The sequence below is a fragment of the Subtercola sp. YIM 133946 genome (assembly GCF_036553535.1).
Lineage (GTDB): Bacteria > Actinomycetota > Actinomycetes > Actinomycetales > Microbacteriaceae > Subtercola.
On the sequence record NZ_JAZHPE010000026.1, the window covers coordinates 111,838 to 154,244 of the forward strand.

The 42,407-nt window shown below is 69.7% G+C and carries 41 protein-coding genes (1 of these 41 running past the window's edge); 17 read left to right on the forward strand and 24 right to left on the reverse strand.

Going from position 1 to position 42,407, the window contains the following annotated elements; all coding sequences use genetic code 11:
• Nucleotides 1-361, reverse strand: partial view of a hypothetical protein gene (locus V3W46_RS10365; RefSeq protein ID WP_331783032.1) — the 5' portion only. The gene continues 152 nt to the left of window position 1, outside the view; only the first 361 of its 513 coding nucleotides appear in the window; its start codon is at nucleotides 359-361; its stop codon lies off the left edge, out of view.
• A 134-nt stretch (nucleotides 362-495) separates the two neighbouring features.
• On the opposite strand from V3W46_RS10365, the gene V3W46_RS10370 reads away from it, so the two are divergent.
• Both V3W46_RS10370 and V3W46_RS10375 read left to right on the forward strand, forming a co-directional pair.
• Entirely contained in the window at nucleotides 496-1,317 is an 822-nt protein-coding gene (locus V3W46_RS10370) for a GAF domain-containing protein (protein WP_331783033.1), read from the forward strand.
• A 10-nt stretch (nucleotides 1,318-1,327) separates the two neighbouring features.
• Nucleotides 1,328-1,504: a hypothetical protein gene (locus V3W46_RS10375; RefSeq protein WP_331783034.1), complete on the forward strand. Its 177-nt coding sequence runs from the start codon at nucleotides 1,328-1,330 to the stop codon at nucleotides 1,502-1,504.
• A gap of 248 nt (nucleotides 1,505-1,752) precedes the next feature.
• On the opposite strand, the gene V3W46_RS10380 is transcribed toward V3W46_RS10375, so the two are convergent.
• Complete coding sequence (locus V3W46_RS10380; RefSeq protein ID WP_331783035.1) at nucleotides 1,753-2,109, reverse strand: VOC family protein; 357 nt, start codon at nucleotides 2,107-2,109, stop codon at nucleotides 1,753-1,755.
• Between the two features lie 141 nt (nucleotides 2,110-2,250).
• The gene (locus V3W46_RS10385) at nucleotides 2,251-3,306 is read right to left on the reverse strand and encodes a WcbI family polysaccharide biosynthesis putative acetyltransferase (RefSeq protein WP_331783036.1); all 1,056 of its coding nucleotides are present in this window, start codon (nucleotides 3,304-3,306) and stop codon (nucleotides 2,251-2,253) included.
• Between the two features lie 129 nt (nucleotides 3,307-3,435).
• On the opposite strand from V3W46_RS10385, the gene V3W46_RS10390 reads away from it, so the two are divergent.
• Nucleotides 3,436-4,002, forward strand: coding sequence for a ribonuclease H family protein (locus V3W46_RS10390; RefSeq protein WP_443069968.1), 567 nt, complete (start codon nucleotides 3,436-3,438; stop codon nucleotides 4,000-4,002).
• Between the two features lie 45 nt (nucleotides 4,003-4,047).
• Here the strand turns inward: V3W46_RS10390 and V3W46_RS10395 are convergent, their stop codons facing one another.
• The gene (locus tag V3W46_RS10395) at nucleotides 4,048-5,550 is read right to left on the reverse strand and encodes a CoA transferase (RefSeq protein ID WP_331783037.1); all 1,503 of its coding nucleotides are present in this window, start codon (nucleotides 5,548-5,550) and stop codon (nucleotides 4,048-4,050) included.
• Between the two features lie 185 nt (nucleotides 5,551-5,735).
• Between V3W46_RS10395 and V3W46_RS10400 the strand changes: the two genes are divergently transcribed.
• Complete coding sequence (locus tag V3W46_RS10400) at nucleotides 5,736-6,107, forward strand: hypothetical protein (RefSeq protein ID WP_331783038.1); 372 nt, start codon at nucleotides 5,736-5,738, stop codon at nucleotides 6,105-6,107.
• Nucleotides 6,108-6,295: 188 nt separating this feature from the next.
• Here V3W46_RS10400 and V3W46_RS10405 read toward each other — a convergent pair whose 3' ends face one another.
• The gene (locus V3W46_RS10405) at nucleotides 6,296-7,378 is read right to left on the reverse strand and encodes a siderophore-interacting protein (protein WP_331783039.1); all 1,083 of its coding nucleotides are present in this window, start codon (nucleotides 7,376-7,378) and stop codon (nucleotides 6,296-6,298) included.
• A 61-nt stretch (nucleotides 7,379-7,439) separates the two neighbouring features.
• On the opposite strand from V3W46_RS10405, the gene V3W46_RS10410 reads away from it, so the two are divergent.
• From V3W46_RS10410 to V3W46_RS10430, 5 genes are all read left to right on the forward strand, one after another.
• Nucleotides 7,440-8,537 carry a FecCD family ABC transporter permease gene (locus V3W46_RS10410; protein WP_331783040.1) on the forward strand — a complete coding sequence of 366 codons (1,098 nt, stop codon included), beginning with the start codon at nucleotides 7,440-7,442 and terminating at the stop codon, nucleotides 8,535-8,537.
• On the forward strand, nucleotides 8,534-9,640 hold the full coding sequence (locus V3W46_RS10415) for a FecCD family ABC transporter permease (protein ID WP_331783041.1): 1,107 nt from the start codon (nucleotides 8,534-8,536) through the stop codon (nucleotides 9,638-9,640). The genes V3W46_RS10410 and V3W46_RS10415 overlap by 4 nt, the downstream gene beginning before the upstream one ends.
• Entirely contained in the window at nucleotides 9,637-10,524 is an 888-nt protein-coding gene (locus V3W46_RS10420; RefSeq protein WP_331783042.1) for an ABC transporter ATP-binding protein, read from the forward strand. The genes V3W46_RS10415 and V3W46_RS10420 overlap by 4 nt, the downstream gene beginning before the upstream one ends.
• Nucleotides 10,525-10,604: 80 nt before the next feature.
• A complete protein-coding gene (locus tag V3W46_RS10425; RefSeq protein ID WP_331783043.1) occupies nucleotides 10,605-11,621 on the forward strand; it encodes an ABC transporter substrate-binding protein in 1,017 nt (338 codons plus the stop codon).
• Nucleotides 11,622-11,668: 47 nt separating this feature from the next.
• On the forward strand, nucleotides 11,669-12,352 hold the full coding sequence (locus V3W46_RS10430; RefSeq protein WP_331783044.1) for an alpha/beta fold hydrolase: 684 nt from the start codon (nucleotides 11,669-11,671) through the stop codon (nucleotides 12,350-12,352).
• Between the two features lie 20 nt (nucleotides 12,353-12,372).
• Here the strand turns inward: V3W46_RS10430 and V3W46_RS10435 are convergent, their stop codons facing one another.
• Complete coding sequence (locus tag V3W46_RS10435) at nucleotides 12,373-13,167, reverse strand: SDR family NAD(P)-dependent oxidoreductase (protein ID WP_331783045.1); 795 nt, start codon at nucleotides 13,165-13,167, stop codon at nucleotides 12,373-12,375.
• A gap of 101 nt (nucleotides 13,168-13,268) precedes the next feature.
• Here V3W46_RS10435 and V3W46_RS10440 point away from each other — a divergent pair, with 101 nt between their 5' ends.
• The gene (locus V3W46_RS10440) at nucleotides 13,269-14,366 is read left to right on the forward strand and encodes a helix-turn-helix transcriptional regulator (RefSeq protein ID WP_331783046.1); all 1,098 of its coding nucleotides are present in this window, start codon (nucleotides 13,269-13,271) and stop codon (nucleotides 14,364-14,366) included.
• Nucleotides 14,367-14,453: 87 nt separating this feature from the next.
• On the opposite strand, the gene V3W46_RS10445 is transcribed toward V3W46_RS10440, so the two are convergent.
• The 5 genes from V3W46_RS10445 to V3W46_RS10465 all read right to left on the reverse strand — a co-directional run bounded on the left by V3W46_RS10445 (nucleotide 14,454) and on the right by V3W46_RS10465 (nucleotide 19,124).
• Entirely contained in the window at nucleotides 14,454-15,839 is a 1,386-nt protein-coding gene (locus tag V3W46_RS10445; protein ID WP_331783047.1) for an MFS transporter, read from the reverse strand.
• Nucleotides 15,839-16,618 (reverse strand): ArsR/SmtB family transcription factor, encoded by a 780-nt coding sequence (locus V3W46_RS10450; protein ID WP_331783048.1) that lies wholly within the window; start codon nucleotides 16,616-16,618, stop codon nucleotides 15,839-15,841. The genes V3W46_RS10445 and V3W46_RS10450 overlap by 1 nt, the downstream gene beginning before the upstream one ends.
• A gap of 83 nt (nucleotides 16,619-16,701) precedes the next feature.
• Nucleotides 16,702-17,655 carry a phosphatase PAP2 family protein gene (locus V3W46_RS10455; protein WP_331783049.1) on the reverse strand — a complete coding sequence of 318 codons (954 nt, stop codon included), beginning with the start codon at nucleotides 17,653-17,655 and terminating at the stop codon, nucleotides 16,702-16,704.
• A gap of 74 nt (nucleotides 17,656-17,729) precedes the next feature.
• Nucleotides 17,730-18,380: a hypothetical protein gene (locus V3W46_RS10460; protein ID WP_331783050.1), complete on the reverse strand. Its 651-nt coding sequence runs from the start codon at nucleotides 18,378-18,380 to the stop codon at nucleotides 17,730-17,732.
• Nucleotides 18,381-18,500: 120 nt separating this feature from the next.
• Nucleotides 18,501-19,124 (reverse strand): TIGR00730 family Rossman fold protein, encoded by a 624-nt coding sequence (locus V3W46_RS10465; RefSeq protein ID WP_331783051.1) that lies wholly within the window; start codon nucleotides 19,122-19,124, stop codon nucleotides 18,501-18,503.
• 322 nt (nucleotides 19,125-19,446) lie between these two features.
• On the opposite strand from V3W46_RS10465, the gene V3W46_RS10470 reads away from it, so the two are divergent.
• On the forward strand, nucleotides 19,447-20,148 hold the full coding sequence (locus V3W46_RS10470; protein WP_331783052.1) for a GAF and ANTAR domain-containing protein: 702 nt from the start codon (nucleotides 19,447-19,449) through the stop codon (nucleotides 20,146-20,148).
• Nucleotides 20,149-20,157: 9 nt separating this feature from the next.
• A complete protein-coding gene (locus V3W46_RS10475; protein WP_331783053.1) occupies nucleotides 20,158-20,877 on the forward strand; it encodes a GAF and ANTAR domain-containing protein in 720 nt (239 codons plus the stop codon).
• On the opposite strand, the gene V3W46_RS10480 is transcribed toward V3W46_RS10475, so the two are convergent.
• Together V3W46_RS10480 and V3W46_RS10485 are read right to left on the reverse strand one after the other, a co-directional pair.
• A complete protein-coding gene (locus tag V3W46_RS10480) occupies nucleotides 20,864-21,118 on the reverse strand; it encodes a hypothetical protein (RefSeq protein WP_331783054.1) in 255 nt (84 codons plus the stop codon). The two genes, V3W46_RS10475 and V3W46_RS10480, sit on opposite strands and share 14 nt — an antisense overlap.
• Nucleotides 21,119-21,201: 83 nt before the next feature.
• Entirely contained in the window at nucleotides 21,202-22,098 is an 897-nt protein-coding gene (locus V3W46_RS10485) for an SDR family oxidoreductase (protein WP_331783055.1), read from the reverse strand.
• Between the two features lie 135 nt (nucleotides 22,099-22,233).
• Here V3W46_RS10485 and V3W46_RS10490 point away from each other — a divergent pair, with 135 nt between their 5' ends.
• Nucleotides 22,234-22,806, forward strand: coding sequence for a TetR family transcriptional regulator (locus V3W46_RS10490; RefSeq protein WP_331783056.1), 573 nt, complete (start codon nucleotides 22,234-22,236; stop codon nucleotides 22,804-22,806).
• A gap of 544 nt (nucleotides 22,807-23,350) precedes the next feature.
• On the opposite strand, the gene V3W46_RS10495 is transcribed toward V3W46_RS10490, so the two are convergent.
• Entirely contained in the window at nucleotides 23,351-23,737 is a 387-nt protein-coding gene (locus tag V3W46_RS10495; protein ID WP_331783057.1) for a MerR family transcriptional regulator, read from the reverse strand.
• A gap of 89 nt (nucleotides 23,738-23,826) precedes the next feature.
• On the opposite strand from V3W46_RS10495, the gene V3W46_RS10500 reads away from it, so the two are divergent.
• On the forward strand, nucleotides 23,827-24,735 hold the full coding sequence (locus V3W46_RS10500; RefSeq protein WP_331783058.1) for an NAD-dependent epimerase/dehydratase family protein: 909 nt from the start codon (nucleotides 23,827-23,829) through the stop codon (nucleotides 24,733-24,735).
• Between the two features lie 112 nt (nucleotides 24,736-24,847).
• Entirely contained in the window at nucleotides 24,848-26,290 is a 1,443-nt protein-coding gene (locus V3W46_RS10505) for an alpha/beta hydrolase family protein (RefSeq protein WP_331783059.1), read from the forward strand.
• Between the two features lie 9 nt (nucleotides 26,291-26,299).
• Here V3W46_RS10505 and V3W46_RS10510 read toward each other — a convergent pair whose 3' ends face one another.
• Both V3W46_RS10510 and V3W46_RS10515 read right to left on the reverse strand, forming a co-directional pair.
• Nucleotides 26,300-28,228: a potassium transporter Kup gene (locus tag V3W46_RS10510; protein ID WP_331783060.1), complete on the reverse strand. Its 1,929-nt coding sequence runs from the start codon at nucleotides 28,226-28,228 to the stop codon at nucleotides 26,300-26,302.
• A gap of 216 nt (nucleotides 28,229-28,444) precedes the next feature.
• The gene (locus tag V3W46_RS10515) at nucleotides 28,445-29,383 is read right to left on the reverse strand and encodes an LLM class F420-dependent oxidoreductase (protein WP_331783061.1); all 939 of its coding nucleotides are present in this window, start codon (nucleotides 29,381-29,383) and stop codon (nucleotides 28,445-28,447) included.
• A 187-nt stretch (nucleotides 29,384-29,570) separates the two neighbouring features.
• Between V3W46_RS10515 and V3W46_RS10520 the strand changes: the two genes are divergently transcribed.
• Nucleotides 29,571-31,085, forward strand: a complete 1,515-nt coding sequence (locus V3W46_RS10520) for an aldehyde dehydrogenase family protein (protein ID WP_331783062.1) — start codon at nucleotides 29,571-29,573, stop codon at nucleotides 31,083-31,085.
• An 85-nt stretch (nucleotides 31,086-31,170) separates the two neighbouring features.
• On the opposite strand, the gene V3W46_RS10525 is transcribed toward V3W46_RS10520, so the two are convergent.
• From V3W46_RS10525 to V3W46_RS10550, 6 genes are all read right to left on the reverse strand, one after another.
• A complete protein-coding gene (locus V3W46_RS10525) occupies nucleotides 31,171-31,737 on the reverse strand; it encodes an ASCH domain-containing protein (RefSeq protein WP_331783063.1) in 567 nt (188 codons plus the stop codon).
• Complete coding sequence (locus V3W46_RS10530) at nucleotides 31,734-33,056, reverse strand: amidohydrolase family protein (RefSeq protein ID WP_331783064.1); 1,323 nt, start codon at nucleotides 33,054-33,056, stop codon at nucleotides 31,734-31,736. The genes V3W46_RS10525 and V3W46_RS10530 overlap by 4 nt, the downstream gene beginning before the upstream one ends.
• 50 nt (nucleotides 33,057-33,106) lie before the next feature.
• Nucleotides 33,107-34,516: an FAD-binding oxidoreductase gene (locus V3W46_RS10535; RefSeq protein ID WP_331783065.1), complete on the reverse strand. Its 1,410-nt coding sequence runs from the start codon at nucleotides 34,514-34,516 to the stop codon at nucleotides 33,107-33,109.
• Between the two features lie 167 nt (nucleotides 34,517-34,683).
• The gene (locus tag V3W46_RS10540) at nucleotides 34,684-38,001 is read right to left on the reverse strand and encodes a BTAD domain-containing putative transcriptional regulator (RefSeq protein ID WP_331783066.1); all 3,318 of its coding nucleotides are present in this window, start codon (nucleotides 37,999-38,001) and stop codon (nucleotides 34,684-34,686) included.
• Nucleotides 38,002-38,093: 92 nt separating this feature from the next.
• A complete protein-coding gene (locus tag V3W46_RS10545; RefSeq protein ID WP_331783067.1) occupies nucleotides 38,094-38,984 on the reverse strand; it encodes a DUF4349 domain-containing protein in 891 nt (296 codons plus the stop codon).
• A 165-nt stretch (nucleotides 38,985-39,149) separates the two neighbouring features.
• Nucleotides 39,150-40,400 carry a GNAT family N-acetyltransferase gene (locus V3W46_RS10550; RefSeq protein WP_331783068.1) on the reverse strand — a complete coding sequence of 417 codons (1,251 nt, stop codon included), beginning with the start codon at nucleotides 40,398-40,400 and terminating at the stop codon, nucleotides 39,150-39,152.
• Between the two features lie 149 nt (nucleotides 40,401-40,549).
• Here V3W46_RS10550 and V3W46_RS10555 point away from each other — a divergent pair, with 149 nt between their 5' ends.
• A complete protein-coding gene (locus V3W46_RS10555; RefSeq protein WP_331783069.1) occupies nucleotides 40,550-41,110 on the forward strand; it encodes a hypothetical protein in 561 nt (186 codons plus the stop codon).
• A 434-nt stretch (nucleotides 41,111-41,544) separates the two neighbouring features.
• Here the strand turns inward: V3W46_RS10555 and V3W46_RS10560 are convergent, their stop codons facing one another.
• Nucleotides 41,545-41,772: a hypothetical protein gene (locus V3W46_RS10560; protein WP_331783070.1), complete on the reverse strand. Its 228-nt coding sequence runs from the start codon at nucleotides 41,770-41,772 to the stop codon at nucleotides 41,545-41,547.
• A gap of 79 nt (nucleotides 41,773-41,851) precedes the next feature.
• A partial coding sequence (locus tag V3W46_RS10565; RefSeq protein WP_331783071.1) for a DNA/RNA helicase domain-containing protein occupies nucleotides 41,852-42,407 on the reverse strand: 556 nt, incomplete at its 5' end.

Consider the following 42,407-nt stretch of genomic DNA (forward strand, 5'->3'; position numbering starts at 1 on the left):
ACACGATCGTGCGCATCACGTCGTGCAGTTCATCCGTCATCACGTAGTCGATGCGCGCGTAGTGCCCCTCGTCGAGCAGCGCCCGCAGCCCCTCGCGGTCGTACTCGGCGAACCGCGCCGGGCTGGTGAGTCTGTGGTCGATCAGCACCTTCCACGTGTCGGCCGCCACGCTCTGCTGCACTGGGCGCCCGAACAGCAGACTGGCGAGAAACCAGCCGTAGAGCTGGTCGGCCCCGCCCGACGCCGGGTCGAGCCCCAGATCATGCGCCGTCATGTTCGCCATGCTCGCCTCCGCCTCACGTTGCGCCGCCGACCGCGCCATCGACTCTGCCGCCGTCTCTCCGTTGCGGTGTCTCAACACCACACCCATTTTCCCGCGCACGAGGCACTGACGACAGCCCGGGCCGCCCCGGCTGCGGAAGCGAGCAAGGCGGGCGGCGGGCGAGACGAGGCACACCACGCGGCAGCGTCAGTGGTGCTCGGTAGCATCAGAAGATGACCAGCAGCAAACGATCACCGGCCTCGACGACAAGCGTCGTGCTGTCGGCCGCCGGGCCCCTGGTCGCGGCCGCCATCGGCGCGCCGCTCATCAGCCTGGCGCTGGGCCGCGGGCCGTTCTGGTGGCTGCTCGTTCCGGGGGCGCTGCTGGTGCTGGTGTCGATCGCGAGCCAGGTCAATCGTACGGTTCGCGACAGCCGCCGCACGCGCAGCCTCGAAGACGAACGCAGCGAGCTGCGCCGCAAGCTTCGGGATGCGCTGCGCCCCATCCCCGAACTCATCGCCCAGATGCCACCGCTGTCGTATGCTGCCCGTGCCGAACGGCTGCAGGGCATCGCCCAGGCGTCAGCGACCGCGCTCTACATGCTCGTGTCGCCGCACACCGACGATGTTCGGGCGAACGTGTACACGCTCGAATCCGAACCCGTCGACCAGATGGTGTGGCTGGCACATGTGGGGCGGGGCCAGACACCGGGGCCGTTCGTCGCCGGAACACCGCGAGGCGATGCGGCGCTGGCGTTCATCCAGCAGCTGCAGCCTGAATTCTACGACGACCTCTCGAAGCAGACCCCGCCGGGCTACGGCGGCACCATGTCTGACTACGAGACGTACATCGCCGTGCCCATCTGGACCGACCAGTCGCTCTACGGCATGGTCACCATCGACGCGCCGCTCGCCGGCAGCCTGACCGTCGGCGACCAGTACATGGTCGAACTCGTGGCCGAGCTGATGGCGGCGGCGTTCGAGGTGGCGAACGGCGAAGACCCGGCGCCCACCCGGGGCGGCGCGCACCTACCCAACGAACCTGTGACGGCGTAAAATGTTCGACATGCAGCAAGGGCGAGTGCGTAAGACCCCCACCGGGTACGGCGTCATCAAAGTGGATGCCCGCAAGCAGATCACGGTTCCGATCGTCGACGTGCCGAGCCTCGCGCAGACCACGCCCGCGCGGCGCGGCATCCTGAACCTCGGCGTCGCGACGCCGCGCATCGCGCCGGCCCAGTAGGACGAACGCGGAGCACGCGCGACCCGACGCACCCGTAAGCCGTGGCGCCGCGCACCGGCCCACGCCGGTCCAACGGGCCGCCTACCGAGCCCGCACGGCCTGGCCCACCCGCAAGCCTCCGCGCCGCGCACACCACCGCACCGCACTGCATCGCACCGCCCGCACCGCACCGCACCGCACCGCACCGCACCGCACCGGCCCGGCCCGGTGGGCCTGGTGCGATGCGCGACACGGCCACGTCCCGAGCGTCAGCTCGTGGGCGGGGTGTAGAACTGCAGGTCGTTGCCCTCCGAGTCTTTGAAGGGCACGATGCGGCCCCACTCGTGGTCGCTGATCTCGCCGGTGAACGTGACGCCCTTGCCTTTCAGCTCGGCGACTTCGTCTTCGATGTCGCCGTCGGGCTGGAAGCTGATGACAGCCCCGCCGTCGGAGTGCGGTGCCGCCTTCTCGCGCGCGTTCAGGCCGATCTTGACGCCGTTCGCGTCGACCTCGCTCCAGTCGTCGCCCTGCTCGTCGACGTCGAACCCGAGCGTCTCGCGGTAGAACGCGACCGCGCGGCCCATGTCTTCGACCGGAACCCACACTGCTGCCACTCCTGTAGCCATTTCGTCTCCTTACGTCTGCACGGCAGGGCTCTCGGGCCGGTGCCGTGCCGCCCGGCATCCGTTGCCGGGCGTGTCTTCGACGCTACGTTCGGCGCGGCCGGCCGGGCAGGCCTTGCGCTCGGCGACGAAAGGGTGTCTCGCTCAGCGCGCGGCGAACAGTCCCAGTTCGCGCAGGGTGCGCTCGTGGCGCACCAACCCGGCGTCGATGACCTCCGGATGCTCGGCATACCACTCGAGGTGGGCCCGCCGAACATCGGCGTCGGCCACGGGGGTTCCGCCGATCATCCACGCGGGCTCGACCTCGGCGTCGAGCTGGAACGCCTCGACGACGTCGAGCTCGCGCGGGGCGTGCACGGCGTCGAGTAACTCGCGCCCGGGGTCGACCGGCCGCTCGGCCAGACCGAGGCGGTGGCGCACGCGCGCGGCCGCCGCGCTCCACACCGCATTGCCGGGGTGGTTGATGGTGCGCATCAGGTCGAATGTCGGCCGGGCGAAGAGGTCGGAGATGACGACCGTGTCGTGGTGCCGCTCGCGCTTCTGCAGCTCGCCGATCGACGAGGCGGCGACGGCGCGGATGCGGTCGCGGCGCTCTGACGCCGAGGGGAGGTCGGGCGCCGAAGCGAGGTCGGGCGCCGAAGCGAGGCCGGGCGCCCGTGTCGGTGCACCTGGCGCACCCGCGGTGATTGGCGCCGACACGGCAATCGCCGGCGCACCTGCCGCGCGCCGTGACCGTGCGCGCCGTCGCATCCGCGCGCGGTGGGCTGCCATCAGCGTGCGGAGGTCATGGTACGCCGCCACCGGCGGAACCAGCCCGAGGTTGCCGGGAGGGCGAACGATGGCGTGAAAAGGGTAGAGTCCGGCGAACCGGATCACGGGCATCCGCACCACCCGCGCTCCCCCTGGCAGCGCCGCGGCGAGCTGGGCCGTGCCCACCGGCAGCCCGTGGTAGTTCTCGTGCACCGGCTGGCTGACCAGCACGTCGGCCCGGGCCAGCAGTCGCGCCAGGTGCGGCATGTCTTCCTGCTCGAGCTCGAACACCGGCGGAACCCGCACGGTGCGCAGGTCGGGCCCGTCGAGCATGAGGCGCAACGACTCGGCCTGGCAGTTTCCGAACACGACGGCGATGGGCGCGTCGTCGACCGGGGCCGCCGGGCGCACCCCGTAGAACTCTGCGTAGTGGGCGCGGCGGCCGGTCATCCGTGAACCCTTCGAGCGGTCGTTCTGCCGCTCGAGGTCGGCACCGTCTGCGCCTCAGTTTACGGCGACGGATGCCCGGCCGACCCACCCCGACCGACCCGCGACCGGCGACCCGGTACCCTTGACTCGATGACGATCACCGCTTCTGCCGACGGCTCGGCCCTCGGCAACCCCGGACCAGCAGGCTGGGCCTGGTACATCGACGACCGCACGTGGGGGGCCGGCGGCTGGCCGCACGGCACCAACAATATGGGCGAGCTGAAGGCGGTGCTCGAACTCTTCAGGGCCACGGCGCACGTCGACGACGACCTGCACATTCTGTGCGACAGCCAGTACGTCATCAACACGGTGACCAAGTGGATGCCCGGCTGGAAGCGCAAGGGCTGGCGCAAGGGCGACGGCAAACCCGTGATGAATCTCGACCTCATCAAAGAGATCGACGAGGCCATCGTCGGCCGCCGTTACCGCTTCGAATGGGTGAAGGGCCACGTCGGCCACGAGCTGAACGAGGCGGCGGATGCCCGAGCCCGTGCCGCGGCAGAGGCCTACGCCCGCGGCCGCACGCCCGACGCCGGGCCGGGGTACCCCGGTGGGCCGGCGCCGCTCGCCGATGGCGCGGGAGACTCGTCGGCGCCGGTTTCGCCGCCGGCGGTCACGGTGGTGGCCCCGAAGGCGACTGACATCCCGCTCTTCTAGACGCGACGCCTCCGGTACCGGTCAGTGGGCCGCCCCGGCGCGACGTCACCACCACGCCGGCGCATCGAGCCCCAGTTCGCGGGCGGGCGAGGCGGCCAGCGTCACACCCTCGATCGCGAACGGCGGCCGCAGCCGGCGCGCAGGGCCCCAGCCGGTCTCCTCCACCTCCGGCGCGCACAGCTCGGCGACCGCGAACGGGTCGTGGTCACCCTCCCCCGCACGGCCAAGCAGCAACTCCGCCGTGCGCGCCAGCGACAGCCGCGCCCCACGCCCGGCACCGGTCTCGCGGCGGTGCGCGAGCGCGCTGAGCGCCGCAGCGGCCATGAGATACCCGGTCGCGTGGTCGAGCGCCTGCACGGGAAGCGGCACTGGTCGGCCAGCGGATGCCCATCTCATCCCCGCGTGGGCGATGCCGGTGCTCATCTGCACGAGGCTGTCGAATCCGCGGCGGCCCGCGATCGGCGAGCTCCATCCGTAGGCGTCGAGCGAGATGTCGATGAGTCCGGGGCGCAGGCGCTGCCGCTCGTCTGACCCGAAACCGAGGCCGTCGAGGGCCCCCGCGCGATAGCCGTGCACGAGCACGTCGGCGCCCGCGAGCAGTGTCGTGAATGCGGCCCGGTCACGGGCATCCGTCAGGTCGAGGCGCGTGGTGCGCTTGCCGAGTGTGACCTCGGGAATGATCGCCTCGTTCCACCCCGGCGGATCGACCCGCAGCACGTCAGCGCCCAGCATCGCGAGAAACCGCGTGGCGATGGGCCCCGCCAGCACCCGCGTCAGGTCGAGCACCCGCACCCCCGCCAGCGGGCCGGGCGCCTCGCGGCCGCCGCTGGCCCCGCCGTTCGCGCCGTTCGTGGGCGCCCCGCGTCCGGCGCCGGCCACACCCCACGCGCCCGCCTCCTCGGTACCGTTGCGCCGGGCCGACCCCAGGTCGCTCCACTCGATGAGCGGCTCGGCGGCCACCGCTCTGCCGGGGGCACCGGATGCCCACTCCTGCCGCGAGCGCATGACCGCCGCGCATCCACCCGCCGCCACGACCGCCGCCTCGAGGTCGTTGCCGTTCCACGTGGCGACCGACGACACCACCGCAGCCGCCAGGGCGCTGTCGTCACCCTCGGTGCGCGGCATCGACAGTCCGAGCACCGCGAGCGCCGCCGCGCGGTGGTGCGGGGCGTTCGTGTGCAGCCGGATCCATCCGTCGAGGGTGCGGTAGTCGCCAGCGAGGGCGTCCCACGCCGAGGGAAGCTTCCACCCGATCGGCTCGAGGCTCGTGCCGAACCACGCCGACGCGAGCTGCCGGTTGACGGTCGCCCGCCGCGGTGCGGTGGGCGCCGTTCCTGCCGGGACTTCTCCTCTCTGTGCCCTGGTCGCTGCAGCCGTCTCGGCGAAGCGCGCCGCCGCGAGGGCCGCCGCGCTGACCGCCGCCGTGGCGAGCTCCGACACCGGATAAGCCGAAGGCAGGCCGCCGGCCGCCGCGATCACCAGGCCACGGGCATCCACCCCCGGCAGCACCGCAAGCATCTCGTCGAGCATGCTCGTCTCGGTTGTCATGGATGCCCCTCACTGTGCCGTCGTACATTCGCGCCGTCGTCTCACCACGGTTCGTGGTTCGTCATTCGTCGTCGTCGCGGCGCGGCGCGGGCGGTGCGGTGCTGGGCGGTGCGGTGCGGTGCGGTGCGTCGACGTTTCACCCTCGTACCTGCGCCTCCACCCCGTCAAGCGGGTTACCGTTGATCATGCCCACCTGGTTCTGGTCGCGAGGCAGGAAGCCCGAACCCGACGCGCCCGAATACTGCGCCACGATCATCCTGTACCAGGCCATCTCGAAGCTCGATGCCCTCGCCGTGATCTCGCTCGCGGTCGACCACCCCGTCGAGAACGCCAGGCAGGGGCGTCCGCTGATTCCGCTCGCCACCGGCGCCTGGGTCGAGGTCGAGCTGCCGAAGCTCGGCGAGCCGCCGCCCCTAGCGATCGACGTCTACAGCACTGTCAGCACCGACCAGGCGCGCCTCGAGGCGCTCACCCTCATCGCCGCCCTGCGCCGCCAGACCGCCTGGACCCTGCGCCCCGACTTCGGCCCATCCGACGACGACGCCTTACCAGACTGAAGTATTCTCAGTGAATGTGTCACGAACCATGGTGTCAATTAGGTTCTTGTGGGTGCCGCCTTGAATCACAGTTGATTCAACTGAATCGAAAGTGAGACAGTGATTGAGCTCGTCAGGTCTGCCCGTCGTCTCTGCGACGGTATGGAGTTCGAGCTGCGGAGCTGACGCCGCCTCAGCTCGCGCGGCTCTCAGGAGTGGGCTGGCGCGTGCTTCCAGTAACCCGAGAAGGTGATGCGCGACTTGGGGAGGCCGGCGCGATGGAGTGCACGGCGGCCCTCGGTGGCGAGCGACGCTTCCCCCACGATGAAGGCGTAATCGCCGGGGTCGAGGTCGAGGCCGCCCCTCACGGCCGCGAGTGCTGCCGCGCCAGGCATGACGGCTACAGGTGCCGCGGCGACCGTCGTTGCGGCGGGCCTGCCGGGCCCGGGCGCCGGGGCGGTGCCGACGGGAGGCGTGGCGACGGCGCCGACGGGATGCGTGGCGACGGTGTCAACGGGAGGCACGGCGGCGGCAACGACCGGAGACACTGCGACAGGAGGCACTGCGGCGACGGCAGCACGCGGATGGCTGCGCCCCGCCCCGTGGCCCGCCCCGCGCGCGTACCAGCGCAGACGGATGCCCGCGGGCGCCTCCAGCGGCTCGATGTCGCCCTCGAGGGGCACCTCGATGGTGGCGGTGCCTGTCATCCGTTCGTCGAGGCTGCGCAGGATGCCGCGCAGCGCCGGCAGCCCGGTCTCGTCGGCGACGAGGTGCACGCCGCGAACGTCGGCGGGCGGGTCGAAGAGGGGGCCCTGGTCGAGCAGGGCGACCTCCGAGCCGGGACGGGTCGTGGTCGCCCAGATGGCCACTCTGCCCGCGATCTCGCCGGAGGCTTCCCAGTGCAGCACGACGTCGATGTCGAGCTCGGCAGGAGCTCCGGATGCCGCACCGGCCGGGCCCGTATGGGCTCCGGATGCCGCACCGACCGGCCCCGCAGCGGGCCGGTAGTCGGCCACCGTGTAGTTGCTGCAGTGCGGGCGGTCGGCCTCGGGTATCTCGAGGTAGCGCCTGTACCAGGCCCGCCCCGACACGGCCGGCAGCTGCAGCGGAACGTCTGCGGCGGGCGGCAGAAAGAGCCGGAACCAGTGGTCATGGCCGCTCCATTCGAAGTCGGCGAGGTCGGCTCCCGCGATGGTCACACGCTGGAAGGAGGGGCTCGTTCGAACCGAGCGCACGACCGTGGCCCGGAACAGTCGCGGGTCGGTCGGCATGAGTCGGGGGTAGCGGGTCATGCTGACAACTGTATTAGGTAAGGCTACGCTTACTTAAATGCCCAGTCCGTTGACAGCTTCCGTGCCGCGCACACCGGCGCGGGCATCCGACCGCCGCAGCGCGGGCCGCGCCGAGCGCCGAGACCGAAGAGACCGCCGAGACCGCCGCCAGCGCACCCACGGCAGCCACCGCTCCGCCCGCGCCCTCGTGCTGCTGGCCCTGGGTGCCGGCGTCGTCGCGGTCTGCCTCGTCAGTCTCATGCTCGGCAGCAACCTGATCAGCCCGTCTGCCGTGATCACCGGCCTCGTCGACCCTTCGCACGATGTGGGTGCGGTGGTCTGGGGCTCGCGCGTGCCCCGCACCGTTCTCGGCCTCATCTCGGGCTGCTGTCTCGGCATCGCCGGCGCCGTGATGCAGGGCCAGACCCGCAACCCGCTGGCCGACCCGGGTCTGTTCGGCGTCTCGGCCGGAGCGAGCCTCGCGGTGGTCGTCGGCGTCTACGTTCTCGGCACCAGCTCGGTTCTGACGACGCTCTGGCTGGCCCTCGCCGGCGCCACCGTCGCGAGCGTGCTCGTGTTCACCGTGGCCGCGCTCGGCCGCGGGCTGGCGAGCCCGGTTCCGCTCGCCATCGCCGGAACGGCCGTCTCGGCCCTGCTCGTCGCACTCACCTCGTACCTCGTGCTCTCTGACGAGACCACCCTCGCCGCCTACCGCATCTGGGTCGTCGGCTCGCTGTCGGGGCGCACGCTGACCGGGGTGGATGCCGCACTGCTGTTCGCGGGGGCCGGAATCGTGTGCGCTGCCGCCAACATCCGCTCGCTCAACAACCTGTCGCTCGGCACCGAGATGGCCAGCGGCCTGGGCGAGAGCCTGCTGCGCGCCCGCCTCGTGGGGCTCGTCGCGATCACCCTGCTCACTGCGGCGGGTGTCGCCCTCACCGGCCCGATCGCCTTTGTGGGGCTGACCGCGCCGCACATCGCCCGGCGCCTGATCGGCGGCGACCACTACTGGCTGCTGCCCGCCTCGGGCCTGATCGGCGCGATCGTGCTGCTCGGCTGCGATGTGGTGGGGCGCCTGATCGGCGGCAACGCCGAGGTTCCGGTGGGCGTCGTGCTCACCGTGCTGGGCGGCATCGCCTTCGTGCTGATCGTTCGCCGCGGACGGATGGCCGAGCTGTGACCCGCGAACTCCAGGCGGGCGCGGCCCTGGTTCGGGCATCCACACCCCCCGCGTCTGGCGTCGACGGGCCCCGGATGCCCGCCCGCCCCCGTCGCGCCCGAGTGGCCGTGGTCACCCTCGTCTGCCTGCTCGCCGCCGTCGCCGCCGGTCTCACCGGCATCGTCTCGGGGTCGTCGTCGCTGTCGGTGGCCGACGTCGTGCAGACCCTCGTGGGCGGCGGCACCCACGGCCAACAGTTGATCGTCTTCGAGCTGCGGCTCCCCCGCGTCGCGGGCGGACTGTTCGTCGGCGCCGCCCTCGGCCTCGCCGGAGCGCTCACCCAGACGTTTGCTCGCAATCCGCTCGCCACGCCCGACATTCTCGGCGTGACATCCGGGGCCGCACTGGGCGCCGTCTCAGCCATCGTTCTCGCCGGCGGAAGTTACGCGGTGGGCGCCGGAGCCCTCACGCTCGGCCTGCCGGCCGTCGCCGCCGTCGGCGCACTCATCACAGCAGCCGTCGTCTATGGCCTCTCCTGGCGCGGCGGTATCGACAGTTACCGCCTCATCCTGATCGGCATCGGCATCACCGCCACGCTCGGCGGCCTCACCAGCTACCTCATCGCCCGCGCCCAGATCACCGAGGCGGCGGCCGCCTCGCAGTGGCTGGTCGGCAGCCTGTCAGGCATCTCGTGGGCGAGTGTGTGGCCGGTCGCGCTCGCACTCGTGCTGGTCACTCCGGTGGCGCTGCTGCAGTCGTCGAACCTCGACGTCACACAGCTGGGCGACGAGGTGTCGACCGGGCTCGGGGTGGCGATGCAGCGGCACCGGCTGCTGGTCATCCTGTGCGCCGTGGTGTTGTGCGCGGCGGCGGTCTCGGCGAGCGGGCCCATCGAGTTCGTGGCCTTCGTGGCTCCGCAGATCGCCCGGCGCCTGACGCGCACGGCTCGGCCACCCCTGCTGTCGGCGGCGCTGATCGGGGCCATCGTGGTGGCCGGCGGCGACGCGCTCGCTCGCGGTGTGCTGCCGGGCGAGGTGCCGGTCGGCATCATCACGGCGATCATCGGCGCGCCGTACCTCATCTGGCTGTTGACGCGTCGCAGAGAACGGGAGACCTTCGTATGACCGAGACCACTTCACCCCGCACCGAGCTGCGGGCGGCAGCCACGCCCGACGCCGACCACCGGCCCGCGCCACCGACCATGCCCGCGCCACCGACCATGCCCGGGCCGCCGGCCCTCGAGGCCCGCGGCCTCACCCTCGCGTACGAGAAGAACGTCATCTTCGAGGGCCTCGATCTGCGCATCGAGCACGGCGAGATCACCACCCTGATCGGCGCGAACGGCAGCGGCAAGTCGACCCTGCTGAAGGCGTTCGGGCGCCTGCTGCCCCCCAGCGCCGGCAGCGTCGAGATGGCGGGCCGCCCCATGCGGTCGATGTCGACCCGTGACGTGGCGCGGCGGCTGGCCATCCTGCCGCAGAAACCGCTTACGCCGTCGGCGACGACCGTGCGCGACCTCGTGTCGCGCGGGCGCCACCCCCACCAGAGCCTGCTGCGCCCCTGGACCCCGCAGGATTCGCAGATCATCGGCACCGCCCTGGCCGCCACCGGCCTCACCGAACTCGCCGACCGCGACGCTGCATCGTTGTCGGGCGGGCAGTTGCAGCGGGCGTGGATCGCCCTGGTGCTCGCGCAGGAGGCCCCGACCATCCTTCTCGACGAGCCGACCACATTTCTCGATCTCACCCACCAGCTGGATGTTCTGCGACTCGTTCGGCGCATCAACCGCGAGCGCGGCGCCACCGTCGTGATGGTGCTGCACGACCTGACCCTGGCGGGGCGGTACTCCGACCGGCTCGTGGTGGTGGGTGGCGGCCGAGTGATCGCCGACGGGGCACCGTGGGAGGTACTGACGCCGGGCATCCTGCGTGAGGCCTTCGACCTCGACGCGCTCGTCATCGCCGACCCGAGCAGCGGCACACCGCTCATCGTGCCGGTCGACGACTGAGACGGCGACGCCCCTGGCCGACCGGGCAGATTTCGCTCCTCAGCTGGACGGCGCAGGTTAGCTTAGGCTAACCTAACTTCATGAAGAGTCTCACAGCAACGCGTCTCGCCACGCTCATCCTCGCCCCTGTTCTCGCGGTCGCCGCCCTGACCGGATGCTCGTCGGCCGCCGCGCCCGGCACCAGTTCGACCGCCGACGCCGGTGCCGATGCGCCCTGGAGCTACACCGACGACACCGGCACCACGGTCACCCTCGACCACCGGCCGACCAAGATCGCCAGCTACGCCGACTATGCGATCGGCCTGCTGAGCTACGGCATCGACCCCGTCGCCGTGTTCGGCCGCGTCGATGTGGCGAGCGATTCGCGTTTCGCCGACTACGACATCAGCAAGACCGCCATCGTCGGCAACAGCTACGGCGAGATCGACCTCGAGGCGCTCGCCGCCGCGTCACCCGATCTCATCGTCACGGGCATCTACCCCACCGACCGCGAGGGCACCCTCGACACCACGAGCGCGTACTACGGCTTCGCCGACACCGAGCAGCAGGCACAGCTTCAGAAGATCGCCCCCATCGTCGCGATCAAGATCGGCGGCAAGGGCAGCGACGTCATCGACAGCATCAACCGCCTCTCGTCGGCCCTCGGCGCGAGTGACGACACCATCGCCGCCGCGAAGCAGAAGTTCGATGATGCCGCCGCCGACCTGACGGCCGCCGCGAAAGAGACCGACCTCGAAGTGACGCAGATGTACGCCGACGCCGACGGCGTCTACGTTGTGAAGCCCGCCGACGAGCCCGAGACCGAGCTCTACCAGAGCCTCGGCGTGAAGTTCACCGACCTCAACCCCACGGGCTACTACTACTGGGACATCTACAGCTGGGAGAACGCGGCCCAGATGATGACCGGCGACGTGCTGCTCACCAACGTCGAGGGCTTCCAGGCCGCCGACCTCGCCGCCCAGCCGACGTTCGTCTCCGACCCCGCGCTCGTAGCCGGCCAGGTGCACACCTGGAACCAGGAGGCCCTCGACTATGCCTCGCAGGCCAAGCACATGACCGAACTGGCCCAGGTGCTGCGCGAGTCGAAGCCGCTCTGATCACCGGCCCCCTCTACACCGAGGTCACCGGCAGCGGCGACCCGCTCGTGCTGCTGCACGGCGGGTTCTGCACGCTCGAGCCGCTGCGGCCGCTGGCCGAGGTGCTCGCGGCCCACTTCACGGTCTACGCCTACGAGCGCCCCGGGCACGGCCGCACGCCCGATGTCGAGGGGGCCTACAGCTACGAGGGGGGCGCTGCCGAGCTCCTCGCGTTTCTCGACGCGAGGGGCCTCGACAGCGCACACGTCGTCGGGTTCAGCGACGGGGCGGTGATCGCCCTGATGCTGGCGATCGGGCATCCCGAGCGCGTGCGCTCGCTGGTCGCGATCAGCGCAAACTTCGCCCCGTCTGGCTTCACCGGAACGTTCGACGAAGTCGCCCCAGCCGACCTGGTGACCGCCTTCGAGCCGACCCGGCAGCTCTACGGCGCTCTGTCGCCCGACGGCCCGGGGCATGCCGACGTGGTGCTGGCGAAGCTGGCCGAACTCTGGGCGACCGGGCCCCAGATCGCGCCCGAGACGCTGGGCAGCGTCAGCGCGCCCAGCCTCATCGTGTCGGGCGAGTTCGACACGATCCATCCGGAGCACAGCCGCCTGATCGCCGGCTCGATCGCGCACAGCCGCCTGTACATCGTGCCGGGCGCCACCCACGACCTCGTCGAGCAGCACCGCGACCAGGTGATCGCGCTCGTCAGCGATTTCGTGCTCCCGCTGCGCGACATTCAGCACTGAGGCCGTCTCAGCGGGCGCCATCAGAAGGGGGCCACACCCGCGCGGTTGATGAACGTGCCCGTCGGGCCCGAGCCGCCGCGGGTCGCCAGCTCGACGATGGCGTCGGTGCCCTCGGTGACCGTCTGCGGTCCGCTGTGTCCGTTGAAGTCTGTTGCGGTGTAGCCCGGATCGGCCGCGTTGATGCGCATCTCGGGGTAGGCCTTCGCGTACTGCACCGTCAGCATCGTGACCGCCGACTTCGATGACTGGTAGAGCGGGGCGACGATCGTCGACTCGACGTGGTGGGGGTCGTGCACGAAGGCGAACGACCCCATGCCGCTCGTGACGTTGACGATGGTCGGCGCTCCGGATGCCCGCAGAAGCGCTGCAAAGGCCCGGGTCATGCGCACAATGCTCACCACGTTGGTGTCGTACACCGCGGTCGCGTCGGCCGCCGTCAGCTCTTCTGCGGGCAGGAACGGACCGGAGATGCCGGCGTTGTTGATGAGCACGTCGAGCCCTCCGGCGGCCGCGACCGTCGCTGCGGCCGCCTCGACCGAGGCGTCGCTCGTGACGTCGAGCTGCACGAAGCGCGCGCCGAGGGCGTCGGCGGCTGCCTGGCCACGAGCCTCATCGCGGGCGCCGATCCACACCGTGTGGCCGGCCTCGATGAGGCGGCGGGCCGTCTCGTAACCGAGCCCCCGGTTCGCCCCGGTGATGAGCGTGGTCGTGGCCGTGGTCGGGCGGCTCGCGGCGGTGGTCGCCGCGGTCGCGTTCGTCGTCGTGGTCGGAGTCGTGGTCGGGGTCGGAGTGGGGGTGTTCGGTGTCGATGTCATGAGCCGAGTCTGCGCTGACCGCGCCGCGCCGTCGTGGCTCGGCTCAGCATGCGGACTTCCAGTACCACCCACCCTCCCCCGCTCGGTGCGAGACTGGCGGGATGGAGTTCGATGCCGGTCACGCCGCACGTGTCATCCCGGCGGCGGCACAGCCCGCACAACCGCCGCAGCCCGCACAGCCCGTGCAGACACAGCAGTGCGCCGACTCGACACAGCCCGCGCATCCGGAACAGCCCGTGCAGACAAAGAAGCGCGCCGACCCGACGCAGCTCGCGCAGTCGGAACAGCCCGTGCACCCCGTGCAGCCGGTGCCGCCCGACACCCACGGCGAGCTCGCGGCGCTGCTGCGCTCGTGGCGTGACCGTCTCTCGCCCGTCGACGTCGGCTACCCCGCCGGCGATTCCCGCCGCGCCACCGGACTGCGCCGCGAAGAACTCGCCGCGCTCGCCGGGCTCAGCGTCGACTACGTCGTTCGGCTCGAGCAGGGCCGCGCCCGTCGGCCCTCGGCGCAGGTCGCCTCCGCCCTGGCCCGCGCGCTGCAGCTGAGCGACACCGAGCGCGACCACCTCTACCTCGTCGCCGGGCTGCTGCCGCCGACGCCGGCCGAGGTTCCCACGCACATCCCACCGGGCGTGCAGCGCCTGATGGCCCGACTCGGCGAGATCCCCCTTGCCGTGTTCACCGCGTCATGGGATCTCATCACGTGCAGCCCGCTCTGGATCGCCCTGCTCGGCCGACCCGTGCAGCCTGCGGCCGGGCGCCCGAACCTGATCCGGTCGTTGTTCACCGACAGTGCGCTGCACGACGGCGAGGGGCACATCGTCAGCCGCTCGGGCAGCGTCGATGCGTTCGGAGCATCCCTCGTCTCCGACCTGCGGCGGGTGCACGGGCGGTATCCGCTCGACCGGGGCGTGAACGCGCTGATCGCCGAGCTGCTCGTGTCGAGCGACGTCTTTCGCGCCCTCTGGCAGAGCGGCACCGTCGGCGAGCACCAGTCGGAGCGCAAGGTCGTTCACTCCGAGGTGGTGGGCGACCTGGAGCTCGACTGCGACGTGTTCACCGTCGCCGGCACCGACCTGCGCGTCGTCGCCTACACGGCCGCGACCGGCTCGGCGGCCGCCGAGAAACTCGACTTCCTCCGCGTCAGCGCCGTGACCGGCGGTCACCCGGGCCCCCTCGCCGCCCACCCCTCCCGCTAGCCGCCCGCCCGCTTCGACACTGTCCGCCCGCCATCTCTCGCGCCAGCCGCCCGCCCGAGTCCGCGCTATCCCGCCCGCCACCCCTCGCTAGCCGCGCGCCTCGCCGCCATCCGTGACCCCCGCCGGCGCCACCTCCGCGCCCGCGCGCCCGGCCACGCGCATCCGCTCGCGCTCTCGCCGCCACGCCGGAACATACAGCGCCGCCCCCAGCACACTGAACGCCCCCGCCACCACCAGTGCCACCCCCGGCGACGTCGCCCCCGCCAGCGGCGTCAGTACCAGCAGTCCCAGGCTGTACGCCCCACCCGACACCATCGAGTTCGTCGACAGCACCACCGCACGATTCGCGGGCGACGCCTCCCGGTGCAGCAGTGCGCTGTGCATCGGCCCCGCCGAGCCGTGCGTCAGATACGCCAGCCAGTAGCCCACGATCAGCCCCGCCGGCCCCGCGGCGACCCCCATGCCCACCACGAACAGCCCGTTCAGCACGCGCAAGAGCATGGCGGTGCGTGCCACGCCGATGCGCCGGCTCGCCACCCCCGCAAGCAGCGCCCCCACCGCGAACAGCCCCCACGCCGCCGCCGAGGCTGGCCCGAACAGCGCCGCCGCCGCATCTTCGCCGCCGAGTTCGTCGGCCAGCTGCACCGGAGTCAGCGTCTCGAACGCGATCATCGCCACGCTCCAGAACACCTCGACGAGCACGAGCGCGCGCAGCACGGGCGACCGGCGCAGCAGCCCCACGCCCTGCAGCACTGTTCGCGGGGCGGCTCGCAGGGCATCCGTCACCCCCGCCCCTCGCCTGCGCCGAACGGATGCCCGGCCATCCCTGCCCGCCGCCGCCACCCGTTGCGCCCCACGGTGCTCGCGCACCAGCACCGCGAGCAGCACCGTGTGCGTCGCGTACAGCACACAGCTCACCGCGAAAGGCAGCGCGAGCGCCGACCACCCGCCGAACGGCTGCCACGCCACGAGCGCTCCGCCGGCCAGCGCACCCACCGCGATCGAGCCGCCGAGCACCATGGATGCCCGGCTCAGCCCCCGCTCGATCGAATGCCGGGCGTCGTGCGCGTACGCCGCGTCGACGTACCAGGCCTCCAGCGGACCCGAGTCGAGCGCCCGGAACACGCCCTGCAGCACCATCGCGACCGCGAACATCCAGAACGTCGACGCGGCGAGCATCAGCGCCGTCGACGCCACCGCGATGACCCCCGACACGATGAGCAGCGGACGCCGCCCGAGGGCATCGGCGAGCCCGCCGGTCGGCAGTTCGAGCCCGAGCACCACGAAACCCTGAATCGACAGCAGCGCCCCGACCTGCGCCAGCGTGAGCCCGCGTTCGAGCGGCAGCAGCACCGTGAGCCCGAACACGAGCCCCACCGGCAACCAGCGCGTGGCGGTGAGCAGCACGAGCCGGTGCTCGGCTTGCCCGCTCGTGAGCGGCGGCCGCGGCGCGGGGGTGCGGGCGGCGGTCATCAGGGCTCGGCGGGCGGCTGCAGGTCGACGGGGCTCGCGAAGGTGTGCACGTGCATCCGTTTCGCCGTCGGGTCGTCGCCGCCCATCCTGCGGTAGCGCTCGAACAGCGCGTCGAGGTCGTCTTTCAGCGCCTGCGCCTGGCCCGGCGTCACCAGCACGAACGTGTCGTTCAGCCCCGACACGTCGACCCATTCGGCAGGCCACGACTCGGCCACGTCGAGCCACTGCTCGGCCCGCGCCTGAAACTGCCGCACGTAGTCGCGCTGCAGCCAGCCGAGGGCGGTGCGCGCGTCTTCGTCGTCGGCGAAGTCGGAGTTCTGCCACGAGTGGTAGTCGGTCGAGGCTCTCCAGAGGCGGCGCTTGCCAGCCCCCTCGCCGGTGTCGGTGACGAGTTTCACCGACTCGAGTGCACGCAGGTGGTAGCTGGTCGCGCCCGTGTTGGTCGACAGGATGCCCGCCAGTTCGGTCGCCGTCAGCGGCCCGTCGACCCGCAGCCGCCCCAGGATGCGCGACCGCAGCGGATGCGCGAGCACCCGCACGGCTCGCTGGTCGAGCTGGATGCCCGTGTAGGCCCGTCCGGACCGGCCGTCTTCAGCGCCCGAGTCAACACCCGTCTCGGCCGCGCCGGAGTCGGTACCCGTCTCGTCGACACCCGTCTCGTCCGCGCCGGACTCCACACCCGTCTCGTCGACACCCCTCTCGTCCGCGCCGGACTCCACACCCGTCTCATCTGAGCCGGAGTCGCCACCGGTCTCGCTTTCGTCGTTCTTCCTGCTCATACCCCGAGTCTGGCATGCACACATTCTGTGCACAAGTAGTGTGCACATATGTTGTGCACTGCCTGCGCAGGAGCAGAGGAAGCTCAGTGGTCGTCGGCGGTGCTGCTCAGGTACAGCCGATGCCCGGTGATCACGAGTGCGAGCCAGCCCGTTCCACTCAGCCAGCCGAACGCTACATCGGTCAGCCAGTGCGCCCCGAGCAGCACCCGCGACAGCCCGACCGCCGCCACGACCCCCGCAGCCCCGCCGATGACCGCGACCTGCGGCAGCTGCCGCTTCTGCTGCAGCGCGATCAGGTAGGCGAGGGTTCCGGCGACGGTCGTGGCGTTGAGCGTGTGCCCCGAGGGGAACGACGGCGACGACTCGTAGGGCGGCACCGCATCATGGCGGCGCGGCCGGTTGCGGTGCACGATGCCTTTGCCGCGCACGGTCATGATGAGCGATCCGGCGCCCGCCGCGACCGACAGGATGAGCGGCGACACCCGGCGCTGCCGAGCCGCCAGGGCTGCCGCCGACGCGAGCGTCAGCACGGGCATCCCGACCGGGCCGAACACGTATGCGATGCCCGCCGCTGCCACATCGGAGGCCGGCGAGCGCAGCCGTTTCGCCAGGGCGAGCGCCGGCCGGTCGAGCGAGGCGATGCCGTCGCGGTCGGTGACGGCATCGTAGGTCAGCGCCGCGAGGAACGTGGCCGTCGTGGCGACCACCCCGCCCACGACGAGAAAGGCGACCAGCGTTCGCCGCGCCCCGAACCGCTCGGCGAGCCTCTGGTTGCCCCCGGCGAGCCGCTGCCCCGGCGCCGAACGCCACTCGGTGACGTCGCGCCGCCCCACGAAGTGCTCGTGCGGCTGCCGGCCGCGCCTGCCCCGGCCCCCGCTGCCCGAGCCTCCGCCGCCGCGCTCGGCGCCGTCGCCGGAGTCGGTGCCGTCGTCGGCGTGGTCGGGGGTGTCGGGGGTGTCGGCCACTCCGCTGCGCTCGGCGGCGGAGTCTGCGCCGTCGTCGGCGTGGTCGGGGGTGTCGGCCGGTGAGGGTGTCATGCGGCCATCCTAGGCACCACGCCTCGGCCGCTCACGCGAAGCCGGCGGGCTTGACAGACCGGCGGCAGCCGACGCTACAGGATGATCGCCGCGGCGTACTCGTCGAAGTAGTCGGTCGCGAGGCTGAGTGTCTCGAACTCGAACACCGCACCCTTGGCGTCGGCCGTGTGCAGCACCCGGAAGCAGTCTCCGACCTGCTCGATCTCACCGAGCATCTCGGCTCCGCCCGGCATCTCGGCGCCGCCGGGCATCTCGATGGAGCCGTTCGTCACGAACCAACGGCCCTCATCCCAGCGGTGCAGGGTCACCAGCCGCGCCTGGCGCACGGCATCCGGCGCCTCGGGGGCGGCTGCCCGGGTCAGCGTCATGAGCACGAGCGGTGCCGCCTCGCGGATCTGGTGCGCGGCGGTGCGCCCCAAAGCCGCGACGGCGGCGGGGCCGGTGAAGTGCGGCGGAAAATGCGGCGGAAAGTTCGCCGGCAGTCGCGACGCGACCCCAGCCGGCAGATGCGGCGCGAACCCCGCCGGGAGGTGCGGCGTCAGCCCCGCAGGCAAGTGCGCGGCCAGCCCCGCAGGCAACGTCAGCCCCGCCGGCAGGTGCGCGGCCAGCCCCGCAGGCAGATGCGACGTCAACCCGGCAGGCAGATGAGGCGCGAACCGCGGCGACGGGCGCTGCGCAGCCTCGGTCACCGACGGGTCTGTTCGCCCGGTGTTCCTGCTCTGCATGCCCGCTCCTGCCGATCATCCGTCATCCGCGAGGGCGCCGGCGCTTCCCCTCATCATCCCTCTGCGCGGCCCGCGGCACCAGTGCCCCGCCGAACGCACAGCGGGCGCACTGGTTTCGCGTCAGGGCCGTACGGGCGGCTGCGAGCTCATCTCGAGTGCGGGTGACGCCTGCACCCGCTCGGGCGGCTGGTAGTCGCGAAAGGCGGCGATGAGATCTTCGATCGAGTCGGAGAAGTGCAGCATCCGGGTGTACCGGGGGTGCGTGAAACCGCGGTCGCGCATGGTCTCGACGAGCGTGATGAGCGGGTCATAGTAGCCCGCGACGTTCAGAAAGCCGCACGGCTTCTGGTGGATGCCCAGCTGCGCCCACGTCCACTGCTCTGTGATCTCCTCCAGCGTGCCCGGCCCGCCAGGCAGCGCCAGAAATGCGTCAGACTTCTCGGCCATCAGCATCTTGCGCTCATGCATCGTCTCCACGACGATCAGCTCGGTGACGGTGTCGTTCGCCACCTCGCGATCGTGCAGCGACCGCGGAATGACCCCCGTCACGTGCCCGCCCGCCGCGAGCGCGGAGTCGGCCACGGCACCCATCAGCCCGACATGCCCGCCGCCGTACACGACCCCGAGCCCAGCGCCCGCAAGGGTCGCTCCCACGTGCCACGCGGCCTCGATGTAGACCGGATCGTTGCCGGCACTCGAGCCGCAGAACACGGCAACGGTGAACGGGCGGGGCTCATGCGTCATGGTTCGGTCTTTCGGGTTGAGCGTCGGGGCTCCGGATGCTGTACCGGCCGCCTGCCGAGTTTACTTTCCCGCGCTGCCCTTCGCCGGATCGCGGGCTCCGACGACACTTACCCGCTCAACTGAGCAGACGAGCGGTTGTCAGGTCGGTGTGGCAGAGTTGACCACACCGGTGGTGTCGCGGGCGGTGCTGCGCAGAATGAACCGCCCGAGGAGACCATGTGCGCCGCTGACCGTTTCATCGCGTGCCCTGCGCGTCGCGCAACCCTCGGCGACGCACGATCGCGTGCCCGCTCGGCACCGCGCGCCACGACAGGTGGCGCCCATGACACAGCGTGATGCCTTTCTGCAGGCCGTCACCGAGCTGACCGCCGCCGGCACGAACGGAACGAAGCTGTGTCAGCCGTTCGTCGACGGGCTGCCGGTCATCCGCGCCGCCATCTCGACCCTCGGCGACCCGTTCGGCTCTGAGACTGTGTGCGCCAGCGACGACGAGGCGGCGCGACTGGATGAACTGCAGCTCGACCTCGGCGAGGGCCCGTGCTGGCAGGCCCTCGCCACACGGCTCCCGGTGCTCGCGCCCGACGCGCAGAACGCGCCCGACCCGGCGTGGCCGACGCTCTCGCTGAGCATCCGAGACGCCGGACTGCGTGCCGTCTTCGCGTTTCCCCTCATCGTCGGAACGATGAACGTGGGCGCCGTCGACCTCTACTCCGACACCGTGGGCCCGCTCACCCGCAGCCAGATCGACGACGCCGCGTTGCTCGCGGCCATCGCTGCGCGTCACATCGTGGCCGGCGCCCTTGAGCGCCTCTCAGAGCCTGAGCCCGCCTCGGCCTTCTCACGCCGCGAGGTGCACCAGGCCACGGGGATGGTGCTGGCGCAGCTCGGGGTGTCGGCCGCCGATGCCCTGCTGATCATCCGGGCGCACGCTTTCGCCGAAGGCCGCACCGTGCGCGAGGTCGCGGCGGCGATCGTCGACCGCGACCTCGAATTCGGCGACAGCTCTGAAAGGAACGGAACGTAGAATATGCACATGATCGGCGACGCGCGGCAGACCGAGTTGGTGGAGACGTTGGTGACCCTCGCCGACACGCTCGTTGCTGGCTATGACGTCATCGACCTGCTGCAGACTCTCGTCGAGAGGTGCGCCGCGATACTCGACGCCGCCGACGTGGGCATCATCCTCGTCGACTCCGACGGCGACCTCGAGACCGTGGCGTCGACGAACGAACGCAGTCACCTGCTCGACCTGATGCAGCTCGACGCCGGTACGGGGCCGTGCGTCGAGGCATACCTGTCGGGCACGGTCGTCTCGGTGACCGACATCGCCGACGTCGAAGAGCGCTGGCCGGTGTTCGCGGCCGGCGCCCGCCAGCTCGGCTACGCCTCGTCGCACTCGGTGCCCCTGCGGCTGCGAGACTCCACCCTCGGGGCACTCAACGTCTTTCGCGACCGACCGGGCACGCTGAGCGATGACGACATCGTCGCAGCGAAGGCGCTGGCCGACGTCGCCACCATCGGCATACTGCAGGAGCGCGCCATCAGGCGGGCCGACATCGCGCGCGAACAGCTGCAGCACGCGCTCGACAGCCGCGTCATCATCGAGCAGGCGAAGGGCGTGCTCGCCCAGTCGCACAATGTCGACATGGATGCCGCATTCAAGCTGTTGCGTCAGACCTCGCGCAACTCCGGCACTCCCATCGGCGTCACGGCTCACGCCGTCGTCGACGGTTCGCTGGTCATCCCGCTGTAACGCGCAGCAGCTCCGAGCCGTGCACGCGAACCCACAGCTCTGCAGCGCGCCGAGTCTCTGCCTGGTGGCACACTTCGCCGTTCAGCAGTTGCACCGCGAAGGGCCGGTCGCCCCCGGTCAGCCGTACGTTTGCGACGTGGTCGTCGCCGATCCACAGTTCTTCGCCGCGTACGCGAAACATGACAACGTCCTCCCTGTCGAATTGCCTGAGCGCGGGCGTCTTCGGCACGATGACTGCCATCCGCGCACAGACAATTGTTCCGTACCCGAACAGGGCGAAATGGGGGGTTGCCTTCCGGTGCATTTGGGTGCAGCCGCGGCGTACTACCTGGTGCCGTAGAAGCCCGACTCGATGTCGGCGATCAGGCCGGCGTGACTCGGCGTCCAGCCGAGCAGCTGCTGCGTCTTGGCGCTCGAGACCGGGGTGTCGAGGGCGAAGAACATGCCGATCCAGCCGAAGTGGGCCATTGCGTCGTCGGGCGCGATCGAAGCCGTCGGGATGCCTCGAGCCTCCCCGATCGCGGTGGCGATGTCGAACCCCGAAATGCCTTCTTCGCCGACGGCGTGCACGCGCGATCCGGCCGGAGCATCGGCCAGCGCAAGGGCGACCATCTTCGCGGCGTCGGCGCGGTTGACGGCGGGCCACCGGTTCGATCCGTCGCCGACGTAGCCCGAGACGCACTTCTCCGCCGCGACCCCCGAGATGACCTGCACGAACCCGTGGTCGCCCTCACCGTGAACGGTCGGAGCGAAGCGCAGCGCGACCGGGCGGATTCCCCGCTCGACGAACGAGAGCGCGAGCGCCTCAGCGCCCCCACGCGGGGCGTCTGGCCCGCTGAACGGCACCGGGTCGTCTTCGGTCGCGACCGAGCCGGTCTTGAGCCCGGCGACACCCGACGCGAACAAGAACGGTCGATCTGACCCGGCGAGCGCGTCGCCGAACATCTCGATCGTGGCACGCTCGGTGACGGCCGCCCCCGCCATGTCAGAGAAGTCGTGCTTGAACGCGAGGTGAATCACGCCGTCAGAGGCGACGGCGGCCTCACGCATGCTGTCGAGGTCGTCGAGGCTGCCGCGGTGCGGGGTGACGCCGGCAGCCTGCAGTCTGGCGAACGACTCGTCGTTGCGTGCCAGGCCGACGACCTCGTGCCCCGCCGCGAGAACTTCCTGTGACACGGCCGAGCCGATCCAGCCGGATGCTCCAGTGATGAAAATGCGCATGAGTGCTTGCTCCTTCGTGAAGTGGGTGCCAGGCCGTCCGCCGGGCATCCACCATCTATGTCAGTTACTGTCATCAATGTAGCACGCAATGTCAGTCACCGTCATCACTCTGCAGAGAGATTGTAGACTGGGCTCATGGGACGATGGCTACCGGATGCGCACGGCCGCCTCGCGAGCGCCGCGCTCGAGCTGTACTCCGAGCGCGGGTTCGAGCAGACCACTGCGCTCGAGATCGCCGAGCGGGCCGGCGTGACCGAGCGCACGTTCTTCCGGTACTTCGCCGACAAGCGGGAAGTGCTGTTCCAGGGCTCGCAAGAACTGCAGCGCATCATCCTCGAGACCATCGCAGACGCCCCCGACGACATGCGCCCCATCGACATGGTCGTCGCCTCGTTGGAGAAGGTGGGCGCACAGGTGTTCGATCGCACCCATTCGATTCGCCGGGCGGCGATCATCGCGGCGAACCCCGCCCTGCAGGAGCGCGAGCTGCTCAAGTTCTCGACGCTGAGCGCCGCCATCGCCGAGGCGCTGCGCGAACGCGGCGTGCCCGACCCCTCGGCGACCCTCGCCGCCGAGACCGGCGTCACCATCTTCAAGATCGGCTTCGAGTCGTGGATCGCGGGCACGCCCTCAGACGACTGGGTCGAGTGCATCCGCGAGACCGTGGCGCAGCTGCGCCTGGTCACCCCCAGCGCCATCTCCGGCTAGCGCCCCAGCAGGAGAAGGGCGACGCGGCCTCAGGAGAGTTAACATCCGCAAGGCCGCGTCGTGGCACAGCCGGATGGAGAACTGTTCCTAGCAGCTCTGAACCGAGAGATGCGCCCGGCAAGCTTCTGCAACCCGAATTGCACGAAGCTGCCCCCACCACGATCCTAGTAAGTTGTCGCGCATCGTCACAGTTCTACGTGCGGCACACGTCTGTGTACCGCGCACTTCTCCGCATGGCACACTTCTTCGTACGGCACGCTGCCCTGTTCGGGGATGCCCAGTTCTGGGGAATGTGCGGCACACCCTCTCGCACGTATGTTTACTAGTGCAACCCGGATTGCAGGTTGTTCCGTACACCCGAGTTCCTAGCGACGGTGTGACCGGAACTCCCACGTGGGCTGGAAGTGGCGCGACGCCCCCCGGTCGCGCTTTCCAGACGCCCCTGGTGGGCGGGCCACTGCAGTGATCCGCCCACCGCCCGGCATCGTCGGGTGCCACGGCGACCGATGCGAATCGCAGGTCGACCAGCGGTGTCGATCGCGACTCAGGCGGCCGACGCACGTTCGATGAATGCCGTGAGTGTGCGGCTCGTCGCCCCCAGCTGCCGAGCCTTGGCATCCATGTCGTCACGGATGCTCGCCATGCGAGCCACGACGGTCGAGCAGTCGCCCGCGCTCGCGCCGGTCGCCCCGGTCGCCCCGGCCGCGGCGCTGGCCCCGCTCGCATCGCACGACAGCACCTCGCCGATCAACGAGGTCGGGAACCCGAGGTCGAGCAGCATCCGGATGGTGCGCACCGTGCCCACCGTGTCTTCTGAGTACTCGCGGTAGCCGTTGCTGCGCCGCGTCGTGCTGATCAGGCCGATCTGTTCGTAGTAACGCAGTGACCGCGCGCTCGCTCGGGTGCTCTGACTCAGCTCGCCGATTCGCATTCGCGTCGCCCTCCGCTTGACCTTGACACTGATGTCACAGTTTAGCCTGAGCGAGTCGCGGCGATGGGCGCCGCAGAACCAGGAGCGTCATGAAGGTCTTCATCGTCGGTGCAACGGGCTACCTCGGCTCGGTGATCGTGCAGAGACTCGTCGGCGCCGGTCACAGCGTCACCGCCCTCTCGCGGTCAGACGCGAGCGACGCCACACTGCTGGCCGCCATAGCGACTCCGGTGCGCGGCTCACTGGCCGACACCGAAACCCTCACCACCGCCGCATCGCGGGCCGACGCCGTCGTCTACGCCGCCTCCGACTACGCCGCCACCGAGCAGTCGATGCAGGTCGAGCTCGCGGCCGTGGCCGCTCTCGTCGACGGAGCCGGCCGCGCCGCGCGCGGAAAGCCCGTGATCTACACCTCGACCGGCCTGGTGTACGGCCCCGACGCCTCCCCCGCCGACACCGACGAGAGCGCCGCACTGCCCGAGATCAGCGCCCAGCCCGTGAAAGTAGCCGCCGAACGCATCGTTCTCGGCTCGGCTGAGATCACGGGCATCAGCGTGCGGGCCGGCCTGATCTTCGGCCGCGGCGGAACCGTGCTGCTCACCGGCCTCATCGCCGCCGCCCGCGCCCACGGTGTGGCGACCTACATCGACGAGGGCGCGAACACCTGGCTGCCCGTTCACGTGGACGACCTCGCCGACCTGTATCTCCGTGCGCTCGAGCATCCGGTCGGGGGCGCCTTCAACGCGGTCGGCGACGTTCCGTTCTCGTTCAGAGAGCTCGCCGAGGCGATCGGCGAGCTCACGGGCGCGGCCGTCGTCTCCATTCCTCTCTCGGTCGCCGAGCAGAGCATGGGCCCCGCCGCGACGACCCTCACGTCGACCAGTTCCCTCAGCGCTGCGAAGGCGAAGGCGACGTTCGGGTGGGCGCCCGCAGATCGGTCTCTCATCGACGACGTGCGGCACGGCTCGTATGCGGCGCCCGCCGCTCACGCCGACTGAGACAGTGGATGCCCGGGGTCGACGATGGCGTCGAGTTCAGACTCTTGCCAAGCTGGTGTCGTGCATCCGCTGCACCCCGCCAGCGCGACCGTCACCGCAGAGGAGTACCGCCATGCCCCACGACTCCACCCCGCACCTGCCCGTCTTCTCGGCGAACCCCGACTACGACTTCGAGATTCGAACGGTGCTGGGTCACAGCCCCGAGGGGGCATCCGACCCCGGTGAGGTGCTCGCGGCAACCGCCGGCATCGCGAAGGGCGACCACCGGGCGTGGTTCGCAGCGTGGCTGGCCCTGGCCGAGCGCACCCTCGAGACGGCGGATGCCGCGGCCTCCGCCGCGCACCGTGTCAGTGCCGCCGGAGCGTACCTGCGGGCATCCGCGTACTTCGGTGTGGCGGTGAACGCCGTCAGCGCGCTCGACGACACAGCCGTGCTGGCCCCGACGTTCGCGAAGCAGCGCGCGGCGTGGGAGTCGTTCGTCGACCATGCTGCGGTCGACGTCGAGCGGGTCGCAATTCCCTATGAAGGCACGACCCTGCCGGGGTTCTTCTTTCGCCCCACTGCCCCGGCCGACGTCGCCGTGGGCACTCCCCGCGCCGACCCCGCCGTAGGCGCCGCCTCCGCCGGCACCGCCCCTGCCGACCCCGCCGTAGGCATCACCGTGGGCACCACCGTGGGCACCACCACCGGCACCACCGCAGCCACCCCCGGCAAGACCCTCGTCGCCGTCAACGGCAGCGACGGCTCCCTCGCCGCCCTCTGGGCGAGCTGCGTCTCGGCGGCGCTCAAGCGCGGTTACGCCGTGCTGGTCTTCGACGGCCCCGGCCAGCAATCGCAGCTGTTCGACCAGAACGTGCCGTTCCGGCCCGACTGGGAGAACGTGCTGACGCCGGTGTTCGACTTCGTGGCGGCCCTGCCCGCCGTCGACCCCACTCGCATCGCCGTCTACGGCATCAGCCAGGGCGGCTTCTGGGTTGCGCGCGCCCTCACCGCCGAGCACCGGTTCGCGGCCGCCATCGCCGACCCCGGAGTCGTCGACGTGTCCGCCTCGTGGACGGCGCACATTCCAAAGGGCCTGGTGAAGCTCCTCGACGAGAACCAGAACGAGAAGTTCGTCCGAGACATGCGCCTCGGCATGAAATTCTCCCCCGACACCGCACGCACCTGGACCTTTCGCGCCCGCCCCTATGGCACGTCGGGCTACGCCGAGACCCTCGAGGCGGTGCGCCGATACACGCTCACAGACCGCGCCGCGCAGATCACGACACCCCTGCTCATCACCGACCCCGAGAGCGAACAGTTCTGGCCGGGGCAGTCGCAGCGGCTGGCCGACCTCACGCCCGGCATCTCTACGCTCATCCACTTCACCGCCGCCGAGGGCGCGAGCGAGCACTGCCAGCCGCTCGCCCGCACCCTCACGGCCGAGCGCATGTTCGACTGGCTCGACGACAGGCTGGCGGCCCCGACCGAGACACTCGCAGACCCGGCCGAGGCCGGGCTCGCGGGCCACACCGCACCCCACACCGCACCCCAGACCTCGACCGGCACCCCCTGAGCCTCAGCCTCAGATGTCGATGTCGCTGCCCATCGTCACCGTGCGACTGGCCGGCAACCCGAACCGCGCCGCAGGGTTGGCGGCGTTCTGCGCGAGGGCCGCGAACAGGCTCTTGCGCCACGCCACCATTCCGGGCGCCCGCGTCGTGCGAATCGCCCCCCGCGACACGAAGTACGACGCCGTGTCGAGCTGCTTGGGTTTGAGGTCGAGCACGTCGAGCGCGCACGCCTTTCGCAGGGCGCGCGGGATGTTCGGGGTGTCAGAGAAGCCGAAACGCACCTTCACGTGGTCGATGCCGTCGTCGGAGTACCCGAGGTCGTTGTACTCGAACGCCTCCCTCGGGTCGATGTGCGGCACGTTCTCGATCACCACGGTCACGATGATCACCCGCTTGTGAATCACATCGTTGCGGTCGACGTTCGCCCGCAACGCCAGCGGGGTCGAATCGCGGTTCGGGTGCAGGAAGACGGCGATGCCGGGCACCCGCAGCACCTTGCGGTCGCGCACCTCCTTCACGAATGCGGGCAGCGAACCCTCCTTCTTGACCCGGCCCTGGATCACCAGCTCGCGGCCCCGTCGCCAGGTCGTCATGACGACGATCACGGCGAACGCGACGATCAGCGGAACCCAGCCGCCGTGCAGGATCTTCGACAGGTTGGCGCTCAGGAACGTCAGTTCGAGCCCGCCGAAGACCAGGGCGGCAGCCCCGATCTTGAGCGGCCCCCAGCCCCACAGGCGTGGAGCGACGAGCAGCAGCAGCACCGTGTCGACGACGAGGGCACCGGTCACCGAGACCCCGTAGGCGGTGGCCAGGGCCGCGGATGACCGGAACACCAGCATCACCGTCATGACACCGACGAACAGCAGCGCATTCACCGCCGGCAGGTACACCTGGCCGCCCTCGTGCTCTGAGGTGTGCCGCACGGTGAGCGGCGGCAGCAGGCCCAGCTGCACGGCCTGGCGCGTCAGCGAGAAGGCTCCTGAGATCACGGCCTGGCTCGCGATCACCGTCGCCGCCGTCGCGAGGATGACCATCGGCAGCCGTGCCCAGTCGGGGAAGAGCAGGAAGAACGGATTCGCCCGCGACGACGGGTCTTGCAGAATCAGCGCCGCCTGGCCCAAGTAGTTCAGCACCAGGGCGGGAAACACCACGAAGAACCAGGCCCGGCGAATCGGCGGCCGGCCGAAGTGCCCCATGTCGGCGTACAACGCCTCGGCTCCGGTGATGACCAGCACCACGGCTCCCATCGCGACGAACGCGATCACCGGATGCGCGGCGATGAACACCACCGCATACGTCGGCGACAGGCCCACCAGCACACTGGGGTGCTGCACGACCATCACCAGCCCCGCGAGGGCGATCACGACGAACCAGAGCACCATGACGGGCCCGAAGAACCGGCCCACCCGGGCGGTGCCGAAACGCTGGAACGCGAACAGCCCGGTCAGAATCACCGCCGCGATCGGTACGACCAGGTGCGCCAGCCCCGGCACTGCGACCTGCAGGCCTTCGACGGCCGAGAGCACACTGATGGCGGGAGTGATGAGCGAGTCGCCGTAGAACAGCGACACCCCGACGATGCCGATGATCAGCAGCAGCCCGGCCTTGCCGGCGGTCTTGGAGTACAGCCGCTGTGCGAGGGCCGCCAGGGCCATCACGCCGCCCTCGCCACCGTTGTCGGCGCGCATCAGAATCGTGACGTACTTGATCGACACCACGATCGTGATCGCCCAGAACATCAGCGAGATGACACCGAACACGTCGTCGGGCGTGGCCTGCACGGCCCCGTCGTCGATGCTGAACACTGTCTGCAGCGAATAGAGCGGGCTCGTGCCGATGTCGCCGAACACCACGCCCAGCGCGGCGACCGCGAGCCCCGCCGCACCGACCTTCACCGGCCGGGCGCCGACCTTCGCCGTTCGGGTCGCTGACACCATGTGGGCCACCTCTCGCAGTGCTGAAACCCCAACCTTCGCCGCGCGCAGACGTCGCGATCCCCGCCGTGCCGACTACACCTTCATTGGCCGAAGAGATGAACCGATCAAGCAGACCATGAGGATTCTACGTCGCCCCAGATGGCGCCGAGCGCATCCCCGAGATACAGAGCAAACTCTGAACTTCGTGTCGCACCGGGCGTCGCGCACCCCCGCTGGTCAGGAACGCACGAGCGGAGCCAGCGCCTCACCGAGAGCCGTCACGACTCCGGGTACATGACCGTTGACCGGCGCGTTCACGACGACGCCGTCGACACCGGCATCCAGAATCTCGCTCTGCACCCGCTCGGCGATGGTGTCGGCCGTACCGACCAGCGCGCGACCGCGCCGCTCCTCGGGCAGGGCCTGCAGAATCGCGTCGGCCTCGGCCTGCGTCTCGACGATCGCCGCGCTGGCCAGGTAGCTGGTCTTGAGCGTCGCGGGGTCGCGGTCGATCTCTTCGGCGCGCTGCTTCAACACCTCGAGCTTGTGCGGCAGGTCTTCGATGGCGCAGATGATGTTCATGTGGTCGGCGTAGCGGGCCGCGAGCCGGAACGTCTTCTTCTCACCCTGCCCGCCCAGCATGATCGGGATGCTCTCGCGGTAGCGCGGCACATTCATCGCGCCGTGCGCCCGGTACCACGTGCCCGTCACGTCGGGCCGCTCGTCGCGCAGCATGGGGTGGATGATCTGCAGAGCCTCATCGAGCTTCTCGAACCGCTCGGTGAACGTGTCGAAGTCGAACCCGAGCTGGTCGTGCTCCAGTTCGAACCACCCCGCGCCGAGCCCGAGGATGGCGCGGCCGTGGCTGATGACGTCGAGCGTGGTGACCGTCTTGGCGAGCAGTGTCGGATTGCGGTAGGTGTTGCCCGTCACGAGTGCGCTCAGCTGGATCGTGCTGGTCGACGCGGCCAGGGCGGCGAGCGTCGAGTACGCCTCGAGCATCGGCTGGTCGGGGGTGCCGATGCCGGGCAGCTGGTAGAAGTGGTCCATCACGAGAACGGTGTCGAACCCGCTGGCTTCGGCGTCTCGCGCCTGCGCCACCACGGTGTCGAACAGGGTCTCGACGCCCCCCGGGTAGGTGAAGTTGGGAATCTGGTAGCCGAGCGAGATCGTCATGGTGCCTACGCTACTCTCGAGGGCCCGCCCTCGGCGCGACGGCGGCAGAACCGATCAGCGCCGATGCGCGATCAACTCCAGCCAGCGGCGGGGTGCCGCGACCCGGCGCCCGACGTAAGCTTCATATCGTCGGCGTTGACCTACCATGCACCGCCGGCAGACGACACACAGAGAGGTGAGTTGCAACATGACAGATGTAACCGAGGCCGAAACGAGAGCGTCGACCGCTCCTGTGCGAACGGGGCTGTACATCGGCGGTGAGGTACGCGAGACGGCCGAGGTGCTGTCGATCGCAGACCCGGCGAAGCCGGGCACCATCGTCGGCGAAGCAGCCTCTGCGTCGCCCGCCGACGTCGCCGATGCAGTCGCCGCGGCCAAGGCGGCCTTCCCGGCGTGGTCGGCCCTGACCGGGCCCGAGCGGGCCGCGAAGATGGCCGAGGCCATCGCCGGCATCGCCGACGACCGAGACGACGACGCCGCGATCCTCTCGCAGGAGAACGGCAAGGTGCGGTTCGAGGCCTGGGTCGATGCGCTGGTGTTCGACATCCGCTGGCAGCTCGCGCTGATGCACGCCGACGAGGTCGACCAGGGCAAGACCCTTCCGGTGATCCCCGGCGCGATCCCCGTCGAGACGGTCGTGTCGTACCAGGCGCTCGGAGTCGTGACCGTGATCGTGCCGTTCAACTGGCCCATCGCCATTCTCGGTGCGGCGCTCCCCCACGCCCTGCTCGCGGGCAACACGGCGATCGTCAAGCCGCCGCCCTCGGCGCCGCTGGCCACGGCCCGTCTCGTGCAGCGCGTCGCCGAGAAGCTGCCGCCCGGAGTGCTCAACGTCGTGACCGGTAGAGACGAGAACATGGGCGGGCTCATCCAGAACCCCGACATCGCGAAGGTGTGCTTCACCGGCAGCGTCAACGGCGGCAAGCGCATCATGGAGATGGCCTCGAAGACGCTCACCCGCGTCACCCTCGAGCTCGGTGGCAACGACGCGGCGATCTTCCTCGACGACGCGATCATCGACGACACCCACCTCGACCGGCTGTTCGCCGCCGTGTACGACACCACCGGCCAGATCTGCATGAACGCCAAGCGCATCTACGTGCACCGCTCGCGCCAAGACGAGCTGGTGGCGGGCCTCGAGGCACGCCTCAACAAGGTCGTACTCGGCTACGGCCTCGACGAGGGCACCACGATGGGCCCGCTGCACCAGCCGGCCCAGAAGGCGTTCGTCGAAGAGATCATCCAAGAGGCGAAGGATGCCGGAGCAGACGTTCGCGAGTACGGCGACCTGCCGGGTGGTGACCTCGCCGGCGGCAACTTCCTGCGCCCGGCCCTCGTGGTGAACCCCGACCCGTCACTGCGCGTCGTCACGCAGGAGCAGTTCGGGCCGGTCATCCCGGTCATCGCCTTCGACACCGAAGACGAGGCCGTCGCCCTGGCCAACGACACCTGGAGCGGTCTGTGCGGTTCGGTCTGGACGAGCAGCCCCGAGTCGGCGACCCGGGTCGGCTCGCAGCTCGTCTGCGGCTACGTCTGGGTCAACGACCACGGCGCCACCCGTCTCGACCTGCGGGCTCCGTTCGGCGGCATGAAGCAGTCGGGCATCGGCCGGGAGCAGGGCATCGAGGGCGTGCGTTCCTTCCAGGACACGCGATCCATCGCGACCATCGACCCGGAGGCGCTCGCGGCCATGGCGCACTGACACGAGCTGCGGTTGCCCCCGACGTCCGCCTTCTCGTTCGCCGGGGTAGGGCGCCGACCGCATCGCACTGCCCACCTCGGTGTGCCTACAAGACTCGGTGCCGGGCTGGCAGCTGCAGACCGCCACGATCACCAACACCGGCACCAGCGTCGGCGAGGTGCGGCGGCCAGACGACGGTGAACTCCTCGAAGGTCAGTTCGAGCTCTGGCGAGAACGTCTCGCCGCGGGTGGCGAGCACGCGACGGAAGTACCGTTCGTGCTCCCGCAGCCACGACTCGAGGGTGCCGTCGTCTTCGCCCTCAGCATGGGCGAAGGCCTCGTCTGCCGCAGAATACGGCGCCAACCGGATGCGGTGGGTGCGCAGGATGACGCGCGGGCGGCCAGAGCCGTCGCACGAGATGAGGTGCGCTCCCACCCGGGGCAGCGGCTCGCCGTCGACCAGGTACTGCGAGACGAGCTCGGCAGTGGCGCGCTTGCGACCCGACTCGACGAGTTCGACGAGTTCGTCGGCCAGGTCGACGTGGTCGCCGAAGAAGTGCACCACATAGTCGGGGCCCGCGGCGGCCCAGTCAGGATGGGCCGCCGCATAGTCAGCCCAGAGGGCGGCCGCGGCCGCGCGGTCGGGCGGCGGTAGCGGCGTGCGCGCGGTCATGAGTTCTGGAGCGCGTGCACTGGCGCCAGCAGGTGGTTGCGCGAGTCGACGATGAGCTCCTGCGCCTCCGCGACGTCGATGTCGACCAGTCGTCCGTGCCGTTTGCGCAGCTGCCCGGCGACGAACACCGTGTCGACGTTCGAACTCGTGGCGAACGCCGTGACGGTGGCCAGGGCATCCGTCGCCGGAAAGGTGTTCACCTCGTCGGCGCGAATCAGCACGATATCGGCCTGCTTGCCCGGCGTGAGCGAGCCGACCGTATCGGCCAGACCGGCGTTCTTCGCGCCGCCCAAGGTCGCGAATTCGAGCAGCTGCGCGGCAGACAGCTGTTGAGCCTCGGTTTCACCGGCGACCTGGCGCCGGAACACTTCGCTGCGGTGCCGACTGTTCAGATTCTGCATCTCGGCGAACATGCTGAGGCCGTAAGTGATCTCGTTGTCACCGCTCAGGCCCACCGGAATGCTGCGGCAGAGGGCTCGATCGATGGGTGGGATGGTCGTGCCGAGGCCGAACGCCGCATCCGACCGCGGGGCCATGTTGACGGCCGCGCCACTGCCGGCGATCTGATCCCAGACCCGCTCCGACAGGTCGTAGCCGTGATTGAAGGCGTGCCGGCCGGTCAGCAGCCCGCGGGCCTCGAGGTCGTCGAAGATCTCGCCGAGCCCGGGCGTATGCGTGCCGAGTTCGGTAGACACCCATAACCCCTCGTCGTTCGCGAACTGCCAGAGTTCGGCCGACGGGTTCACCTCGTACAGCCGAAGGGTCATCAGCGGCCCCTCGAATTCGTCGCGCAACGCCGGCACGATGCCGGGAATGTGGTCGAACGAAGCGCCGAACGGTGCACCCACGGCGTGCACGCCCCGGATGCCCGCGTCGACGAAGGCCCGAATGGCCGCCCTCGACAGCTCAGGTGAACGCGAGTTGTGCGAGTTGTCGATGACGGTGGTGATTCCGGCATCGAGAGCCACGAGGGCGGTCGCGAGCGTTCCGGCGTAGTTGTCTTCCGGCCGGTAACGCGGCCCGATGCCGAACGCCGTGATGCCGAGGTACGCGCCGAAGTCGGCCTGCGGGTCGATGCCGCGCAACTGGCCCTCCCACGCGTGAACGTGGGAGTCGACGAAACCCGGGATGGCGATCATCCGGTCAGCGTCGATGACGGTGGCGGCCGGCCCGGCCTGATCGGTGAGGTCGCGGTCGACGGCCAGAATGCGGTCACCCTCGATGAGGATGTCGCCGCGAGGCAGGGTGCCGACCACGGGGTCGACAGAGAGGATGCTCGCACCTCGTATCAGGGTGCGAAGCGGGTTGTTCGTGATCATGATGCTCTCCAGAGAGTGAGTGGGTTGTTGAGTGGGGGTTCGGGTGGTGATCAGAGCGCGGCGGCCGCACGCACGGCGCGCGACTCCGGCAGCACCCCGTAAGGGTCATGCGCCCCGGCGAGACGCACGAGACGCGCGAGCGTCGGGGCGTCGTACCGCCTGGCGATACGGGCGGGTGCGAGGCTGGCACCGAAGTTCGCCAGGCATCGTCCCGTGCCCCAGGGCGCCACGGCCGAGGTGATGCGGGTGGCGCTCTCGAGCACCGCCGTCACGGTGGCCGGAATCGCGATACCGATGGTCAGCAGCGAATACGCCGCATCCCGGTGGCTGACCGCGCTGTCGCGCGAGGTGCCTGCGCTGGTCGCGGCATCCGTCGCTGCGATGGCACCGCCGAGCTGGCGGAGTTCCACGATGATCTGCGGGCAGTCGGCGTCCGGCCCGGCCGCGTCGAGCAGGGCGGCGATGGCGTCGTCGGGCAGCGAGTCGATCAGCACACTGGTTTCGTGGATGGGCATCGGGTCGACCGGGTCGCTGTGAATGGCACCCAGGGCGCTGTACGGCACGACGCCGCTTCCGCCCAGGATGACCGGGGCGACGCCGCGCATCGGCTCGAGTACCGCCTCGGCCTCGGCCGCGTCGCCCACGAACGCGTACCGCACCGCGACCGTGCAGCGCCCCGCGATCGGTTCGGGAACCCCGGGCATCTCGGGCAGGCGCATAATGGCGAGCGAGGTCGACGCCTGGTCTGACAGGCCCGCGCCCCAGGTGCGCCAGCGTTCGACCACGGCACGGGCATCCGTCCCGTCGAAGAAGTAGCAGCCGCCGTAGAACTCAGCAAGTTCGATGAGCCGCAGTTCGACAGCGGTGACGATGCCCAGTGCGCCTTTGCCGCCGCGCAGGCCCCAGAAGAGCTCCGGATGCTCGTCGGCGGTCACTCGCAGCATCTCGCCGCGGCCGGTGACCACCTCGAAGGCCGACACGTAGTCAGAGGCGAATCCGAATGTTCGGGCCACCGGGCCGAGGCCGCCACCGGTGAGGTAGCCGACCACGCCGACGAGGGGTGACGAGCCGGCCAGCGGGGCGAGGCCGTGCGGGGCGGCCGCGTCGAGCACCGCCTGCCACCGCACGCCCGCGCCGATTCGGGCGGTGTGGTCAGAGCGGATGTCGAGTTCGTCGAGCCGGCCGGTGTGCACCAGCAGGGTGGGGCGGGTGTGCAGCACCGCGCCGTGGCCGGTGGCCTGAACCGCAACATCGAAGCCGTTGTCTGCCGCGAAGGTCACGACAGTGGCGACGTCGTCGGCGTCGGCCACCTCGATCACGGCGGCGGGCGTCTGTACGACGGCGACGTTGAAGGGGGTCGCCAGCCGGGCGAAGTCGGGGTCGCCGGCGGCCAGCACGCGGCCCGAAATGCCGCGAGCAAGGGTGCTGAGAGAGTCGGTGTCGACGGGGGTGATGGTCATGGTGAGGCTCCTTGTGAGGTGGATGCCCGGCGGGATGCCGGTCGATGCACCTACTCTGAGGCGAGGGCCTTTCCTGGCGCCTCCGCGAACCTTTCACAGACCTTTCACGCTGATTGCACGCTGATTGCGCGCTGATTGCACGCTGATTGCACGCCGTTCGAACGGGATCAGCGCAGGGTGAAGTGCGGCTCCTGCCCGAGCCCGTCTCGCACCCTCCGCACGAGTTGGTCGGCCCGATCCGCGTGCCGCGCCGCAGCTGCTTCGTCGCCACTGGCCCGCGCGAGCCGGGCGAGCAGCGCGTCGTAGGGCCCGAGTACGGCACTGGCGGTTCCGACCATCGCCATGCCGCCCTGCTGGGGCACGAGTCTGTCGTAGAGCGCGCGTGTGGTCGGCAGGTTCAGCAGCAGGGCCGCCTCGGCGGCTTGCGTCCATTCCCAGTCGCTCGCCCAGTGCAGAAACGGACCGTCGACACCGAGTCCCCACCTGGAAATGTGCCGCCGGGCATCCGTCACCTCGCCGACCTCCGCCATCGCCACGACGGCGGGCCAGCGGAAGATGCGGTTCGTGTCGTGCATGGCGCTGTCGACGAGATCGGGCAGAACAGCGTCGAGGCGACCGGTGAGACGACCGATCTGCAGCCGTTGCACGATCGATGTGAACTCGGCTCCCCAGAGCGTTGTTCGACGAAACATCGACAGCTCCTGATCGATGTCCTCCTCTGCCGCCGCCAGGTCTCCGCGCACGATGGCCATGCCGGCCAGCGAGCACGCGAGCTGACCTTCGAGTTCGGGCAAGCCGAGGCGGGGCACGAGCCATCCGGCCCGGTCGAAGTCGGCGACACCGGCGGCCACGTCGCCGCGCTGCACCTGGAGGTAGCCGCGCTGGATCAGCGCCACTGCCTCTGTCGCGGGCGGAATCTGCGCGAGCTGCAGCGTCTCGCGCGCCGCGCTCAGCCGTAACGCCTCGCGCCCCGGAAAGAATGACGCGACCATCAGATTGTTGAGGGTGCGCGACAGCACCGAATCGTCGCCCGTGGTTCGTGCGAGGTCGACCGCCGCCGCGGCGACGTTCACGCACTCGTCGGGGTCGCCCGCGAAGTAGAGTTCGACGGCCAGGGTGCCGAGCAGCAGCGCCCGCTCTGCCTGTGACTCCGGGGCCGCGCTGAGCTGGCGCAGTTCTGCGACGACGTCGCCGTCGACCTCGCCGAAGTGCCGCCAGTTCCACAGCGTCGGGCTGCCGAGCAGCAGCAGCGTGCGCCGCAGCAGGTCGGTCTGGCCGATGCGACGCGCGGTGCTGATCGCCTGCCGAACGCTCTCTGAAGCACCCTCGACATCGCCCGAGAACCGCCGTTCGGCGGCGAGTTTGATGAGCACGTCCCAGCGCGTCTCACGTGAGGAGTCCCCGGCCGGCAGCAGCTGCAGCGCCCGTGAGCGGTGCAACGCGGCCTGATCGAAGGCGAGCCGAGACAGCGCAGAATCCGCGGCCGCCATGCACGCGACGAAGGCTCGCTCAGACGGCGCTCCACCGGCCGCCTCGAAGAGATTGTCGGCGAGTTCTTCGACGTGCGCCGCGAGGTCTTCGCCGTGCACCACCTCGATGGCGCCGGCGAGCGCCGCGTGCATCCGTGCCCGTTGCACCAACGGCACCGATTCGACGATCGCGTCGCGCACCAGGTCGTGGGCGAACGTCAGCGCGCCCGATTCCGTCACCAGCAGCCCGTCGTCGAGGGCCGGCTGCAGTGCCTGGCGCGCCTCGAGCGGCGAGAGCCCCAGACTGCGGCCGACCACGGCAACGTCGATGATGCGCGCCGCGACCGCGGCCGACCGCAGAATGGCGACGGTCGTCTCGGTGAACACCGAGAGCCGCTGCACCAGCAGCTCAGACACCGTCGACGGCACCCGGCCGACACCGGCGAGCAGCAGCTCGCCGAGATAGAACGGATTGCCGCCCGACCGCAGCAACAGCTGCGCCGCCGGCTCGGCGGCACCGGCGCGCTTCGCCACCTCCTGCACCTCGATCAGGGAGAATGGGCGTAAAACAGCCCGCGTCACACCGTCTTCGCGCGCGAGCGCACCCAGAGCGCTGTCGAGCGACGCGGTTCGACTGCTGCCCGTGCGCGCGGTGAGCACCAGAACCAGCGGTCGCCCGCGCACCCGCTGCGCCAACAGCAGCAGAACCTGAAGCGACCCCTCATCGGCCCACTGCACGTCGTCGAGCACCAGCAGCACCGGTTCGTGTTCGCTCGCTGCCAGCACACGACCGGCGATCGATTCGGCGAGCCGGAAGCGCGAGGTGACATCTCCGGCCTCATCGGCCAGTTCCCGGATGATCGCCGAACCTGCGCTCCGCTCGCGGTCGGCCACGGCCGAGAGCTCGCCGAGCGCCTGCTCCCACAGCCACAGCGGGGGCGTGCCGGGCCCGTCGCTCGCTCGGGCCCACACCACGGTCATCCCCCGCGCCCGGGCGAGCTCGGCCGCGAACCTGGCGAGCGCGCTCTTGCCGATACCCGGTTCGCCCTCGAGCACGATCACGCGACCGAGCACGTCGATGGCGTCGAGCAGCGCTGCCCGCTCAGCGCGGCGGCCCACCAGGGTGTCGTTGTCGTCGGATGCCCGTGGAGTCGTCTCGCGGGGCTGCGGGGCCGCGGTGGCGGCCGCGGCGACGGCCCGAGTCGGGTCACCCTGAGGCTCGTGGGCGGTGGGCGAGCTGGGCCGTGGCGAGACGGGCCGTGGCGAGTCGGGCGACGGCGAGTCGGCCCGCAGGATGCCCGTGTGCAACTCGCGCAGAGCGCCACTCGGGTCGAGGCCGAGCTCGTCGCGCATCTGCCGCCGGTACTCGTCGAAAGCGGCCACGGCGTCGGCGACGCGGTTGCGGGCCACGGCCGCCCTCATCACGACCGCGACCGCAGCTTCGTCGAGCGGATCGTCGGCGACGAGATCGCCGGCCAGGTCTGCGGCCTGCGCGACCTGGGCGGGGCCGCCGGAAGTCAGCAGCGCCTCCGCCAGCATGCGCCTGAGCTGGGTGTGTCTACCCCGCAGCCGGTTTCGTGCCCGCTCCAGTGCCGGCGTTTCGGTGGCACCCACGAACGGAGTGCCGCCCCACAACGCCAACGCCTCCCGCGCGACAGAGGCGACAGCATCCACCTCGCCGGCCGCGGCGTGCCGATCGGTCGCTGCTGCCAGCCGTTCGAACGCCGCCACGTCAGACGCCGCATTCGTCATCGTGTACCCGGGCGAGCGCGCATCGATGCTGATGGCTGCCGCCGACACCTGCTTACGCAGCCGAGAGACAGCCACGTGCAGCGCCGAGACCCCCGAGTCGGGCACGTCGTCGTTCCAGAGCTCACTCATGAGCTGCTCGCTCGACACCACCGACCCCCCGGCCAGCGCCAGCAGACAGAACAGGCTCGTAACCCGCCCCGGTTGCAGCGTCACCCCGCCCACAGCGACCGCGCCGAGGAGCTGCACCGGATGTTCAGCCGACACCGTCGCCCCCTCACCGAATCGTCAGGCTCGTCGTGGTGACGCCATAATATCGGCTCGCTTACACCTTGATCGGTGCGCGCCCCCGTGGCGTGTCAGGCTCCGGTCGAAGCGTTCCCGCGCCGCGTCTTGCGGCTGGCGAACCGCACGATCGCAATCACGATCAGCGCGAGCACAGCCACAATGACGAGCCAGGGCAGCGCAACGCCACAAGCGACGAGCGCTCCCGAGAGAGCTGCGACGACGGATGCCCACCCGATGCCGAGCCCGCTCCAGAAGTCTGACGGCGCCACCGTCGCGGCCGCTGGCGTGCCGCTGATGCCGAGTGTCAGCGAGGAATACTGCACCTGGTCGGTGATCGAAGCCTTTTGGGCGACGAGACTGTCGAGGTCTGCCTGGCGCGACGAGAGCGTCGATTCGAGAGCAATGAGGTCTGTCGTGTTGGTCGCCTTCGACATCAGGTCGAGCAGGCGGTTCACCGACGTCTGCAGAGCGGTGATGCGAGCATCCACGTCGTGCACCTGGCTTGTGACGTCGGTCGCCGAGATCGACAGCGACTCGACGGTTGCGAGTTTCTTCAGCGCCTCGATCGTCGAGCTGACGTTGGCGCTCGGCACGCGGAGCACGAGGTCTGCGCGCGCGTCATTCCGTTCACTAGCACTCTGCTGCGTGCGGTTGTCGACGTGTCCGCCGGCGGTCTCGACCAGGGCCACTGCCTGATCGGCGACGGCGGATGGATCATCCGCCGTCAAGGCGATCGATCCCGTCGTCACGACCTGCGTCTCGGGCAACAACGCGTCGGCCGCGGCGGAACCGGCGCCTGCCGCATCAGAGGCGCCACCGTTGGTGACCCCCGCGGGAGCTTGGGCCGACCCCACGGCACCGGAGCCCTCTGAGCTGCTCGATGAGCCTGACGACCCTGCCAAGCATCCGGAGAGCACAAGAACGGCTGCGACACCCACGATGACGAGAATCTTTCGCTTCATGGCTTTACGATAGGCAGCCTTCAGGTTGAGGTTGTGGAGTGTAACGGCGTTGTTATGCCATCTTTACCGCGCCGTTATGCCGCTCTGACGACCGATGAGCGCGGGGCTCCTCCTCCGAGCTGCCGCTCTCGGTGGCGGGGGCGGCGACAGCTCGGCATCGCTCCATCAGAAGTGAGTGGACCCGTACACCGACGCGACCGGCGCAAGCAGAGCGCGAAGGCGAAGCGCCGCGTTCGGAGTGTGTTCCGCGAGCTGCCCCGCCGCGGCGAGCGTCACCGCGTCGACACCGCCCAGGTAGAGCGAGCCGAGCGTCGGCGCCTCGACAGAGACGTCGGGTGCGGCTGAGTCGTCGCGAGTCACCGTCGCCCGACCATCCGCCACGGCGAGCCGGTACGTGCCGGTGGCGTAACCCAGAGCATCCGTCACCTGCAGAACCATCGACCCTGAACCCACATAGGCCCGCGCCTCGAATGCCGCCACGACGTCGAGTACGCGAATCCACAGCCAATCTTCGAGCCCCGTCAGCGCGAGCGAACGCCAGTCGGCAACCGCCCAGCGCAGCGGATCGTCGGCGGGCGCGACCTCCCACTCGATGCGTTCGACGAGGTCGACGGATGCGAGAAACTCCCACAGGCCCAGATACGCGTTGTCGTCTGCCGCCACCAGATCGATCACCTCGAGCGTGTGCGGCGCGGTATCCCATCCCTTGAACAGGTACGACACGTACCCGTCGACCTGCCCGGCCTCGTCGTAGTGCGCAGCCGCGTAGACGCCCGGGTTCGCGTCGTCTTTCTCGGTGGCCCCGCCCATGACACGGTTCCAGGTCGCGGCGTGCCGATCGACCGATCCGGGATGCGCCGCGTGGAAGGCCGCGAACGCCTTCGGGCCCAGGGTGGCGAGGTCGGCGGCCTCGATCAACTCGCACCGCCCGCGGGGTTCGACGAGCATCCGGAACCGCGTGTCAGTGGTGAGGGCGATGTGGCTGACCCAGGTTGCGACGCCGAAGCCGAACCGGCGGTAGATCGTGGCCTCCGACACCGTGAGGGCAGCAATTGCCATGCCCGCGGCGGCGGCCTCACGCAAATGATCGGTCATCATGCGCCGCAGAATGCCGTTGCGGCGGTGGGTGGGCCGCACGGTGACGTTGGAGACGAGGCTGACCGGCAGAAGCGTGTTCGGCCCGACGTTCAGGGTGCTCTCGAAGGCGGCAAACGTCGCCACCAGCTCGTCGCCGCGGTAAGCGCCGGTGAGCTGGCGCCGGTCTGTGACGAGATGGTCGGCCGTACGCGCGAGCTGTTCGTCGGTGGCTCGGCTGTCGTGAAAGCCGCGCCGCTCGGCCTGGATCCAGGTGTTCGTCGCCGGGTCGGCCGCCGCGGCGGGGAAGGTTCGGAAGCTGTAGTCGTCGGTGGAGCCCATAGTTCTAAGGTAGCGGGGCGCCCGCGTCGCGCGCCTCGGTCAATTGCCCTTTCATGGCACTCCTGGCCGCGTAGCATTCTAAATGATTTATCCTCAATCATGGACTAATACGACCTTAGGCCCTCGCCTCACCTCCCGAAAGACGAAACATGCCCTACGTCGCGTACGTCGACGAATCAGAACCCGATCAGTCCGTCGATCCGGGAACCTACATTCTCTGCGCCGCGATCATCGCCGTCGATGAACAAGACGAGCCTCGCAGAGTTATGCGCGGTCTCCGTCGACTGGATCTGCGAAAAGTGCATTGGCATGAGGAGTCCCCGCGCGGTCGCCAAGCGTTGATCGCCTCCGTTGCAGCATTGAAGGCCGAGCACTTGATTGTGGTTCGTTTGGGCGGCGCCGAGACAAGGAGCGAGCGCCGACGCCGACTCTGCCTCGAGCGACTCTGCTGCGAGCTCACTGAACTCGGAGTCGAGAATATCGTTCTCGAATCGCGTGGACCAGCTGACAAACTCGATCGGGCACTGGTCGACAGCCTTCGCGCAAAGAGGGTTCTGAGTTCGTCAGTGCGAATCGATCACGTTGCCGGGCCGGCCGAGCCGCTTCTCTGGATTGCCGACATCATGTGTGGGGCAGTCGCTCAAGACCGCCGCGGTAGGCCGGCCTACCTCGAGCAATTACGTTCAACGGTCACGATCGTGGAGATCTAGAACGCGCAAAACCCCGGGCCCCGCCACGCGAGATCTCCCAGGGTTCACTTTCGATTCCACCTCGATGGATCGACATAGATATTATCTCACACATTTCTGACGCAGCACAGTTTTGCTCCACCCGCGTAACACTCGGGCCCGAACGCAACCCAGTCTCCACGGCGGGCATGAAGAATTTGGCGAGGGGCTCGTGCCCCTTTCGCATGTCGACGGTGCGTAGTTCGCCCGCCCCACCGCAGACATCCTGAAACAAGTGCCGATGAACCGCGCGTAGCTGAACGAAATCGCCGGTGACAGAAATCGGACGCTCAGCCATTTGCGTCCGGCGGAATTCACTTAGATAGGCTTCGGCTGATCTCAGCGCCTCGTCATCCCGAAGGTCGAGCAGGTTTCGAAGTACACGTGAATGTGGATAGAGGTACGGGTCTACAAATTCAGACAAGACCGTAGCGGCCGAGAGTGCGGCGGCCCAGCTCATCGAAATCGATCGTGCCATCGACGTAGGCTGCGGCATCCGCGCGATACTCGGGAGACGAGGCGAGGCCCTCCATAGCCGAACTGTGGGCAGCTTCGCTCACGACCCTGGCGCGCCGACATCGCTCGGCAGCTGACGTGCTGGTCGTAGTAGTCACGGCGCCTCCTCGATCGATCAAGTTTACCATCGAGCCTGATTTCCTCTCTGAAGCGACCTTCGGAGAATTATGACGATACTTCAGAATACTACTTCGGCCGGAGTCTTATTCAAGCGGCAAAGGTTGGAATAAACCGTTTGAGGTACTCCCGCAGCCCCGCATCCTGCACGAACACGTACGTGCCCCGAATCCCCCGCGTCAGCAGCACCGCATACACATTGCGAACGAACCGCAGCAGATCGTCGTCGCTGTACACCACCCCGAGCTGACGGTTGTTCTCCTTACCCTTCGTATCGAAGTACGACCCCCGATCAACGAACAGTCGCCCAGCGACCGGGTCGTACCGCAGATCCCGCCCGATGATCACCCCGGCATAGTTGAGGTCGTACCCCTGCACCGTATGAATCGACCCGACCTCTTCAAGCGACCCCGGCGACGCGATCCAATCGGTCTGGGTGCTGTTCCACCGCAGCTGCGCCTCGTCGATCTCGATGTCGAACGCCGTCTTATCGGCCTTGGTCTTCCATTCCCACGCATAACCGGCGAGAAGACGCGAAAGGCCGACCTCAGCATCCCGAGCCCTGATTGCCGAACGCATGGCATGGGACTGCTGACGGTTTAGTTGACTCCTACCGTGTGAGAATTTTGTTCTCGCTGGAAGGATG

Bases quoted from the DNA above. Each gene is read 5' to 3' on its own strand.
- V3W46_RS10370 (WP_331783033.1), top strand. From the start codon at position 496: ATGACCAGCAGCAAACGATCACCGGCCTCGACGACAAGCGTCGTGCTG.
- V3W46_RS10375 (WP_331783034.1), top strand. From the start codon at position 1,328: ATGCAGCAAGGGCGAGTGCGTAAGACCCCCACCGGGTACGGCGTCATC.
- V3W46_RS10380 (WP_331783035.1), bottom strand. From the start codon at position 2,109: ATGGCTACAGGAGTGGCAGCAGTGTGGGTTCCGGTCGAAGACATGGGC.
- V3W46_RS10385 (WP_331783036.1), bottom strand. From the start codon at position 3,306: ATGACCGGCCGCCGCGCCCACTACGCAGAGTTCTACGGGGTGCGCCCG.
- V3W46_RS10390 (WP_443069968.1), top strand. From the start codon at position 3,436: ATGACGATCACCGCTTCTGCCGACGGCTCGGCCCTCGGCAACCCCGGA.
- V3W46_RS10395 (WP_331783037.1), bottom strand. From the start codon at position 5,550: ATGACAACCGAGACGAGCATGCTCGACGAGATGCTTGCGGTGCTGCCG.
- V3W46_RS10400 (WP_331783038.1), top strand. From the start codon at position 5,736: ATGCCCACCTGGTTCTGGTCGCGAGGCAGGAAGCCCGAACCCGACGCG.
- V3W46_RS10405 (WP_331783039.1), bottom strand. From the start codon at position 7,378: ATGACCCGCTACCCCCGACTCATGCCGACCGACCCGCGACTGTTCCGG.
- V3W46_RS10420 (WP_331783042.1), top strand. From the start codon at position 9,637: ATGACCGAGACCACTTCACCCCGCACCGAGCTGCGGGCGGCAGCCACG.
- V3W46_RS10425 (WP_331783043.1), top strand. From the start codon at position 10,605: ATGAAGAGTCTCACAGCAACGCGTCTCGCCACGCTCATCCTCGCCCCT.
- V3W46_RS10435 (WP_331783045.1), bottom strand. From the start codon at position 13,167: ATGACATCGACACCGAACACCCCCACTCCGACCCCGACCACGACTCCG.
- V3W46_RS10440 (WP_331783046.1), top strand. From the start codon at position 13,269: ATGGAGTTCGATGCCGGTCACGCCGCACGTGTCATCCCGGCGGCGGCA.
- V3W46_RS10445 (WP_331783047.1), bottom strand. From the start codon at position 15,839: ATGACCGCCGCCCGCACCCCCGCGCCGCGGCCGCCGCTCACGAGCGGG.
- V3W46_RS10450 (WP_331783048.1), bottom strand. From the start codon at position 16,618: ATGAGCAGGAAGAACGACGAAAGCGAGACCGGTGGCGACTCCGGCTCA.
- V3W46_RS10455 (WP_331783049.1), bottom strand. From the start codon at position 17,655: ATGACACCCTCACCGGCCGACACCCCCGACCACGCCGACGACGGCGCA.
- V3W46_RS10460 (WP_331783050.1), bottom strand. From the start codon at position 18,380: ATGCAGAGCAGGAACACCGGGCGAACAGACCCGTCGGTGACCGAGGCT.
- V3W46_RS10465 (WP_331783051.1), bottom strand. From the start codon at position 19,124: ATGACGCATGAGCCCCGCCCGTTCACCGTTGCCGTGTTCTGCGGCTCG.
- V3W46_RS10470 (WP_331783052.1), top strand. From the start codon at position 19,447: ATGACACAGCGTGATGCCTTTCTGCAGGCCGTCACCGAGCTGACCGCC.
- V3W46_RS10475 (WP_331783053.1), top strand. From the start codon at position 20,158: ATGATCGGCGACGCGCGGCAGACCGAGTTGGTGGAGACGTTGGTGACC.
- V3W46_RS10480 (WP_331783054.1), bottom strand. From the start codon at position 21,118: ATGGCAGTCATCGTGCCGAAGACGCCCGCGCTCAGGCAATTCGACAGG.
- V3W46_RS10485 (WP_331783055.1), bottom strand. From the start codon at position 22,098: ATGCGCATTTTCATCACTGGAGCATCCGGCTGGATCGGCTCGGCCGTG.
- V3W46_RS10490 (WP_331783056.1), top strand. From the start codon at position 22,234: ATGGGACGATGGCTACCGGATGCGCACGGCCGCCTCGCGAGCGCCGCG.
- V3W46_RS10495 (WP_331783057.1), bottom strand. From the start codon at position 23,737: ATGCGAATCGGCGAGCTGAGTCAGAGCACCCGAGCGAGCGCGCGGTCA.
- V3W46_RS10500 (WP_331783058.1), top strand. From the start codon at position 23,827: ATGAAGGTCTTCATCGTCGGTGCAACGGGCTACCTCGGCTCGGTGATC.
- V3W46_RS10505 (WP_331783059.1), top strand. From the start codon at position 24,848: ATGCCCCACGACTCCACCCCGCACCTGCCCGTCTTCTCGGCGAACCCC.
- V3W46_RS10510 (WP_331783060.1), bottom strand. From the start codon at position 28,228: ATGGTGTCAGCGACCCGAACGGCGAAGGTCGGCGCCCGGCCGGTGAAG.
- V3W46_RS10515 (WP_331783061.1), bottom strand. From the start codon at position 29,383: ATGACGATCTCGCTCGGCTACCAGATTCCCAACTTCACCTACCCGGGG.
- V3W46_RS10520 (WP_331783062.1), top strand. From the start codon at position 29,571: ATGACAGATGTAACCGAGGCCGAAACGAGAGCGTCGACCGCTCCTGTG.
- V3W46_RS10525 (WP_331783063.1), bottom strand. From the start codon at position 31,737: ATGACCGCGCGCACGCCGCTACCGCCGCCCGACCGCGCGGCCGCGGCC.
- V3W46_RS10530 (WP_331783064.1), bottom strand. From the start codon at position 33,056: ATGATCACGAACAACCCGCTTCGCACCCTGATACGAGGTGCGAGCATC.
- V3W46_RS10535 (WP_331783065.1), bottom strand. From the start codon at position 34,516: ATGACCATCACCCCCGTCGACACCGACTCTCTCAGCACCCTTGCTCGC.
- V3W46_RS10545 (WP_331783067.1), bottom strand. From the start codon at position 38,984: ATGAAGCGAAAGATTCTCGTCATCGTGGGTGTCGCAGCCGTTCTTGTG.
- V3W46_RS10550 (WP_331783068.1), bottom strand. From the start codon at position 40,400: ATGGGCTCCACCGACGACTACAGCTTCCGAACCTTCCCCGCCGCGGCG.
- V3W46_RS10555 (WP_331783069.1), top strand. From the start codon at position 40,550: ATGCCCTACGTCGCGTACGTCGACGAATCAGAACCCGATCAGTCCGTC.
- V3W46_RS10560 (WP_331783070.1), bottom strand. From the start codon at position 41,772: ATGGTAAACTTGATCGATCGAGGAGGCGCCGTGACTACTACGACCAGC.